Source organism: Pseudomonas sp. CG7 (assembly GCF_023701885.1).
Classification (GTDB): Bacteria; Pseudomonadota; Gammaproteobacteria; order Pseudomonadales; family Pseudomonadaceae; genus Aquipseudomonas; species Aquipseudomonas zanjanensis.
The window spans coordinates 1-57,671 of record NZ_JABAEE010000029.1 but is presented as its reverse complement, the minus strand read 5'-3'; the positions used below and the strand labels follow the sequence as shown (position 1 = coordinate 57,671).

Sequence of the window (57,671 nt, the reverse complement as noted above, 5' to 3'; positions counted from 1 at the left end):
TTCTTGAGCATCGACTCGCCGGCGCTGGTCTGGCCAAGCATTTGCAACTGCTTGGCCACCAGCAACGCGGCCTCGGCGCTCATGAACTGCTCCATGCCATCGAGGCGCTGCAAGGCCTGTTCGGTGAGCTTTTCGGCGGTTTCGGCATCGTTGAGCAACAGGCTCGTGGCCTTCATCAACCGCGCCCGGACCTGCAATCCGGGGTCGTTGAGGTTCTCCTTCGCCACGGCGCTGAGGGTCGTGTTGATCTCCAGCCGCGTCCGGGTGTCGAGGCCTTTTTCGCTGCCCTTGCTGATCAGCGCATGGGCCAGGCCGAGGTTGCTTTCCGGGTCCTTGAAGCGCGACTGCGCGCCCTGCCCCACCGCTTGGCGATAGGCCCGGGACGCCGTGTCGAAGTCTTCGTTGGTCATCGCCAGCTTGCCCAGCAACGATTGACGGCGCACCGCCAGCGGCGACAGGCGCACTGCCTCTTCCAGCACGTGCTGCGCCTGCTTGGTGTCGCCTTCGGCCATCAACACTTCGGCCATGCCGTCGTACAACGCCGGCATCATCGGAAAGACTTTCAGGGCTTTTTCATAAACGGCCTTGGCCTGCGTCACCTGGCCGCGCTTGAACATCAACTTGCCCAACCCCGCGTAGGCCCACGGTAATGGGCGATCGGCGATGATCGAGTTGTACAGCCGCTCAAGGGCTTCATTCTGATTCAGGTCGCGCAACGCATCGGCGCGATAACGCAGGCACAACGGCCCGTAGCGCGGGTCCTGCTTGCACAGGGCGATGCAAGCATTGAGCACTTCCATCGGCTTGCCACGGTCGAGGGCTTGCAGGATCGGCTTGAGCAGGGTCTTGCGTTGCTCGAGCCGCTCCAGCCGCTGGGCCAGGCCAGAGCGATTGAATGGCTTGGTCAGGTACGCATCCGGCTCGTGCTCCAGGGCACTGAGCACCATCGCCTGACTGGTCTCGGCGGTCACCATGAGGAAGACACTTTCATGGCTGATCAACTTCTCGACCATCAGGTCTTCCAGCACCTGCTGGCCATTCTTGCGCCCGTCGCCCAGGTGATAGTCCTGCAGGATGAAGTCATAGCGCTTCTGCGAGCACATGCGCAGCGCCACTTCACCGGTGTCGGCGGTGTCCACGTCCTTGACGCCCAGCTCACGCAGCATGGAGCGGATCGAACTGCGGAAATCCGAGAAATCATCGACGATCAAAAAGCTTTTTTGGTGGTACGCCAGCATCGAGGATGTCCAGGCAAGTAAAAAAATAACCCAATGGCATAACAACGAAACGCCGTGTCACAACCCCGAGGCGCGCAGATGATAGTCACCAGCCAGCACCGTTCAAGGGATTTCAGCACCCGCTTGGCCTGGCTGTGTCGTGACGCACATTGCGAGCCGAAACGCTGGAGAGAAACGGGCTCATCAGGTTATCGGCAGGCGATGGCGTTCCGTTAAGGAGAAGGTGTGGGAGAAACCGAGTGCAGACGACCTGCCAATCGCAGAGCCATGGCAAACAAAGAATCTGTGGCGAGGGGATTTATCCCCGCTGGGTCGCGAAGCGGCCCCAGTAAGCAGACACCCGATCATACTGATACAACGCGAGCACAAACTCAGGGGGCTGCTCCGCAGCCCAGCGGGGATAAATCCCTCGCCACGATAAATCCCCTCGCCACAGCGGATGATGTAAGGCCCTCCCCCCTCGGCTCAATCCTATTCTTTACAACCACCGTAGCAGGCGATTCAGCCTCTTGCCTCGCCGGGTGCCTACTGGCTTTCGCGAATCAGCAAATAACTTTACCTTCGCCATTCACTCCCTCGAATAGCATTCCTGTGAGCCCCGCTCGCTCCAGCCGAAGCTTCACCTCCTCGCTAACGATCAATGCCCCCAAGTGTTTCTTGACCCGAAAAATATGTTTTCCCTGAACCCTGGCAGGATCAATGACGAGACTCAGAAAGACGCTGTATTCGCCGGCTCGATCTGGTCGTACGGGATCATTGACCTCATATTTTTTGAAAGCGGAACGTGATTCGTCTACGCAATCCACTTGGGTCTCAACGATCACTACATAATGACGATCATGAGCGTGCTCCCCCGCAACCGTCACGGGCTCAAGCACGACATTCATATACGGTTCATCAACGTCGGGAATGCCCACCAATGCGTCCCTGGCTTTTTCGCTCAGGATCGGCACAGAGGCATATCCAGCCAAGGAAAAGTCCAGACTCACACCTTCCTCACGAACCTCGAGGGCGTAGGTACACGGCTCCATGTACTCAGAAGGGGGGTCGATGAAGAGCCAGTTGTTACAGTGTTTGATATCGCCCAGGTACCAGCGCTCAGGAAACTGCACGTCTTCCCGCAATAAGTAATACTTCATTCAGCTCACCGCATGTCATTGCTTAACTGAAAAAAGGGTCGCGCCTGCGTCTAAAGCCCGAAGAAACGCTCGTAGGCCGTTTCCATCCGGACAGCAAGTTGATCAGGAACGATGACGAGGCTTTCTAGCGCAGCCGTCTCTGCGGACAACAACGGACTCGACACCGCTGGAGCAGTCAAACCCAGTTGCTGTCGGACCTGGAGAATCGCGTGGATCTCTAAAGGCAACAGATCGAAAGGCGCATGCTTGAACTCAGGGTCCCAGGCCCCACCGTTGTCTTCAGCGTTGGATAAGTGATATCGACAAAGCGCTTCCAACGCATCAGCTAGCCCTTGCTCATTTGTCCATTCGTCTATCACGTTTTGATAAATGCCCAGATCCATCGACTTGATGTCCGGAAGCGCAGCACCTTGCGAATAGACTGAATAAAGCCAGAGCATGAAAGGTTCAAATCGACGCCGTTCAAGATAGCTCGAATCGACGGCGCCTTTGATGGACAACATTCCGGCAAGCACATCGGCCACGGATGCAGCCAGATCACGACGATCAACCGCTATCAACCCGGCCAGCAAGCACCCAGCAATGCTTAACTGGTTAGTCAGATTGGGGACGGTTTGGATGCCTTGAAGAAAACTCGTTTTGGAGAAAGCCCTGGCCTTGAGCATCAGCGCCCAATAACGGTACATCATCGAGCGCGAGACGTATTCCCAGCCAGAAGCCTCTCCGTCACTGATCGCGACTTCGCCTCGAATGCCGTAATAAGTCGCCAGCATCCCCAACGAGTCAGCCACATTGTCCAATCCGCTTAATGAGTCGCTGGCCAGATCCTCATCGATAAAATCAAGCTCTTGAGCCGTCAGGCCTTCCGACTGTGACAGCCAGCGCCGGTGTTGGTGAAGCCGGACGTTGATTTCATCCATTTCGATATGCTCCTTTTACACTAGTACAACGCACTTCCGCTTACTGTGCCCACTCAGGAACGCATCTGTCGAAGGCTCGTTAAGTGAACCTCTAAATTGCACTTAACCAACTGATCCAGCGAAGCCGCCCCTCCAACAAACAATGCTTGCTCAAAACCGTAGACCTCATGCTCGTCAAGTGCACCCAACTTTTCTAGGGCTCGCTCAAATAAAAACTCACCTTGACTATCCTCCAGATCATAACGTTCCTTATCAGACATAGCGAAAAATGTCTGAATGGCTAGATCCGGGGTTTTATTAGGTACATTCAGTTTATTCATCAACGCGACGATAGACCCCGTCGGACATGAAACAACAATTTTCTGATTGTATTTCTCGCCCCAAGCATACAACGTTCCAAAAGCACTCCGGGCAATAACGTGGTAACTATCTATTTGCGAAAGTTCAGTATCGGCTAACCACGTATCGAGCAGGTGTTTGTAATCGTCCGGATCCAACGTCCAGAAAAGTCCATTGGCATACCCACACCAACCTTCTTTCTGCCAATAGGTGAGCAACGCGTCCGGCAGTACCGCCCTATATTTCGCAACCTGGGAATCAAGCACCGGCCGATGTGATGTAGCCTCACCCATTACACCAATGAAGCACTCAAAATCTTCGTCTCGCACCTGTGCTCCCGTAACTCAACGCCAAATTTTATTTCCTGAACCTGACCGCCTTATTCCTGGTTAGCCACTAAGAAGCCGCTTTCGGTGAGAGCACACCTTCCGCCAGCCCGCCAGAATTTGAAATAGGACGCCAAATCAATATCAAATTTAAACAACGGCTGCCCAATATACCAAGCGAGATAGTAGTCCGCAGCCAATCCATAGAACGCCTCAAACAGCGCATAAGTCTGCTCGGTATCAGAAACTCTGCTCTCCCTGATTGCATCCCCAATTTCATCAAACAACCAATAATGAGGAATATCTTGCTGAAGCCAGTGATCTATATCGTGACCATCAACAAAAAGCACCTGGGCACTTTCACAAATTTTTAGAACCTCGGAATCACCGAGCACCCCGCACACTCTTTCTTGCTCCTTGAACCACTCCCAGCCTAGCTGAATTAATTCGTCCTTTCCAACTTTAAGTCTTGGCAAGAGATACAGAGACTTCTCTATATCTCCAGAGGCTAGAACGCGCTCCGTTCTATCAGCCAACTCTTCCGAAAACGGAAAATAGCTGAATATCCGTCGAAGCTCCTCGGAACCACTTTGCGCTTTCAACAATCCCAAAAAGTGAGATTTATCGAAGACCGCCCTGCCTTCACAGAAGGCACACCAGTCGGACAATAAAGACTTCATACCTACTTCCCTCCAGCTTTTGGTAGAGGCAGCAGTAAACCAGGATCTATTTTCCACCTGCTTTGAAGTACACCCCTTAAACGCCTCAATCACTTTTGGCAACTGCTCATTCACAACAAGCTTATAATCAATAGCCTTGTTTGATACTTTAAATCCAAAACGCAAGTGCTCGTCATAGGAGGCCCTATCCTCATATATGTATCGATCACCACGATACGCATAGTCCCCCACAAACCGAAGCCCTCTGATAGGAAGCTTAACAGTATAGGTAGCAATCAACCCGTCGCCACAACTCGGGGTGGACGGTAGCTCAAGACCTGCGAATCCTAAAAGAGCACCAATCCGAGACATCCTATCCATGACTTCAGCATGCCGCTGATCTATAGATAAAGCTCTGTCAGGACGCGCATAAAACCATAGTTCTATATCTGCTGCATTCATGGAGTTTTGATTATTTACTTTCTTTAGCTATCATAAGTGCCCGCTCGATCATTTCGGAAGTAATGTAAGGCACAAATCCGAGCCTGTCGCCTTTCTCAAAACTTTTTTTATATTCTTCTAAGCGCCCAGTATCACCTGTTATTGCTAGAGCCGCCAAATGTCGGATAGGCATTGCACCTTTAGCTTCAGTTGGCAGCCTCCTATAAACCGCCAGCCCTTCGTCAATACTCTGAGAGCGAGCCCAAGAGATAGCCTTCTCAGACAGCCTAATAACATCATCACTAGAAAAACTGAACAGTTTTTCCGGAGCTTCATTTCTAACTATAACCGGAGCATTACCACCGCCATCGCCCAATATGATAGAAACAGCCTCCGAAAACTCTTTGGATGAGATGGAGGCAATAAGCGAAACCCGAAAATGTTCCGAGCGCTTACCCACAGATGGGATAATCTGCAGTTGGACTCCTCCGACATCAGTGACACAAAAATAATCACCAACTTCATCCTTGCTACAAACCCAGCCCTGCTCGCTCAAGATCAATACAACATTTTCCCTTCCCATTACCTCGCCTCAGAAAACTTCATAAAACAGAGGAAAGATTTATTTAGAAACCAAATCAACACCACCACTTCTCTTTGCCTAAACAACAAATCTCTTTTTTCTATTGTGACCTCCGCCCCATTCCCCAAAAAGACTTAGGACTCACAACTTTCCCCCCCCCATTCATTGCGAATATATAAATTCAACCCCGATTTTTCCTTCAACCAAGTCAATCGTTACTTCGCAACCATTCCAAACAGACATACCTGCCGTTAGCTTATTCTCAAAATACCAATGTCGGAGCTCCACCAACAGCTTCAGCATATCCGTATTTGCACGCCCTCCAGCGGCAAACCAGGACACATTACCTTGTTCATCTACGAAATCATATTCATACTCGCAGCTGTCCAATTCCGGCGCCAACTGTGCGCGCATCACAACCTTACACGCCCCCTTTGGAGCGACATCGAATAAAATCGCACCAATATCATTGTAAATATCATTATCGCCACGCACCGAACACCTCTTGGCGAATCATTAAACAAACTTCTTCAGGACAACCACCAAGCAAAAAAAGGGGACAAATTCATTTAAGCACCGAGCCATTAAATAAATCCCTCCCCTTTCCCGCTTTTCCCAGATATGCCCGCGAGACCAGCCCCAAGATCGGCTTGAGCTGCTCATTCATTTCCACAAAGGCTTCATAGGACATGTCCGGGTCATCATTGAGAACCCAATAAACCCCATCCATCAGCCGAACCGCCATACGATACTTTCCTTGCAGTCATGCAATGACTTCATCCGGGCCATAGCCTAGAGCACGCTGACAAAGGGCGGAGTTAAAGGCATGTCGTAAGGCTCAAAACCTCGACGGACGGCAACACCATACAATGCATACTCGTCACCATCCGGATATTCCCAATGGGGTACATAGCCAATTACCTTAAAGACCTTGAAAATCTCATCATGAAAAAAGGGGGAGTTTATTTAAGAACAGAGCAATTAGATACCCACCGTTTCCTACAACGCAACATTTTCACCCCCTACCTCCGCAAAAAACTTAACCATCATAACTGTAGTTAATACTAATTTTCATTTTCTCTACATCCAAAGTAACTGCACACGAAGACCAAGGTTTCCCATTTTGGCACAACCCATTTTCAACATAGTAGCGCCGGAGCTCAACCAACAACTCTGTCAAATCTCCCACAGCTCTGCTGTCTGGATCAAACCAGCTTGAGCGGTTTGTTTTATCGAAATAATCAAACTCATAACTTCCTCCATCGCCCTCGGCAAAAAGCCTAGCTCTAACAACTATTTTTTGAGCCCCCGAAGGACCAGCATCCAATAAAAGCTGGCCAATTTTTTGATACAGCCCCTGCTCGCTCATCAGTTTCCACCTTTAGGTGCATTTTTAAAATCAACAATCACAGGACGTCCACCATCAATCGAGTATCTAACATTGAATCTATCCGGCCTGAGGCCAGCATCTGTATAGACAGGCTCGATTTTCACGCTGACGCTCTTACCCTCCTTGAGTGCGGAAGCCCATGCATTCTCCATCACCTTCCACTCACCTTTGTTTAGATTCCCATTCATGGGAAGCAAATTTAACTTTTCACCAGGGCCGTTAAAAATGCTTGCAATTAGATGCCCCCCTTCATCACCAGCAACTCCGCACTTTCCAGCGACACACTGCTGGTATGTATTCCTGTCATTTTTCACAAGCGAAAGCTCAGATTCAACCTTTTCAACGCGACCCAAACTATCGGTTTGATAAATCTTGTTGCCATCCACTTTATAAATTGTATTGGGCTCAGGTTTATTCAGCTCTTTGGACCACGCCCCCTTACCACCAGAGTTAATTTCTACTTCGCGTAGCACTTTACTAGGTTTTTTTATCCCAGCACTATAGTCCCCAGGATTCTCAACAACCTTCCCATTAACGGTCGTCGTGCCAGGGCCATACCCCCCCTCAAGCTTCTTGCTATACGCCCCCTCCACGCTGCTCCAGTTCATCGGCTTCCCGGCCGACACTTCAGCTTTGGCAATGTTGGCCATATCGGCCATTTTTTCAAGCTCTTTGGCCCCCACCTTGATCCCGGTTTTCGCCAGCGCCACGCCGCCCTTGGCCGCCGTGCCCACGCCCGTGGCGATGGTGCCGACTTGCCAGACCAGTTCGCCAATATCCTGGCCCAGTTGCACGGCACGTTCGTCGCCGCCGTGTTCCAGGGCGTCTTCGATACGTGCGATTTTGGCTTCGGCGTCACCGACCATTTCATCGCCTAATCTCTGGCGCGCCTCGGGATCGTCGAGCAAGGCTTTGATACCTTTGATCCCTTCAACCGGATTGAGGAGGAATTGCGCCAAGCCTTCGACATCGCTCCAACCCGCCTGCGCCAAACCTTTGCCCACGCCGAAGCGGGTCAGGACGTCTTGTTTCTTGTGGATGTACGCCCACTTGGCGATCACCTGCGCTTTGGCCCCGAGACCGTCAGCCGCGCTGTACTCCTTCTCCGCCTGAACCCACTGCTGAGTCGCCAGCCAGTTGTTGTCTACCGCAGCGCCCGCCGCACTGTTGGCGGTAGCCGGGTCGAGCGAGGAGCTGGTGGCGGCCAACCCGGTGACAATGCTGACGATCAGGTTGCGCTTGGCCTCACGCTGGGCTTCGCTTTCATCGGGGCTGGCTTCGGAGAACAGGCCGGTGAGCAGGCTCGATGGCGCCGCGCCTGCGGCTCCGCTGCCACAGCTCTGGCTGCTGGCGGCGGCACCCGCACAGGCGCCGATGCCGTGCAGGGCGGCGTGCAGCGGCGAGCCTTCGGTGAGTTTGCCGTCCGCCACCAGGTCGCCGATGTAGCCGGCGCCCTGCTGTTGCAGGTAGTTGACCACCAACCCTTGGACGAACGCGCTGTTACCGCCGCTGATGTTGCCGCTGGCCGCGCCCACCAGGGCGGTGGCGAGCTGCCGGTAGGCGCCGCCCGCGCCCCACTTGTCGGCGATGCCGCTGGCTTCGGCATTCAGGCGCTGAGCGCTGCCGAGCAGCGCCAAGCGTTCGCTGTCGGTGAGTTGGGCGTTGGGGTCCAGGGCCGCGTTCTGGGCCGCCTCGGCCTGTTTGCGCTTGAGGTCGACTTCCTTGGCCTTGTTGGCGAGCAAGGTGCTGGCTTCGTTGGAGAACGCCCCGACGATCTCGAAACCGGCTCGGATTTCGTCTTCGTCGAAGATCGGCTTGAGGGTGTTGGTGGTGTCGCGGTCGCTGGAGACATCGCGGTTGAGGCTGGCGACGGTTTGCTCGCCATTCTGGCCGGTGCGTTTCTGTTGCTCGGCGTCGTTGCTGATGACGATGGTGCCGCCACTGATGCCGCTGCGGGTGACGCTGCTGGCGTCGTCGCTGGCGCTGATGGCGATCGGCATGGTGGCGCTGAGGTCGTTGTCGTTCTTCGGCAGGTCGGTGCCCGGGGTTTGCGTGCCGCCGCTGGTGGCGTTGCCCTGCTGGTCCTTGCCGACTTCGCGATAGCCGCCACCGACGCTGACGGTGCTGGCGTCGTACTCGGCCTTGTTCTTGATGTCGCGGCTGGTGAGGCTGGCGGTGACCAGGCGATTCTTGCCGTCCTGCACGGCCTTGTCGCTGCTGGCGATGACAGCGCCGACCAGGTCGGTGTTGCCCCCCACGCGAATGTCAAAGCCGTCGTCCCCGGCCGTGATGCCCGATTGCTCGGTCACGCTGGCGTAGTTGGAATCGATATCCGTGGCACCGAAACTGCCGCTGGCACCGCTGACCGAACTCATCCCTAAGCAGAACGGCGGAATGCACAGGCTGATGCCAACGCCCAGGCTCTTCTCATCGACCACGTAGGTGGTGGTGTCTTGCAGGCTTTCGATGGTCAGGTCGCCGCCGATATCGGCCAAGACCTGTTTGCCGCTGGCCACCGCGCCTTTGAGGTTGGTGTCGCCGCCCGAGGACAGCAGCAACTGGTTGCCCGCCTGGACATGGGTATTGGTGTGGGTGAGCCCATCGCCATCCGCCTGACCACGACTGCCGGACGCCCCCAGGTCCAGGGTGAAACCGTTGCGAGCACCGACGGAAAAGCCGATGCCGATACTTGCGCTGCTGCTCTTGCTGTCGGTGTCCTGCTTGTCGATCTTGCGGGCGGCGAGCAGGTTGATGTCACCGTCCGCCAGGAGGCTGGCGTTGCGGCCGGCCTTGATATCGCTGCCTTGGACGGTGATGTTGCTGGCGGCACCCGCGCCCGTGGCGCGCAGGCGTAGGCCGTGGCCGGCGGTCATGGTCGAGCCGGCCGCGCTGTCGCTGGTGTAGGTGGTGGTGCTTTCGTTCTTCTTGGTGCCCAGGGACAGGCTGATGTTGATCCCGCCCGCCGCGCCCGGGTCCATCGCCACGGCGGTGGCGGCATTGTTGGTCGCCAGTACGGCGGTGGCGGCGGCCAGGGCTGTCATGCGCCCGTCGTCGGTTGTTTCCGATGCCCGTTTCATTTGCTGGGACGTCTGGATCGCGCTGATCACCGGGTTGGTCACGGTGAGGGTGAACCCGGTCTGCTTGAACAGGGTTTCACGCTCGCGCTCGCGGGTGTTGCGCGCCTCGACGACGTCGATAGTCTGCGCCGTGACGTCGATGTTGCCTTGTGGCGCCGACACCTGGCTGCCCACTTGGCGATAGCCCTTGCCCGCTTCGATCAGCACATCACCGGTGGTCGAGCCGACCGTGCTCGCCACGGCCGTGTGCTCGGTGGTGAGGTCCTTGACGCTCTGTTGCTGGGTCCCCATGGTCACGGCGATGCCGCCGCCGCTGAACAGGCCGCTTTTCTTCACGGACTTGTCATGACGTTCGCTGCTGCTGGCGGTGTCGGCTTCGATGTTGACGTTGTTGTCCGCCACCAGCACCGTCTGGGTCGTGGACACCACGTTGCTACCCTTCAGGTTGATGTCGCGACCGGCCTGTACATAGGTCTGCTCGCCGCTGAGGGTGGAGCCTTCGACCGAGGTCTGGCTGATGGTGTCGCGGGTGGTGGTGGTCTTGCTGGAAAACATCCCGTTGCTGCCCTTGACCTTGTGGGCTTCATCGGCGAACTGGTAGTTCTGGCCGGCGGTCAGGTTGACGTCGCGCTTGGCCTCGGCAAACACCGCCCCTTGCTCGCTGGTGACCTGGGCCGCGCGGGCGTTGAGGTCTTGGCCGGCGCTCAAGCGCACGTCGCCCTGCCCTTGGATCTGGGAGCCGACTTCGGTCTGGCTGGCATCCTTGCGCCAGTTGCTGCTGTTCCAGGCCAGCGCTTGCTCGTGGGCTTCTCCGACGGTGGCCAGGTTGATGTTCTTGCCCGCCTCCAGCAAGGTACTGCCGCCCTTGCCGGCATTGCCCACCTGGGCCCCGGTGAGGTTGAGGTCGTTGCCGGCACTCACGCCCATCGTGCCTTGGGCGCCGCTGACGAACAGCCCGGCCACCCGCGACAGGTTGGGGCGGGTGCCTTGGGCGCTGCTGCTGTCCCGGCTGCTGGAGACGACGTTGATGTCCTGCCCGGCCTTGAGCGACAGGCTGTCCACGGCACCGATCAGGCCGCCAAGGTTGTTGAGGTTTTCCCGCGCGGTGAGCGATGCCTTGTCGGCCTGGATGCGCCCGCCGAGGTTCTCGATGTTCTGCGCGGTGATCGCCATGACACTGCGCCCGGCCAGGCTGCCACTGTTGACCAGGTCGCCAGCGATGTTCAGGTTCAACTGCTGCCCGGCAATCAGGGCACCGGAGCCGTTGAGGTCGCCCTCCTGGACCCGTACGTACACTTGCGGCACCAGCACGTTGCGGGTGTCGCCGTTGGCCAGGGTGACCTGCTTCTGAACCAGCCAGACGATGTCACTGGTCAACTGGGCCATCTGCGCGGAGGTCAGGGCCACGCCGGGCACCAGTTGCCATTGGCTGGCGACGGTCACGGCGTTGTCGATCAGGGCACGGTACTGCGCTTCGTCATTGGCGTAGCCGTCGAGGAAACGGCGGCCGGTGAGTTGCGCGATCTGTTCACGAATCAATTTCTGTTCGTAGAAGCCGTCGCCCAGGCGTTGTTGCGTCAGTGCCGGGTCGACTTGCAGGCGCTGCAGCATGTAGTCCGATGACAGCCAGGTGCGGTAGCTGGCAAAACGCGGATCGGTTTCGATCAGGTAGCTGCTGGTGTTCTGGGGATTAGTGGTGAACAGGCTGTTGTTCGGCAATGCCAGGGAGGGCCCGCCGCTGCGGATCTGCTCGGCCACGCCCTTGCTGTTGAGGGTGGTCTGGGCCGCGACCTGAACGATGGGCGCCACTTGAAAGGTCCTGTCGACCGGAGCGCTGACCGTACCCGTGGCGGCGATCTGTTCGCCGACGCCTTGTGTGGCGCGGGCGCTGATCTGGGTGCCGGTGCCGTTGCCGGCGGCGTTCTGGGCGAACACGGTCGGTTGCAGGCTGATGTCCTGGATCAAGGGCGCAGGCGTGTAGGCCGTGACGGCTGTTCCTTGACGGTCCCGGCCCTTGCGCTGGATGCGGTAGTAATTCGTTGCGGTGCCGCTGTCGGTGGTGGTGCGCTGGCCGGTCAGTTCGGTGTTGGTCAGGCTGGTAATGTTGGCCTGCAACAACCCACCGGCAATGATGCGGCTCTTGTCGTTGAGCACATCCCCTGCATTGATCTGCATCGTCCCGCCCGAGAGGATCTGCGCCGGTGCCGAGGTGGCGATCTGGGTTTCCTGGACCACGCGAGTGTAGTCGTAGCGGTTCCAGCTATCTTTGCTTCCCTCGGGCGTGTTGAGGTAATTGACCTCGTCGTGGCTCACGGAAATCTGGTCGCCCTGGTAGCGGTTCGGCGAACCGCTGAGCTGGAATTCCTGCAAGGCGGTGCGGCTGACTTCCACCTGTTGGGTGCTGAAGTGTTCGTTGGTGTTGCGCACGCTTTGCACATCGAGCGACAGGTTGCCGAGGGCCTCGATGGTCGCACTGGCGTTGGTCAACAGTTGGGCCCGGTCCTGGGCTTTGTCAGTGGCGCTCAGCGCACCGCCAATGGCGAGGTCCCCGGCACTGAAGATCATTGCCTGCTCGCGGTTGTCCAGGGTGCCGGTGCCAATGTCCAGCGACTCGCGGGCGGCGATGGTCGCGGCGACGCCATTCTCATCGCGGTTGCTCAGGGCCGAAGTGGCAATCGCCAATCGGTCGCCGTATAGACGTCCCGTGCCCAGGTTATTGAGCGACAGCGCTTGCACACGCACCTGCTGGCCGTCGATCAGGCCACGGTTGGTCAAGCTGTCGTTGACGGTCAGGCGAACCTGGCCGGCGCTGATCTCGCCGTTGGCGGCGTTGTCCAGGGTCTGCGAGTGAACCAGCAGAAGATTGCCCGCCAGCAGTTTCCCGCTGTTGTTGAAAGCCCCTTCGGTGCTCAGGTCAACCTTGCCATTGGCCTGGATCTGTCCACTCAGGTCCAGGCCACTTTGCAGGCTGAACGTCAGGTCGCCCAGGCTCAGGGCTCGGCCGCTGCCCCCGGAATAGGCGGCGTTGAGCGACAACAAGCTGCCGGCGAGCAAGGTCGCATTGAGGTTGTGCACCGCCTGGCGACGTTGCGCCGGATCGCGGTCAGTGATGGTCAGGCCGGCCCCCGAGGAAATCAGGCCGCCCTGGTTATCCAGCGCTTGGCTGACGCCGATGGAGAATCCTTCGTCGGTGCGCACGGCACCGGCCTGGTTGCCGAAGGTGTCGAGCGCCAGGCTCATGGCGCGGCCTTCGAGGCCCTGATTGGCGCCTTGGGTGGCGCTGTTGTCGAGCACGTTGGCAGTCACGCCCAGGATTCCCCCACTGCGCACCAGTCCGCCCTGGTTGTTGAGCGTCTCGCCCAGCACCAACTGGACATCGCCGAGGCCCTGCAATTGACCGCCGCGGTTATCCACCCGGGCGCCTTCGACCTGTACGCTCTTCTGGCCAACGATCTGGCCGCCGCTGCCGTTGGTCAGGTCGGTGGCCTTGAGCACCAGCGCACCTTTGGCGCCGAGGAAACCGGTGCTGTTGTTGAGGTGGGCGCTGCGGATTTCCACCGCATCCTGGCCGCTGATGCCTTGGGTGGTGCCGGACTGGAGGTTGTTCAGCGCCTGGCTGCCGGTGTCGATGAACAGCTTGCCCTTGGCCTGGATCAGGCCCGCGGCGTTGCGCAATTCACCGCTGCGCAGGTCCAGGGTCGCGCCGGCATTCAGCGTGCCTTGGCTGTTGTCCATCAGCAGGCCGTGGCTATTCAGGTCCAAAGCCTGGCCACTGATCACCCCGCCCTGGTTATTCAAGCCCTGGGCCGACAGGGTGATATCGCCCAGCGCTTCAAGGCGTCCGCCGCTGTTGTTCAGCGCATCCGCCGAGACGCTGACCTTGAGCCCGGACTTCACCGAACCCAGCACGCCATTGGTGTTGTTCAACTGCCCGGCGATGATCTCCATGCGCTGGGTGGCGGCGAGCGTGCCGCCGATATTGTCCAAGCGGTCGAACGTCGCATGCAGCTCACCGCCGGCACTCACGGTGCCCTGGGTGTTATCCAGCGCCTTGCCGCTGACCTTTGTCGTACCGCTGGCGGCCAGCGTCCCGCCGCCGTTATTGACCGCTTCGTCGGCCGTGACGGTCAAGGCACCGTTGTCGGTGGCGAGGACTTTGCCGCCCTGGTTGTTCAGCGTGCCGACCTTCAGCGCCACGGCACCGGGACCGCTGACTTGCCCAGCCTGATTGTCGAAGCGTTCACGGGCGGTGACCTGTAGCGGTTGCGCGCCGGTCTGGAGAATCCGTCCACGCTGGTTGGACAACGTCGTGGTGTCGAGCGTGATCTGTTGGCCTTGGGTCAGGCCATCATCGACCAGCACCTCGCCAGCCTTGACGTTCAATATGCCATTGCTGGCCAAGGTGCCTTTGCTGCCGGCCAACTGGGTGGCCTGGATATCCAGGGTGCCTTTGCCGGCGTGCTCGACCTTGCCCGTGCTGTTGTCGAACCGGTCGGCGCCAAGTTTCACATTGGTGGCATTGGAGGCAATCCGGCCGTCGCTGGTGTCGAGCGTGGCGGCGGCCTTGATCGACGTGTCGGCGGTGCCGGTCTGCACCAGCTCGCCGTCGGCATTGGAAATATCCCGCGCGCCCATCTGCAGGTTCCCCGCAGTGACCTTGGCCGTATCGGTGCGCAAGGTCTTGGCCGCTTTGGTATTCAGCACTTGGGTCGCATCGACTTGACTGCCAGTGAGGTTGGCATCGCCGGTACTGGCCGTCAGGGTCACGTTGCGGCCCAGGGTCTGGCTGCCGCTCAGGTCCAGGTCAGCCGCCTCGACGCTGACATCGCCGCCAGCCAGATTCTGGCCCTGCGCCTTGACCGTGGTGGCCCGTAGCGCGAGGTTGCCACTGCTGCCCAGCTTGCCGTCCGCGCCGACGCCCGCCGCCAGGCTCGAGGCCGTGGTGCTGCGAAGGGTCTTGGCGGTCAGCGTGGTGTTGGTCTGGCTGGCAACGGTGCCGCTGTTGTCGATGTCACCGGTGCTGTCGAGCCTCAGGTCGCCCTTGGCGTAGAGCGTGCCGCTGTTTTCAACGCTGGTGGCAGCAACCCGGGTCTCCGTTGCGCTGCTGATGGCGCCCTGGTTTTGCAACTTGCCGTCGGCGCTGATGACCACCTCGCCCGCCCTGGCGCCAATCTGCCCGGCGTTGCGCACACCCACGCCGGACTCCGTGCCCACCAGCATGCTCTTCCCGGCATACATGCCGCCGAGCTTGGCCACGTCGATGGCAACGGTGGGTTTTTCTCCCTCGGCGCCTGGTAGCGGCGTGGCCTGGGTGTTGTCGGCATTGACCTGATTACGTCCGGCCGTAACCTTCAAGTCGTTGGCCCACACCCCGGCGTTGACCTGTACCGAACGGGCAATCAGATCCGTATAGTCGGCCTCGCGGGCGTCCAGGCCTTTGCCTTCGATGTTGAGGGTCCCGCCCTGCACCGTGTAGCCGGTGATGCGACCGTTCTCCAACTGCGCCCGACCGGTGCTGAGGGTGGCCCGGTCAGCGTTGATGAAGCCGCAACCGTTGCAGGTGATACCCGACGGGTTGGCGATCACCACTTCGGCGCGCTGGCCGGCGACTTCGACGTAACCGCGCAATTGGCTGGGATTGCTGGAATTGACTTCGTTGAGGATGACCCGCGCGCTGCCATTGCCCAACATCGGGTTGCCTTCGATCCAACCGCCCAGTTTCGTCTGGCTATTGCCCGCACCGTTGTTGAGGATTACCCCCCGGCCATCGACGTCGAACTGGTTGTAGGTGTTGCGCGAGACACCGCCAGCGCTAGGCGCGCGGATATTCACCTGCGGCGTGCCGTTGGCGCTTTGTATCACCGTCGGTCGTTGCCCAGCCGGGGCGCCTGGGTCAGCGACGATGGTGCCAGCCCAGCTCGGCGCCACGTTCAAGGACACCAGGCCAATCGCTGTCATCAGGGCAAAGCGCAACGCTCCGAGTGTCGCCGTGCAAGCCGCTGCGCCCGCCGCCGGCCCGGAACGGGTCCCCGGCGCCTTGACCTGGCTGGTGACGTTCTCGGCCACGACCATCAGCAGTCCGCGGGCCTTGTTAAAAACGATTCGGTACAGATGCTTGTTCATAGCAATTCCATTTGCGGAGCCAGCCCGCACGAGCAGTGGTTGGAGTTACGCTTCGATTGCCAGCGGGTGGGCGGCAAACCAGGCCTGGGCCTGTTCGGGAATGACCCCGATCCCTTGGAATGTCTTGACCCGCAAGCCGCGCTCGTCGCCTCGGTGATAGAGGGCACGGGCACAGCGATCAATAAACAGATGACGTTGCAACAAGCGGCTCAATACCGCCGTGTGGCCAAAGGGAGCGACCCAGTCGTTGAGCCAGAGGCGCTCGCCGCTGTTCCAGTCGTCCTGGGTCAGCGCCAACGGCGACTGGCGCAGATAACGTTGCTCCGCCGCCTCGTCGAGGTTGAGCCAGGACAGGTAGAACACCGGCTTGCCGTGTTCGGAGCCGAGCACGAACTGGCGATGCTTGAGGGCCGGCAGCAGCAGCGTTGGCAAGGTGTGCAACGGCGCATCGCGATGGGCCTTGGAGTGCATCCACAACCAGGTGGCGGAGCCGAACACCGCGGCTTCGCTCCAGGGTTCGTCGATCAGGCCGGGGGCGATAATGTCTAGCGTCTCGAACTGCATGGGATCACCTCAGAATGACCAGATGACGGTGAACGCGCTGGTCACGTTGGCTGTCTCGAAACCATCGGGCTTCTTCAACGGCGTCCCCACCGACCAGTCATAGGACAGGCCTTTGTAACCGCCGCGTATACCCACCACGGCCCCCGCCAAGCGCTGGCCAATCAGGAATTCGCTGGATTGGCCACTGACTTCGCCATAGTCGATACCGGTGTAGAGCTCCTGGCCGGTCTGGCCCAGGGACAGGCCGATTTCGTTGCGCAGGGTCCAGCCACGGTCGGCGGACAGAATGTTTTCGCCATCGAAACCGCGCCCGCTGTAGCGCCCGCCGATGGAGAAACGATCCTGAGGCACCAGCGGCGTGCGGTTCCATTGCGCGCGCCAGCCGCCGATGTAGCGCAGGCGCTGATCGCCAACCTGGAACGGCACCTGCAATTGGGCATCGGCGGTGATGATCTGCGAGCGCGACGTGCCGGCGTCAAAGTCTTCTTCCGGCGCCCTGAGCGCATCTTGGGCACCGGTGCCGCGACGATAGGCGACGCCCAGGTCAAGCATCGAAGCGCCAATGAACTCCCGATGATCCAACCCCAACTGCCAACCGGCCATGCGGCGTTTCTGGTTGCCGACTTCGGTGTCGTCGATGAAGTTCTCAGAGGAGCGCGTCCACAGGCTGCCCCAGGCCGTGGTCTTGCGAACGGCGTCGCGGTACAGCAGGCGTGACAGGCGCACCTCGTTGTTGCGACTCTCGCCCCGGTACTGATAGGTCTGGTTGGCGCCGGCGACCGACTGTTCGTAGTTGTATTCGCTGCTGGTGAACCCCAACTGCCAATAACCGAACGGCAGCGAATAATGCAGCGTGCTGCCATCGGAGCCGCGATGGCCGGACTCGCCACCGCCCAGGTCATGGTTGACGCTGGCGTAGATCATATCGTTGAGCGCCAGCAGGTTGTCCAAGGACAGCGACACGTTGCCCTGGTATTTGCCCGTGGTCTTGCTGCCCGAATTGTCCACCGACAGGCTCACCCGAGCGGGGAACCGCTGGCTCCAGGCGATTACCACGTCGCTCTCACCGGGTTTGGCGTCGGCGGCACGGGCTGGCGCGATCTTGATGTCGGCCTCGGCGGTCGGCACGCGCTTGAAGTTCTCCAGCGCCTGCTCGATGTCGCGCAAGTTGAGCAGATCGCCAGGACTGGCCGGCATCGCGTTCCAGGCATTGGCTCGGGAGCTGGTGCCCTCTTCGAAACGAATCTCACGGATGCGCCCCGGCACGAGGGTCAACACCAGGACCCCACTGTTCAGATCCTGGGCTTCGGCGAGTACGCGCGTGGTGACGTAGCCGGCCTCGATGATCGCATTTTGCATGCGCTTCATCGTCAGGTTGATCCCGCCGCCACCGAGGCAACGGCCAATGGCCGGATCATCCTTGGGGTTGGCGGCGCGCAACGCCCACTGGAATTGTTCCGACGCTTCGCCGATCAGGCGAATGTCATTGATGGCGAAGCAGGGACTCTCCTTGGCGGGCAAGCGCTCGACACCTTCATCCACGGGTGTCGCCTGCAGGCGCACGTCGGGCCGGGACTCCAACTGATCGCGCAACACCCGTTCGCGCTCTTGCTGGCGCAGCAGTTCTTCTTCAGGCCCAGCCGCCTGCGCAACGCTCCACGCGCCCGTCATCCAGGCCGCTATCAGCAGCAGGGCGAGGCGTTTGGCGTTTTGTGCAGATGAGCAGGTTCCGTCAGCACAACGGCGAGGGCTGCTCGGTTTACGCGGTCGGCAGGGTGCGGCTGGCTGCATGTCACATCCTTGTGGCCTGAATCAAAGACACGGTGGGTCAGGCCTGCGAAATGCGGCACCGACATCGGTAAAAAAGAGGTACGTATTCCATCGGCTACGAAGGAAAAGTCCTACAACGTACCGAGACGGTCAGATAGCAGAGGGGGGAGAAAGTTTCGCGTTACCGAAACAGGCTCGGTAAAAAAGAGCAAAAATGGGCAGTCGATCACAGCCTGGGGGAATGAAGAGCGGTGCAAGGCACGCATGGCGCGCTGAAGGCGAAGATGATCGTGCGCAGATGGGGAATGCAAGCAGGGGAAAGTGAGCGGAAAACACGCTAACCCACTGTTTATAATGGTGTCCCAGGGCAGGTTCGAACTGCCAACCTTCCCCTTAGGAGGGGGATGCTCTATCCAATTGAGCTACTGAGACACGAGTCGACCACGAGGAATGCGGTGCGCGGAACGGCGTGCATGTTAACGACCTGCCCTGCGTTTGTCATGTCGTCCCTTTTTTTAAGTGTAGGTAATTGGTACTGCCCGGAAGGCTGGATAGGCCAGACGGCCATGCCTCGGCCACCATTCATCTGCCCCTGGCTTGCTCATCCTAGTAAATCGGCCATTTGCCACTATCCTGTACAAGACAGGGACGGCAGGCGTTTTTGTCCATTTCCGTTATCCGCCAGACGGTATGGCACAACGACACAATCTGACGGTCACAAAATGCGAACCTGTTGTTTTTTCCAATCAGTCCGCATTTTTTTGATGAAAGGTGCTGGCATAACGCCTTTACCCGGATCAGAATTTGTCACAGAATTGGCGCCAATGATCTGGCAATTTTGAGGCATGATGCGGGCCTCTTAACAATTCAGGTTGAACATTTGGCAATGGGGCTTGTCTTATCGACATCCTGCGGCCAATCCCAAGAACCGCTCCCCTGAACTAACCGGTTAAATAAATATGCGCCCAATGAAACAGGCAATTTATTCCAGCCGTACGGCTGACAAGTTCGTCGTACGTCTGCCAGACGGAATGCGGGAACGCATTGCCGAGGTGGCTCGTAATCATCATCGCAGCATGAACTCTGAAATCATTGCGCGCCTGGAGCAAAGCCTGATTCAGGAAGGTGCACTGGGTGAAGAGTTGAGCATGCGCCTGGACAGCCCAGAGCTGTCTTTGCATGAGCGCGAGTTGCTTCAACGCTTCCGACAACTTTCCCACCGCCAGCAGAACGCCCTCGTTTCGCTGATTGCTCATGACGTAGAGATGGCCGCAGAGCCGAGCTGATCACACGCAAAACACTCAAGCCAGCCTCGTGCTGGCTTTTTTATGCCTGGCGTTTGGCCCTCCTGCTCCCCTTTTCTCGCGCCCACAAAAAAGCCCGCCAACAGGGCGGGCTTCCTCGATAAATGATCAAAGCAGAAAGATAGTCGCCAACCCCAGGAAAATGAAGAACCCGCCACTGTCGGTCACCGCAGTAATCATGACACTGGCACCCATGGCAGGATCACGCCCCATACGGGCCAGGGTCATGGGGATCAAGACTCCCATCAATGCTGCCAGCAGCAGATTGAGTGTCATCGCGGCCGTCATGACCACACCCAGCGACCAGCTACCATAAAGCAGGTAAGCCACCACACCGATCACGCCACCCCAAATCACGCCGTTGATCAAGGAGACAGCCAGTTCCTTGCGCATCAACCGCGAGGTATTGCCGGTGCTGACCTGGTCCAGCGCCATGGCACGGACAATCATGGTGATGGTCTGGTTACCGGAGTTGCCACCGATACCGGCGACGATGGGCATCAGCGCCGCAAGCGCCACCAGCTTCTCGATGGAGCCTTCGAACAGGCCGATGACCCGGGAAGCGACAAACGCCGTGATCAGATTGATCGCCAGCCAGGCCCAGCGGTTACGCAGGGACTTCCAGACCGAGGCGAAGATGTCTTCCTCTTCGCGCAGACCGGCCATGTTGAGGACTTCGCTTTCGCTTTCCTCACGAATCAAGTCGACCATTTCATCGATGGTCAAACGGCCGATCAGCTTGCCGTTCTTGTCGACCACCGGTGCGGAAATCAAGTCGTAACGTTCGAATGCCTGGGCCGCATCGTAGGCGTCTTCGTCCGGGTGAAAGCTCACCGGGTCGCTGGCCATGACCTCGGCGACCTGCTTTTCCGGGTCGTTGACGAGCAGACGCTTGATGGGCAGCACGCCCTTGAGCACGCCGTCATAGTCGACCACGAATAGCTTGTCGGTATGGCCGGGCAGCTCCTTGAGACGGCGCAGGTAACGCAAGACCACTTCAAGGCTGACGTCCTCGCGGATCGTCACCATCTCGAAGTCCATCAACGCACCGACCTGCTCCTCGTCATAGGACAGCGCCGAGCGCACACGCTCACGCTGCTGGCCGTCGAGGGCTTCCATCAGTTCGTGGACAACGTCCCGCGGCAGTTCGGGCGCCAGGTCGGCGAGTTCGTCGGCGTCCATCTCCTTGGCCGCCGCCAGCAACTCGTGATCATCCATGTCGGCGATCAGGGTTTCCCGAACCGAGTCCGACACTTCGAGCAGGATGTCACCGTCGCGGTCAGCCTTGACCAACTGCCAGACCGTCAGGCGCTCTTCCAGTGGCAGGGCTTCAAGAATGTAGGCGACGTCGGCGGAGTGCAGGTCATCGAGCTTGCGTTGCAGCTCAACAAGGTTCTGCCGGTGGACCAGGTTCTCGACCCGGTCATGATTCGGGCCTTCCTGGCGATGCGTCAGGTCTTCGACGACCCGCTGGCGCTGCAGCAGCTCAACGACTTGAGCGAGGCGATCCTGAAGGCTTTCCTGCGTTTTTTTTACTTCTACTTGGGTCATAGGCGAACTCCACTCCCAGCAGTGGAGCACGCCGGAAGGATCAATCAGTTAATTCATGATTGGCAAAACTAGATATTGAGTAACTACTGGGTAAGTCCATGGAGATATTCCAAAGCCCCGGCGGGGCTGACGGGCGCAATCATACACCGCTTGACGCTTTAAAACGCTAAAAAATCATGGCAAGAACAAGCGCTTGCGAGACAAACCTGAACACAGGCTGAACCATCCCCTTACGACGACTTATCCAGAAAAGAAAACACACGCGCCGGCAGGAATGCAGCGACTACCCTTTTCTCCTGCACCGTCAAGGAGGACGACCGGATGCCTGTCAGCCACTACCTGTTCCTGCTCGCCGCCCTGCCCTGCCTGCCGTTGTGGGCAGCCGGGCAGACTGTGCACCGCTGCGAAAGTCTTGCGGGGCACGTGACGTTCACCACCTTGAGCTGCGGCCCGGGAGAAGCCCTGTCGCTGCAGCAGATCCACCCGTACAGCCCTGGCACGAGTGAGCCGACGACCGAAGCGATGCTGCCCGAAGCGGAGCACCGACAAACATCCGGCAACACAACCGCCCGCAAGGAACCGACCGTGGTTGGCCAGTTCCAGGACCGCTGCGGAAACCTCATCGATGCCAGGCAACGGCGCAATGCCATCCTGGAACGACGCATCGTCGCCGGCATGAGCCAACAAGATGTAGAAAGCGCCTTGGGCAAGCCAGACTCGATCAAAGTCAGGAATTCGAGCACACGCTATACCTACAAGGCGAAGAAAGGTCGCAGCGCCGAGGTTGTGTTCGATGAGAAGGGGTGCGTGAAAGGCAAATCGTAGACAGCAAAAAGCCCGCGTTAAACGCGGGCTTTTTGGTGTTTGGTGCACTCGACAGGATTCGAACCTGTGACCGCTCGGTTCGTAGCCGAGTACTCTATCCAGCTGAGCTACGAGTGCAAGTTGTGGTTTTATACCAGATCACAACTGGTTGAAGCCAAGTTATTTGCATTGCTGCAAACGACTCTTAAATGGTGCACTCGACAGGATTCGAACCTGTGACCGCTCGGTTCGTAGCCGAGTACTCTATCCAGCTGAGCTACGAGTGCATTTGTTGCCGCGCATTATAGGTCGTCAATTCCTTTTGTAAAGCGCTTTTTTCAGCAATTTCAACCACTTACTGATAAAGCCAGGTTCTGACGCACTAAACGAATAATGGCGGAGAACGGGGGATTCGAACCCCCGACACCCTTTTGAGGTGTACTCCCTTAGCAGGGGAGCGCCTTCGGCCACTCGGCCAGCTCTCCGCAACACGGGGCGTATATTAACCACCTTCATCCCCGTTTGCAAACATAAAAATCGATAAAAATTAATGGCTTGGTTCGTCGTCCTTCTCTTTCTTGATACGCAGGTAGATTTCCTCCCGGTGTACAGCGACCTCTTTCGGGGCATTGACGCCGATACGCACTTGGTTTCCTTTGACGCCGAGCACGGTCACGGTGATTTCGCCATCGCCAATAATCAGGCTTTCTGCACACCGACGGGTCAGAATCAGCATACCTTTCTCCTCACGCAATTCACTTAAGGGACAACAGTCTGCAAAAAAAAGGCATTGGACCTACAACCGAAACGGTCGAAGCCTACAGGCCTAGTATTGACCAGCGCGGGCAAAAGAACAGTTTTGAGACGCGCCATTCAGAAAAACAAAGGGCGCGGTCCAGCCGCGCCCTCAAGACAACGCTTTACTCGCCCTGTTGGACAGCAGCGTCGAGTTCGAAAGCCGTGTGCAGGGCGCGCACGGCCAGTTCCAGGTACTTCTCTTCGATGACCACGGAAACCTTGATTTCCGAGGTAGAGATCATCTGGATGTTGATGCTTTCCTTGGCCAGGGATTCGAACATGCGGCTGGCCACGCCCGCGTGGGAACGCATGCCGACACCAACGATCGAGACCTTGGCGATCTTGGTATCGCCCACCACTTCCCGGGCACCGATCTCGCCAGCGGTCTTTTTCAGGATCGCTTCGGCAGACTGGTAGTCGTTGCGGTGCACGGTGAAGGTGAAGTCGGTGGTGTTATCGTGCGAAACGTTCTGCACGATCATGTCGACTTCGATGTTCGCGGCGCTGATCGGGCCGAGAATCTTGAACGCCACGCCGGGGGTGTCTGGCACGCCACGGATGGTCAGCTTGGCTTCATCGCGGTTGAAAGCGATGCCGGAAATGATCGGCTGTTCCATGGATTCCTCTTCATCGATAGTAATGAGGGTGCCCGGACCCTCTATGAAGCTGTGCAGAACGCGCAGCGGAACGTTGTACTTGCCGGCGAACTCAACCGCCCGGATCTGCAACACCTTCGAGCCGAGACTGGCCATTTCCAGCATTTCTTCGAACGTGATCTTGTCCAGGCGCTGGGCCACAGGCACGACCCGTGGGGCGGTGGTGTAGACGCCGTCCACATCGGTGTAGATCTGGCATTCGTCAGCCTTGAGAGCCGCTGCCAGCGCCACGCCGGTGGTGTCGGAACCGCCACGGCCGAGGGTGGTGATGTTGCCCTGCTCGTCCACGCCCTGGAAACCAGCGACGACCACGACACGGCCAGCCTTCAGGTCACCGCGGATCTTCTGGTCGTCGATCTGCAGGATACGCGCTTTGTTGTGCGCGCTGTCCGTCAGGATGCGCACCTGGTTGCCGGTGTAGGACACCGCCGGCACACCACGCTTGATCAGCGCCATGGCCAGCAAGGCGATGGTCACCTGCTCGCCAGTGGAAACGATCACGTCCAACTCGCGGGGAACCGGTTGCTGGTCTCCGCTGATTTGCTTGGCCAGATCGATCAGACGGTTGGTCTCGCCGCTCATGGCCGACAGCACAACCACCAGGTCATCGCCCGCTTCACGGAATTTCTTAACCTTGTCGGCGACTTGTTCGATTCTCTCGACAGTGCCGACCGAGGTGCCTCCAAATTTCTGTACGATCAAAGCCATTTCAAAGCCGCCTCTGCCCATGAAGGGCGCCCAATAATTCAATCAGCAGCGCGCGGGCTCGTCACTAGACCACTAGCCCGCGACGCTGCCTTAAATACCCTGCTCTACAAATGCAACGGTCTGGGCCAGTGCCGCGTCCAGTGCGCCGACGTCGGTACCACCGCCTTGCGCCATGTCCGGACGACCACCGCCCTTGCCGCCCACTGCCGCGGCGGCCTGCTTCATCAAATCACCGGCTTTGAGTTGGCCAGTCAGGTCTTTGGTCACGCCTGCGACGAGAACGACCTTTTCCTCATGGACACTGCCGAGCAGGATCACTGCGCGGCCGAGTTTGTTTTTCAGTTGATCGACCAGCGCCAACAGCGCCTTGCCATCCTGGCCATCCAGACGCACGGCCAGCACCTTCACACCCTTGACGTCCACGGCCTGGGCCGACAGATCGTCGCCCGCGGCGCTGGCGGCCTTGGCCTGCAACTGCTCGAGTTGCTTTTCCAGCAGGCGGTTGCGTTCCAGCACAGCCGACAGCTTGTCGATCAGGTTGTCGCGGCTGCCCCTGATCAGGCTTGCCGCTTCCTTGAGTTGTTCTTCCGCCGCGTTGAGGTACGCCAGGGCCGCTGCGCCAGTGACCGCCTCGATACGCCGCACGCCAGAGGCGACGCCGCCTTCGCTGATGATCTTGAGCAGGCCGATGTCGCCGGTGCGACTGGCGTGGATACCACCGCACAGCTCCACGGAGAAATCACCGCCCATGCTCAGCACGCGCACATTGTCGCCATATTTCTCACCGAACAACGCCATCGCGCCCTTGCGCTTGGCGGTCTCGATGTCGGTTTCCTCAGTCTCTACCGGAGAGTTCTTGCGAATCTCGGCGTTGACGATGTCTTCCAGCGCCTTGATCTGCTCAGGCTTGACGGCTTCAAAATGGCTGAAGTCAAAGCGCAGGCGCTGGCTGTCCACCAACGAGCCCTTCTGCTGGACATGCTCGCCCAGCACCTGGCGCAACGCTGCGTGCAGCAAGTGCGTGGCGGAGTGGTTCAGCGATGTCGCGTGGCGAACCTCGGCATCGACATGGGCCGCCACGGGAGCGGCGATCATCAAGCTGCCAGACGCCAGCACGCCATGGTGCAGGAAAGCACCACCGGTCTTGGTGGTGTCACGCACGTCGAAACGCGAGCTGCCCGCTTGCAGGTAACCGCTGTCGCCGATCTGGCCGCCGGATTCGGCGTAGAACGGCGTCTTGTCCAACACGATCACGCCTTCCTGGCCTTCGCTCAGGATGTCCACCGACTGCCCATCCTTATAGATGGCAACGATCTTGGCCGAACCGGTGGTGCCGGCATAGCCGGTGAATTCGGTGGCCACGTCAACCTTGACCAGGCTGTTGTAGTCCATGCCGAAGGAGCTGGCGGAACGCGCGCGCACCCGCTGGGCTTCCATCTCGCGCTCGAAACCGTCCTCGTCGAGGGTCAGGTTGCGTTCGCGGGCGATGTCGCCGGTCAGGTCCATCGGGAAACCGTAGGTGTCGTACAGCTTGAACACCACGTCGCCCGGGACCACGTTGCCCTTGAGTTCGGCCAGGTCCTGCTCGAGGATCTTCAGGCCTTGCTCCAGGGTCTTGGCGAATTGCTCTTCTTCCGCCTTGAGCACGCGCTCGATGTGCGCCTGCTGGGACTTGAGTTCAGGGAAGGCTTCGCCCATCTCGGCCACCAACGCTCCGACGATCTGATAGAAGACGCTGCCCTTGGCGCCCAGCTTGTTGCCGTGACGGCAGGCGCGACGGATGATCCGGCGCAGCACATAACCGCGACCTTCGTTGGAAGGCAGCACACCGTCGGCAATCAGGAAACCGCAGGAACGGATGTGGTCAGCGACGACTTTCAGCGAAGCCTGGTTGTCGTTGGTGCAACCGATGGCCTTGGCCGACGCGCTCAGCAGGCTCTGGAACAGGTCGATCTCGTAGTTGGAATGAACGTGCTGCAGCACCGCACTGATCCGCTCCAGGCCCATGCCGGTGTCCACCGACGGCGCTGGCAGCGGATGCAACACGCCATCGGCGGTGCGGTTGAATTGCATGAACACGTTGTTCCAGATCTCGATGTAGCGGTCGCCGTCTTCTTCCGGCGAGCCGGGTGGGCCGCCCCAGATGTCGGCGCCGTGATCGTAGAAAATCTCGGTGCAAGGACCGCATGGGCCGGTGTCGCCCATGGTCCAGAAGTTATCGGAGGCGTAAGGCGCGCCTTTGTTGTCGCCGATGCGCACCATGCGCTCTGCCGGGACACCGACCTCCTTGGTCCAGATGTCATAGGCTTCGTCATCGGTGGCGTAGACCGTTACCCAGAGCTTCTCCTTGGGCAGGTTCAGCCACTTGTCGGAGGTCAGGAAGGTCCAGGCGATAGTGATAGCGGCGCGCTTGAAATAATCACCGAAGCTGAAGTTACCCAGCATTTCGAAGAACGTGTGGTGACGTGCGGTATAGCCGACGTTTTCCAGGTCGTTGTGCTTGCCGCCGGCACGCACGCACTTCTGGCTGCTCACTGCACGGGTGTAGGCACGTTTTTCCTGGCCCAGGAAGCAGTCCTTGAACTGGTTCATCCCCGCGTTGGTGAACAGCAGGGTCGGGTCGTTGCCCGGAATCAAAGAGCTGGAGGCTACTCGGGTGTGGCCTTGCTCTTCGAAGAAGCGAAGGAAGGCTTCACGGATTTCTGCGCTTTTCATTAGGTTCTTCCACGGAGGCTGCGGCCAAAGGCCTGTGCAAAACGTCAACAGACGAAGCAACGGCAAAGGGCCGCATTATATCGGCCCTGCGCGTGGGGTACAGCGTGTTTATGTGATAGAAACTGTCAATTGCCCAGGTTAACGGGTCATTGGCGGGAAAAATCGACGAAAGCGGCGATCACCTGGTCGATTTGCGCCGCGCTCACGTCCATGTGCGTCACCATTCGCAAGCGTGCCGCCGCGCTGAGCTTGATGCCCCGTTCATCGGCAAACGCCTTGATCACCTCGGCCCGCTCGCCCATTTGTACGTAGACCATGTTGGTCTGCACCGGCTCGACCTTGTAGCCCGCCGCACGCAAGCCCTCGGCGAGCCGCTGGGCATTGGCGTGGTCATCGGCCAGGCGCTGCACGTGATGTTCCAGGGCATACAGCCCCGCCGCCGCGAGAATGCCGGCCTGGCGCATGCCGCCACCGACCATCTTGCGCAACCGACGCGCCTTGCCGATCAGCTCGACGCTGCCGCACAGGACCGAGCCCACTGGCGCGCCAAGGCCCTTGGACAGGCACACCGACACCGAATCGAAATGTTGTGTGATCTGCCGGGCATCGACATTCAGCTTGACCGCAGCGTTGTACAACCGCGCCCCGTCCAGGTGCAGCGCCAGGCCATGTTCCTGGGTGAACCGCCGGGCCCGAGCCAGGTAGTCCAGCGGCAGCACCTTGCCCTGCATGGTGTTTTCCAAGGCCAGCAGGCGGGTGCGGGCAAAGTGGAAGTCCTCGGGCTTGATCGCCGCGGCGACGTGCGCCAGGTCCAGGGAACCGTCCGCCTGCACCTCCAGAGGCTGGGGCTGGATCGAACCGAGCACCGCCGCTCCGCCGCCTTCGTATTTATAGGTGTGGGCCTGCTGGCCGACGATGTACTCATCGCCGCGCTCGCAGTGGGCCATCAACCCCAACAGGTTGCTCATGGTGCCCGTCGGCACGAACAGCGCTGCGGCAAAGCCCAGGCGCGCGGCCAGTTCAGCTTCGAGGCGATTGACGGTCGGGTCTTCGCCATACACATCGTCGCCGGTCGGCGCACTGGCCATGGCATCGAGCATGCCGGCGGAAGGTTGGGTGACCGTGTCGCTGCGAAGATCGATAACACTCATGAATCTGGCCTCGGGTGCTGTTTGGGGAATTCCCTTTCGAAGGACAATTACTGCGGGCATGGCGCGGAATAATCAAGCCCAGGACCACACTAACCCAACAGATTATCCAAATCCCCTGTGGGAGCGAGCTTGCTCGCGATGGCGGCAGTAAACCCTGCATCGATGCAAGCTGAACCACCGCTATCGCGAGCAAGCTCGCTCCCACAGTGGTTTATGTGTTAAAAAATCTCCGCCGTCACATGCCGTGGCGGCAAAACGTTCTCAGGGCGGGGTGCAACTCCCCACCGGCGGTAATTGCGCGCAATGCGCATAGCCCGCGAGCGCTTGGCGCTACATCGCTTTTTGGGGTGTAGCGACAAGGTCAGCAGACCCGGTGTGATTCCGGGGCCGACGGTCATAGTCCGGATGAAGAGAGAACGGGATCGACACCCAAGGGCCGACTGCGACTCCGTGCGCGGCGTACCCTCGAATCCCCTTCGATTCATGACGCCCTGTTTTTCACACAAACAGGAACCAGAACATGCAACCCACTGCAATCGACAGCAAAAGCAAAAGTCATCCGGGCGAGCGCGTCGCGTTCATCCAGGCCTGCTGGCACAAGGAAATCGTCGACCAGAGCCGGAAAGGCTTCGTCGCCGAAATCATCCTCCAGGGTTACCAGGAAAGTGATATCGACTTCTTCGAAGTCGGCGGCGCCTTCGAAATTCCGCTGCACGCCAAGCTGCTGGCCAAGTCAGGCCGCTACGCCGGCATCGTCGCCGCCGGCCTGGTGGTGGACGGTGGTATCTACCGCCACGAGTTTGTCGCCCAATCGGTCATCAGTGGCCTGATGCAGGTGCAATTGGAAACCGAAGTGCCGGTGTTCTCGGTCGTGCTCACGCCGCATCACTTCCATGCCGGGGAAGAACATCAGAAGTTCTTCTTCGAGCATTTCGTGCACAAGGGCCAGGAGGCGGCGAAGACCTGCGCCGATACCTTGCACAAGACCCGGACGTTGCGTCGCAGTGAACAGCGGGCGGTAGCGGTTTAAGTCTGAATACAGATTTCCTTGTGGGAGCGAGCCTGCTCGCGATGACGGAGTGTCAGTCGCCATCAATGTCGGCCGATATACCGCTATCGCGAGCAGGCTCGCTCCCACAGGGGGCATGTATTGAGTCTAAGATTTGGCTCAGACCAAACCTTCATCCGTCGCCGGCACGATCAGGATGCCAGCCCGCAAGCCATTCTTGACCTTGGGGTTCGGGAAGATGATCCGCGCGCCCTCCTCTTCGATCACCCAGCGGGTCTGGGCGATGTCTTCGGCCAGCACATAGCCTTTTTCAAGCTCGGAGAAGTTCTCGACATCCGCCGGCAGGTTAAGGCGGAAACTGTCGCTGTGCTTGATGATTTCCCGGGCCACGCTGAACAGCTGGAGGCCATCGAGGCCCTCGTCCAACTCCGGCTCGTTGCCTTCGATGATCTGGTGCAGGCCAGTTTCCAGCAGGCTGACGTTGACTCCGTCGTTCTGCCCGAACGGCCGGGCCTTGCCCAGCTCCAAGGTGAAGGATTCGGCACCGAGCTGATCGTAGGTATAGGCACTGAACACGATGGACGGCTTGTTCTGCAGCAGCACCGCTTCCATGCCCGCGGCACGCAGGCGCGCCAGTTCCCGGCGTGAATGCTGGCGACCTTCTTTCCATGGATAGAGGGCGAACTGCTCGATCTTCGAGCCACGAATGGCAGTGTGCAGGTCGTAGTGCAAGCGACTGCGCTCCGGCCGGCTGAAAAAACTGGCGGCCAGCCGCTCCAGCTCGCAGGCCCGCAGCGCCTCAGGACCACCGCTCAACTCATGGCGACCATTGAACAGCCGGTTGACGTCCTGTTCGACGAAACGCTCACCGCGCCGGATGGCCTCGGGGTTGCCGAACAGGAACAGAATGCGTGCCCGGGGTTTCAGGTCACCACGGGCGATGTCATGCAGCAGGCGGTCGAGCAATTCGATCGGCGCGGTTTCGTTGCCGTGGATGCCGGCCGACAGCAGCAGGTCCAGGCCGTTGTCCCAGGCTTCGGGCGGCTTGACCTCCAGCGCGCCCTCGCTCAACCAGCGCATCCGTACGCCTTCGACAGTCAGTTGAGTCTTCTCCGCCGGTTCACGGCCGGCGAGGGTCAGTTCAAGCAGTTTGCCGAGGGCGAGCATAGCGCGGTTTCCTTAGTGGTCGTGGCCGCAATCCGGGCCATGGACATGGTCATCGTCGCCGACGTCCGCCGGTTCCATTTCCAGTTGCAGGCTGACCAGGTTGGTCGCCAATGGACGCAACAACAGGTTGGCGTATTCCTCGTCCCCTTCCTCGACGTCAACGCCGATCAGCAGCTGACCGCGGCCATCCTGCTGGATCCACAATTCCTTGCCTTGCCACATCACCGCGACGCGGGTGCAGGAGGTTTCCAGTTGGGTGCCGTCGGTGTCTTCGAGGATCAGCTGCAGGGTATCGCTCATGTCTTTACATTCTCGTCTGGGGATAAGGCAACGCGCCCTGCTTTGACTGTAGTCAGGTCGCGCGCGCTTTCAATTGATCTGGAAAGGATAAACCGCGCCAAGTTTAAGGATTTGTGTCAGTTCATCCAGTGCCCCGCGGCATTCGAGCAGCAACTGCGGGTCTGCCAGGTCATTCTCGGTCATGCGGTCGCGGTAGTGACGCTCGACCCATTGGGTCAGCGAATCGTACAGCGGCGCGGTCATGATAACCCCTGGGTTGACGGCCGCCAGTTCGGTTTCATTCAGCGCTACGCGCAACCTCAGGCAAGCAGGGCCGCCGCCGTTCTGCATGCTTTGCTTGAGGTCGAAGACCTTCACTTCGCGGATAACGCCGCCAGCGCCCGTCAGGCCTTGCAAGTATTGCCAGACGCGTTCGTTGCCGCGGCATTCTTCCGGCACGATCAATAGCATCGAGCCGTCGGGACGCGACAGCAACTGGCTATTGAACAGGTAGGAACGAACCGCATCATCGACGGTGACCGCCGAACGCGGTACGCACACCGATTGAAATTTCCCACCGACCTTGGCGAGTTTGCTGCTCAATTCGGCCAGCATCTTGTCGGTCTCGAGAAACGCGTCCTCGTGATAGAACAGCACTTCGCCATTACCCACCGCGATCACGTCGTTGTGGAACACGCCTTGGTCGATCACCGACGGATTCTGTTGCGCGTAGACCACGCCCTCCTCCCGCAGACCATGCAGGCGCGCAACCGCCTGGGAGGCTTCGAGGGTTTGGCGTGCCGGATATTTCTGCGGTGCGGGGTAACGGGTGTCGAAGGCACTGCGACCGAAGACGAAGAATTCGACACCGGCCTCGCCGTAGGCGCGGCAGAAACGGGTGTGGTTGGCCGCGCCTTCATCGCCGAACTGCGCCACCGCCGGCAACGCGGCGTGATGGGCGAAGTGTTGCGGGTTGGCGAACATCGCCCCCAGCACACGGCTGGTGGTCGGATGCTCGATGCTGCGGTGGTATTTGCAGTTCAGGTTGGCGGCGGTGAAGTGCACGCGGCCATCGGCCGTGTCGGCGCTCGGGCTGACCGTGGCGGCGTTGGCCACCCACATGCTGGAGGCCGAGCAACTGGCGACCAACAGTGGCATCGCTTCTTTCGCGGCCTGCTGGATGACCTGGGCATCGCTGCCGGCAAAGCCCAGCCGACGCAAAGCCGCCACGTCCGGGCGCTCCTGCGGTGCCAGCACGCCTTGCTGGAAACCCATGTCCATCAGCGCTTTCATTTTCGCCAGGCCCTGCAACGCCGCTTCCTTGGGGTTCGAGGACTGCTGGCTGTTGCTCTGGGACGCGACGTTGCCGTACGAGAGCCCGCCGTAGTTATGGGTCGGCCCCACTAGACCGTCAAAGTTGACTTCATAGGATTTCATCAGCGAGGCTCCACGAGAATCTGTTTTTTATAGGCATCAGGTAACGGTTTTGATCGAATACCGAGGCGCGGCCTTCGCGAGCAAGCTCGCTCCCACAGGGTCTTGCACCGTCCTTGTGGGAGCGAGCTTGCTCGCGATTGGGGCTTAAACCATTTTTACGCCAGGCGTCAGGCTCGCCGGCATGACAAGGCTCGGCGTCTCCAGGGAAGCCACCGGGTACGCGCAATAATCCGCCGCGTAATAAGCGCTGGCGCGATGGTTGCCCGAGGCACCGACACCGCCGAACGGCGCGCTGCTGGCGGCGCCGGTCAGCTGTTTGTTCCAGTTGACGATACCGGCGCGGCTTTGCAGCCAGAACTCTTGGTAACGGTCCTGGGAATCGGACAGCAAGCCGGCGGCCAGGCCATATTGCGTGTTGTTGGCTTCGGTAATCGCTGCGGGGAAATCCTTGTAGCGGATCACTTGCAGCAACGGCCCGAACAACTCCTCGTCGGGACGCTCGGCCACGGCCGTCACGTCCAGGATACCCGGCGTCAGCAATGCAGCCTGGGCCTGCGGCTGAGTCATGGCCAACAGCGGCACTGCGCCTTTGCCCAGCAAGTGGTTTTGCGCATCCATCAGCGCCTTGGCCGCGCCCAGGGAAATCACCGAGCCCATGAACGGTGCCGGTTGCTGGTCGAAGGCACCCACTTCAAGGGTAGAACTGACCGCCACCAGGCGCGCCAGCAAGGCATCGCCCCAGGCACCTACCGGCACCAGCAGGCGGCGCGCACACGTGCAGCGCTGCCCGGCGGAAATGAAGGCGGATTGGATAATGGTGTAGACCGCCGCATCGACGTCCGCCACCTCATCCACCACCAGTGGGTTGTTACCGCCCATTTCCAGCGCGAGGATCTTGTCCGGGCGACCGGAAAACTGTTGGTGCAGCAAGTTTCCGGTGCGGCTGGAGCCGGTGAAGAACAGCCCGTCGATGCCCGGGTTCGCCGCCAGGGCGATACCGGTTTCCCGCGCGCCTTGCAGCAGGTTCAGCACGCCCGCCGGCACACCCGCCTCGACCCAGCACTTGACCGTCAGCTCGGCGACTTTCGGCGTCAGCTCGCTCGGCTTGAACAACACGCAGTTGCCGGCGAGCAGCGCAGGCACGATGTGGCCATTGGGCAAATGGCCAGGGAAGTTGTAAGGGCCGAACACCGCCACCACACCGTGGGGTTTGTGGCGCAGCACGGCGGTGGCGTCGCCCAGGGGGCCGCTCTTCTCGCCGGTCCGCTCGCGGTAGCTCTGCACCGAAATGGCGATTTTGTTGACCATGCTGGTCACCTCGGTCGCCGCTTCCCACAACGGCTTGCCGGTTTCTTCACCGATGCACCGGGCCAGTTCGTCAGCATGGCTTTTCAGGGACGCGGCAAAGGCCTCCAGCACCTGGATGCGTTCATCCAGCGAGCGGCGGGCCCAGTCCGGGAACGCTTGGCGCGCGGCCTGCACCGCCGATTCCACCTGCGCCGCGGTGGCGCCGTTGCCCGACCACAACACCTGCTGGGTCACTGGATTCAACGACTCGAAGAGGTCGCCCTGGCCTTCCAGCCAGCTACCTGCGATGTACAACGACTTCATCATTTTGACTCCCGGGCAGCAGACAACGCCACGGCACGCACCTGGTCGCCGGCGTTGAGTTGAAGACGTTTGGCGGTCAGCGGATCGACCACCAGTGTGCCTGCGGCAAAGCGCGCCGGTGCCGCGGTGATGCGGCAGTCTTCGCGCTTGCGGTTATGGATGAGGAACGGCGTGGCGTCATCGCCCGGCGTGCCGATGGCCAGCACCAGCGCCTGGCTGTCGCGAATCGCGCGGATCTTGCCGGTTTCGCATTCCACCGCCGGGCCGGCGTCGAAGATGTCGACGTAACCCTGGTAGCTGAACCCTTCGCTCTTGAGCATCGACAGCGCCGGTTCGGTATCTGGATGAACCTGGCCAATCACGGCCCGGGCATCTTCGGACAAGAAGCAGGTGTACAGCGGGAACTTGGGCATCAGCTCGGCGATGAACGCCTTGTTACCAACGCCGGTCAGGTAATCGGCCTGGCTGAATTCCATCTTGAAGAAATGCCGGCCCAGGCTTTCCCAGAACGGCGACCGCCCGTTGTCGTCGGACATGCCGCGCATCTCGGCGATGATCTTGTTGCCGAACAACTGCGGGAACTCGGCGATGAACAACAGCCGCGCCTTGGCCAGCATCCGGCCGTTGAGGCCATTGCGGAAGTCGGCGTGGAGAAACAGCGAGCACAGCTCGGAATTGCCGGTCAGGTCGTTGGCCAGGAACAACGTCGGGATTTCCCGATAAATGTTCAACTCCTGGGACGCGCTGACCGTCAGGCCGACCCGGAAGTTGTACCAGGGCTCACGCAACCCCACGGCGCCGGCGATGGCGGAAATGCCCACCACGCGACCGTCATCGTCTTCGAGCACGAACAGGTAGTCCGCGTCACCACGCCCGGCTTCGCCGCGAAAGGTCTTCTCGGCCCAGCCGACCCGATGGGCCAGGCGCTCTTCGTTGGCCGGCAAGGTAGTCAGGCCGGTGCCCGTGCTGCGGGCCAGGGCGATCAGAGCGGGTAAGTCGCTGCTGCGTACGGGACGAACGATCATGCTATCTCCTCAGACGGGCCGCTCTCGCCACCCGCGAAACTCAGCTATAAAGCGTTATACCGCTACCAAACGCACGCTGGCGCCTTCGCCAACGCCCAAGGCTTCGGCCGCTTCCATGTCTAGCGTTACAGGTTTGCCTGGCGCGTAGTCGAGCTCGAGCAGCACGGCGCGGTAATCCTGCAATTGGGCATTGGCCACCAGGTATTGGCGGCCGGCACCCTTGACCGGTTCGCCGATCTTGACCGGCACCACGCGGCTCTGGGCAATCGAACGGATGCCCGAGACGCGGGCATGCAGGGTCGGGCCACCGTCGAAGATGTCGATGTAGTGATCGGTCTCGAAACCCTCGCGCATCAGGATGTCGAAGGTGATCTGCGCCCGCGGATGAACCTGGCCCATGGCTTCCTGGGCGGCGTCCGGCAACAGCGGCACGTAGATCGGGTAATGGGGCATCAGCTCGGCGAGGAACGTACGGCTTTTCAGCCCGCACAAACGCTCGGCGGCGGCGTAGTTGAGGTCGAAGAAATTGCGGCCGCTGGCGTCCCAGAACGGCGAGTCGCCATTCTCATCGCTGTAGCCGACGATCTCGGTCACCACCGAATCGGCGAACCGCTCCGGATGACTGGCGACGAACAACAGCCGCCCGCGGGAATTGAGTTCCGACCACGGCGAACCCACCAATTCCGGCACCACGTAGAAACTGGTCAACAGGCTGTTGCCGGTCAGGTCGTGGCATTGGGAGAGTACGTGGATCTTGTTGTGGATCTTCAGCTCACGGGACGCGTGAACGAACGTCTCGTTGCGAAAGCTGTAGAACGGTTCGGAATAACCGGCCGAAGCGACAATGGCCGAGCAGCCAGCCAGCTTGCCGGTCGCGGTGTCTTCGAGGACGAAGAAATAGCTCTCTTCGCCGTTGAAACTGACTTCGGCGGCAAACGAGGCTTCGCTGGCGGCGATCTTGTCGCTCAGGCGTTCAACGTCATCCGGCAAGGAGGTGACACCGATCGGACTGTCCGCAGCCAGACGCTGTACCTCGCCCAGATCAGCCATTTGCGCGGGGCGCATCACCAGCATGGTGTCACTCCTTAACTTGAAATAAACGGTTCGACCAAAGGGTCGATACACAGAAAAAAACTAAACAAACACCCTGGCCCGCATTGCATCTACGGCGGTCTTCGATTTTTCAGCCGCTGCAAGACTCCTGTGGGAGCGAGCTTGCTCGCGATAGCGGTGTGTCAGTCAACATTCATTTCACTGAAGCACCGCCATCGCGAGCAAGCTCGCTCCCACAAGGGAGGTCCGGGTCAGCCTCAGGCTTGCGTCAGCTTCGCCGCCGCCTGCTCGAAGCGGTCCAGGCCGGCGTCGATGTCGGCGTCTTCCACCACCAGGCTCGGGGCGAAGCGAATCACGTCCGGGCCGGCTTGGAGGATCATCAGGCCTTCCTGTTCGGCGGCATTGAAGATGTCCTTGGCCTTGCCTTTCCAGGCGTCGTTCAGCACGCAACCGATCAGCAGGCCCAGGCCACGCACCTGGGTGAACAGGCCGTACTTCTCGCCGATCTGTTCCAGGCGTGCCTTGAATTTGTTGTGCTTGGTCTTGACGCCACCGAGCACTTCAGGGGTATTGATCACGTCGATTACCGCCTCGGCCACCGCACACGCCAGTGGGTTGCCGCCGTAGGTGGTGCCGTGGGTGCCGACGACCAGGTGTTTGGCCAACGCTTCGGTGGTGAGCATCGCCGCGATCGGGAAACCACCGCCCAGGCTCTTGGCGCTGGTGAGGATGTCCGGGACCACGCCGTAATGCATGTAGGCGAACAGATGGCCGCTGCGGCCCATGCCGGTCTGCACTTCGTCAAAGACCAGCAGCGCATCGTGGGCATCGCACAGGTCGCGGGCGCCTTGCAGGTAGGCCTGCTCGGCCGGCAACACACCGCCCTCGCCCTGGATCGGTTCCAGCACAACGGCGCAGGTCTTATCGGAAATGGCGGCTTTCAAAGCAGCCAGGTCGTTATAAGGAACGTGGGTAATGCCGGTAATTTTAGGCCCGAAACCGTCGGAGTACTTCGATTGCCCGCCGACGTTGACGGTGAACAGGGTACGACCGTGGAAGCTATTGAGCGCGGCGATGATTTCGTATTTTTCACTGCCGAAACGATCGAAGGCGACGCGACGGGCCAGCTTGAAGGCGGCCTCGTTGGCTTCGGCGCCGGAGTTGCAGAAGAACGCGCGCTCGGCGAAGGTCGCGTTGACCAGTTTGTGAGCCAGGCGCAGGGCCGGTTCGTTGGTGAAAACGTTGGAGACGTGCCACAGCTTGTTGGCCTGTTCGGTCAGTGCACCGACCAGCGCCGGGTGGGCATGGCCCAGTACGTTGACTGCGATACCGCCAGCAAAGTCGATCAGCTCGCGACCGGATTGGTCCCATACGCGGGAACCGGCACCACGCACAGGAATGAAGGCAGCAGGTGCATAGTTGGGAACCATAACCTGGTCGAAATCGGCGCGTTGTACCGCGGCTTGCTCAACGGACATCGGAGTCTCCTGATGAGGAACACCCGCCTGGAACTGGCGAGCTTGGTAAGGATTGTAAGGACAGTTTTCAGCCCGGCCTTGCCGCCAAGCGACAACTTCTTATAGCGCCAACCCACGTTTTGCGCGGGTTTACGGCAATGCGACAAATAGCGTCGCAAAGGCGCAGTTTAAACGTTGCCGCGGGGTTTGAGGCAGCGGCATCTACATTTCCCTGCCCAGCCACAACTGTAGTTTGAGAGGCGTTATCTGTGGCGAGGGAGCTTGCTCCCGCTGGGGCGCGCAGCGTCCCCCAGAAAGGCCCCCAATCAATCTGACACACCGGGGTTACCGTTTGGGTCCGCTTCGCGGCCCAGCGGGAGCAAGCTCCCTCGCCACAGATAAGTTGCCTTACCACAGGAGCCTTATCTGCCCTAGCCCCGCTCGGACGGCACCGAGGACAATTCGAACGGGCTGCTGCTGCGTCGCTGGTTGCGGTCTTCCCGCGGCGTGGCGCCGAAGAAGTTGCGGTAGGCGCTGGAGAAGTGGGGCCCCGAGGAGAAACCGCAGGACAAGCCGATCTGGATGATGGACTTGCTGGTCTGCATCAGCATCTGCCGGGCCTTGTTCAGGCGCAGTTCCAGGTAATACTGGCTGGGCACGCGGTTGAGGTATTGCTTGAAGATCCGCTCCAGTTGCCGACGGGATACGCACACATGCTGGGCGATTTCGGCGGTGGTCAGCGGCTCCTCGATGGTGGCCTCCATCAGCAACACCGCCTGGGTGAGCTTTGGATGGCTGGAGCCGAGGCGATTCTGCAACGGAATGCGCTGGCGCTCGCCCCCCTCGCGAATGCGCTCGACCACCAGTTCTTCCGACACCGCGCCGGCCAGTTCCGCGCCGTGATCCCGGGCCAGCACCGCCAGCAGCAGGTCCAGCACCGACATGCCGCCGCAAGCGCTCAGGCGATCGCGATCCCAATCGAACAGATGGCTGGTGGCAATGACCTTGGGGAAGCGTTCGGAGAAATCGTCCTGCCAGCGCCAATGCACGGCGGCACGGTAACCGTCGAGCAACCCCAATTGCGCCAGGGGATAGACACCGGCAGACAAACCGCCGATCACACAACCGGCACGCACCAGTTGCTTGAGGGCGCTGCCCAGGGGCGAGGCCAGCGCGGTCGGCGGCTCATCGGCCAGCAGGAACAGCTTCTGGAAACCCTCGAGCTTGCCGGCCCAGGGTTCGCCCGGCAATTGCCAGGCGCCGTCGGCCGGTGGCTCGGCCTGCAAGAACGACAACTCGTAGACCACATCCGGATGCACCCGCTGGGCGACACGCAAGGCGTCCTCGGCCAGCGCCAGCGTCAAGGCTTTAGTGCTGGGCCAAATCAGGAAACCTATTCGATGGGCAGTCATGGCGGGCGATCCGAAGCGAAAACAGTGTTAAAGCCAAAAGCGGCTGCAACCAAATTAGACCATCTGGCGCGCGGTGCGCAGCATGACCCAAATCAGGTGCGTAACGGGAGCGATTACTTGAGGCTGCCCGACAGAAATTGTTGCAGGCGCTCGGATTGCGGATTCACCAGCACTTCGCGCGGGTTGCCGCTTTCTTCGACGATGCCTTTGTGCAAGAACACCAGCTGGTTCGACACTTCACGGGCAAAGCCCATTTCGTGGGTCACCACCACCATGGTCCGGCCTTCCAAGGCCAGGGCCTGCATCACCTTGAGCACGTCGCCCACCAGTTCCGGGTCCAGCGCCGAGGTCGGCTCGTCGAACAGCATCACCTCAGGCTCCATCGCCAGCGCACGGGCAATCGCCACGCGCTGCTGCTCGCCGCCGGACATGTGGCCCGGGTAGGCATCCTTGCGATGAGCCACGCCAACCTTGTTCAGATAGTGCTCGGCCTTCTCCCGTGCTTCGGCCTTGGCCACGCCCAGTACATGCACCGGCGCCTCCATGATGTTTTCCAGCGCGGTCATGTGGGACCACAGGTTGAAATGCTGGAACACCATCGACAGCCGCGAACGCATGCGCTGCAGTTGCTTGGGGTCCGAAGCCTTCATGGCGCCGTCCTTGCCCGCCACCAGCTTCAACTCTTCGTTGTTGAGCAGGATCTTGCCGGCATGGGGTTGCTCAAGCAGGTTGATGCAACGCAGGAAAGTACTCTTGCCGGAGCCACTGGAGCCGATGATGCTGATCACATCGCCAGCGGCGGCTTTCAGGGACACGCCCTTGAGCACTTCGTGACTGCCATAGCGTTTATGCAGGTCTTGGACTTCAAGCTTGTACATGCGGTCGGTTCTCACAAAACGTCAGTCGTTGAGCAGTCGATCGGATCGATGCGTTATCAGTGCTTGCGCGGGGCCAGGTAACCCAGCCAGCGGCGCTCGGCCAGTTTGAACAGGCGCACCAGGATGAAGGTCAGGCACAGGTAGAACACACCGGCGGTGATGTAGGCCTCGAACGGCAAGTAATACTGCGCGTTCACCGTGCGCGCGGCACCGGTGATGTCGATCAGGGTCACGATGGAGGCCAGGCTGGTGGTCTGCAACATCATGATCACTTCGTTGCTGTATTGCGGCAGCGCCCGGCGCAGGGCCGACGGCAGCAGGATCCGGCGATACAGCTTGTAGCGCGACATGCCCATGGCCTTGGCCGCTTCGATCTCACCGTTGGGCGTGGCCCGCAGGCTGCCGGCGATGATTTCGGCGGTGTAGGCACTGGTGTTGATGGCGAACGCCAGGCACGCACAGAACGTTGCGCTGGACAGCCATGGCCAGAGGAAGCTCTCGCGCACGACCGCGAACTGCGCCAACCCGTAGTAGATCAGGAACAGCTGCACCAGCATCGGCGTGCCGCGGATCACGTAGGTGTAGAGCCAGGCCGTCATGTTGACGACCGGCTGCTTGGACACCCGCATCAACCCCAGGGGCAGCGCCGCCAGCAGGCCGAAGAACAGCGACAGGGCCAACAGCTTCAGAGTGGTCAGCAAGCCGCTGAAATACAGCGGCAACGCTTCGTAGATGACGTTGTAGTCGAAGATCATAGATCAGCCGCCCTTACGCCTACCGAGTAGCGCTTCTCAAGGTGACGCAACGCCAGCAACGAGACACTGGTGATCACCAGGTACATCGCCGCCACTGCGAGGAAGAAGGTGAAAGGCTCGCGAGTGGCATCCGCCGCCTGCTTGGCCTTGAACATCATGTCTTGCAGGCCCACCACGGAAATCAGCGCAGTGGCCTTGGTCAACACCAACCAGTTGTTGGTGAAACCCGGAATCGCCAGGCGAATCATCTGTGGCACCAGCACCCGGAAGAACACCTGGAAGCTGTTCATGCCATACGCCATGCCCGCCTCGGCCTGCCCCTTGGGGATCGCCATGAAGGCACCGCGAAAGGTTTCCGACAGGTACGCACCGAAGATGAAACCCAGCGTGCCGATACCGGCCGCCAGCGGGTTCAGGTCGATGTAGTCGTCATAGCCAAGCATCGGCGCGACGCGGTTGAGCAGGTCCTGGCCGCCGTAGAAAATCAGCAGGATCAGCACCAGATCGGGAATGCCGCGGATGACCGTGGAATACAGGTCGCCCAGCCACGCCAGCCAGCGCACCGGCGAGAGGCGCAACGCGACACCAATCAACCCCAGGACGATGGCCAGGGCCATGGACGACAAGGCGAGCTCAAGCGTCAACCATGCGCCATCGAGGATGACAGCCCCGTAGCCTTTCAACATGATTCAGGTCCTCGAAAGTGGGATGAAAAAATGGCGCAAACCGCAGAGATCCTGTTGCTTGCGCCATTTCGCACGAGTGGCGGGACGTCGTTACTTGCCGTAGATGTCGAAAGCGAAGTATTTGTCCTGGATTTGCTTGTACTTGCCGTTCTCGCGAATGGCGGTGATCGCGTTGTTGATCTTGCCTTTCAGCGCATCGCCCTTGCGAACCGCGATACCGATACCGTCGCCGAAGTATTTCTCGTCGGTAAAGGCTGGACCTACAAATGCGTAGCCCTTGCCGGCATCGGTCTTGAGGAAGCCGTCATCCAACAGGGTAGCGTCTGCCACGGTGCCGTCGAGGCGGCCGGCGGACACGTCCAGGTAGATCTCGTTCTGCGAACCGTACGGCTTGATCTCGGCACCCAGCGGGGCCAGCACTTCACGGGCGAAACGCTCGTGGATCGAACCGCGCTGCACGCCGATGTTCTTGCCCTTGAGCTCGGCCAGGCCGTCGCTGACCTGGGTACCGGCCTTCATCACCAGGCGGGCCGGGGTGTTGTAGTACTTGTTGGTGAAATCAACCGACTTCTTGCGATCTTCAGTGATCGACATGGACGACAGGATCGCGTCGATCTTGCGCACCTTCAGCGCCGGGATCAGGCCGTCGAACTCTTGCTCGACCCACACGCACTTGACCTTCATTTCTTCGCACAGCGCGTTGCCGATGTCGTAGTCAAAACCGACGATGCTGCCATCCGGGGCTTTCGAGGCGAACGGAGGGTAAGCCGCTTCGATACCAATCTTCAGGGGCTTCTCATCAGCGAAGGGCGGCAGGGACAGCACGGACAGTGCCAGGGCGCCAAGCAGCACAAGTTTCTTCATCTTGGGACTCCATCGGTAAAGGGCAAAAACGGCAGAGTGAGCAACAGCCCAATATGCGAATGGGTGAAACGAACTTTGGTGCTGCGTCCTAGGAAGCTCACGATTTATCCAACGCGAGCCACGACGAGCGAGTGATCGGCATTCTAACGACAGGCCCGAAGCCGATATTTCTTCAATGCGACAACAAATTACAGAAGCACCAAGAAAGCTGTTTGAGCACATTGACAGCCCCGCAAATTCATGCAAGAGCAAAAGAAGGGAAACCGATCTATGCTGCAAATAGCGGGCCAATTATTCGCAAACCCTTCTAATCCGGCAAGCACAGCGTGTCGGCTTATTTTCACAGACGCCTGGAACCGCCCTATGGCGGGGCTTAGCGTTTCACATCGCCCCGTTATGGCGCCTTTGGTTACACATTTCGAAACGTCGGTAACGTTCAGACGCCTCCTACTTTAAACGCCGATATTTATTCGAACCTGTCAGCCAACCACCAAACCCTGTGGCGAGGGAGCTTGCTCCCGCTGGGCTGCGCAGCAGCCCCAATAGCCAGGCACCGCGCTTGTTCAGGCATACCGCATTGACCGGTTTACGACTGCTGCGCAGCCGAGCGGGAGCAAGCTCCCTCGCCACAAAGGCACCACACTTCAGGCCCTCCCAGCGCGCCCATAAAAAAGCCCCGCCCGGAAAACTCCGGGCGGGGCTTTCGGTGCTACACGCGACCGTCAGGCCACGTTCATGGTCTTGTGCGTCTCGATCAGGTGCGCCACCACACCCGGGTCGGCCAGGGTGGAGATATCACCCAACCCGTCGTATTCCGCCGTGGCGATCTTGCGCAGGATGCGGCGCATGATCTTGCCGGAGCGGGTCTTCGGCAGCCCCGGTGCCCACTGGATCACGTCCGGCGAAGCAATCGGACCGATCTCCTTGCGCACCCAGTTCTTCAGCTCCAGGCGCAGGGCCTCGCTGGTTTCTTCGCCGGCATTGAGAGTGACGTAGACATAAATGCCCTGCCCCTTGATGTCGTGCGGCACGCCCACCACCGCCGCTTCGGCGACTTTCGGGTGGGCGACCATGGCGCTTTCGATCTCGGCGGTGCCCATGCGGTGGCCGGAGACGTTGAGCACGTCATCCACCCGACCGGTGATCCAGTAGTAGCCGTCCTCGTCGCGACGAGCGCCGTCACCGGTAAAGTACATGCCACTGAAGGTCTTGAAGTAGGTGTCGACAAAACGGTCATGGTCGCCGTACAGCGTACGCGCCTGGCCTGGCCACGAATCGAGGATCACCAGGTTGCCTTCAGCGGCGCCCTCGACCAGGTTGCCGAGGTTGTCCACCAGTGCCGGCACCACGCCGAAGAACGGACGCGTGGCCGAACCTGGCTTCAACGCCGTGGCGCCTGGCAGCGGGCTGATCAGCACGCCACCGGTTTCGGTCTGCCACCAGGTGTCGACGATCGGGCAACGCTCCTTGCCGACATTCTTGTAGTACCAGTCCCAGGCTTCCGGGTTGATCGGCTCGCCCACCGACCCCAACAGGCGCAGGCTGCTGCCATCGGCACCTTCGACCGCGGCGGTGCCCGAGGCCATCATCGCGCGGCTCGCGGTCGGCGCGGTGTAGAGGATGCTGACCTTATGCTTGTCGACAACCTTGGCCACCCGGGTGATGTCCGGGTAGTTCGGCACGCCCTCGAACAGCAGCGTGGTCGCGCCATTGGCCAGCGGGCCGTAGACGATATAACTGTGGCCGGTGACCCAACCCACGTCGGCGGTGCACCAGTAGACCTCGCCCGGTTTGTAGTCGAACACGCGCTCATGGGTCAGCGCCGCGTACAGCAAGTAGCCAGCCGTGGTGTGCTGCACGCCCTTCGGCTTGCCGGTGGAGCCGGAGGTGTAGAGGATGAACAGCGCTTCTTCGGCGCCCATCTCTTTCGGCGCGCAAACGGTACCGGCGACCTTCATCAGGTCTTCGTACCAGATGTCACGGTGCTGGTTCCACTTGATGTTGCCCGCCGTGCGCTTGCACACGATGACTTTCTGGATGCTGCTGGTTTCCGGGTTGGTCAGCGCGTCATCGACGTTGGCCTTGAGCGGGATCTTCTTGCCGGCGCGAATGCCTTCGTCGGCGGTGATCACCACTTTGGATTTGCAGTCGATGATCCGGCCCGCCAGGGCTTCGGGGGAGAAACCACCGAACACCACCGAGTGAATCGCACCGATCCGGGTACAGGCCAGCATCGCGACCACGGCTTCAGGGATCATCGGCATGTAGATGGTCACCACGTCGCCGCGGTGCACGTCCTGGCCGCGCAGGGCGTTGGCGAACTTGCAGACTTCTTCGTGCAGCTCGCGATAAGTGATGTTGCGGCTCTCGGACGGGTCATCGCCCTCCCAGATAATCGCAATTTGATCGCCGCGCTCGGCCAGGTGACGGTCGAGGCAGTTGTAGGACACGTTCAAGGTGCCGTCGGCGAACCACTTGATGTCGACATGGTGATCGTCGAAAGAAGTCTGCTTCACCGTGGTGAAAGGCTTGATCCAATCGAGGCGCTTGGCCTGCTCGCGCCAGAAGCCATCGGGGTTGACGACCGACTGCTGGTACATGGCCTTGTAGGTCGCCTCGTCAGTCAGCGTATTGGCCGCTACCTCGGGACGAACGGGATACACAGAAGCCGCACTCATCTTTCTTACCTCGGTGAATAGTTGTTTTTGTATGATCCCGTTGTAGCCCGGGGCGGGCCTATAGAACCATTCGACGATGGTAGTAACAAGTCCCTACAAAATGTCGGTACTAGTGGGAGCCGAGCTTGCTCGCGATGGCGGTGGGTCAGTCAATATCCATGCAAACTGATCCACCGCTATCGCGAGCAAGCTCGCTCCCACAGTTGATCTCCATTGAACGCTCACTTTACGTCCAACGCCGCTCCCCCTGTGGGAGCGAGCTTGCTCGCGATGGCGCCTGCCCATCCAATAGCAATTCACCAGACAGCCACCGACTCCCAGTCGATTATTACCAGATCAACCAACAGTGTTTATCAAAACCGAGTCTGTTTACCCCCACCCTCACCTTCTAAAATCCACCTCGCCAACCGGCAAACACGATTAGCGCAACACAGCCCCCACGAAGGCCGTTAATCCAACTTCCAACACTTGCTCCACACGCAACCCCAAAAAGGTTGCGTGACCCCACTCGACCTCAAAAAGGTGAAATACAAATGAAAGCTTTATGGGTCCTGGTCCTCGGCAGCCTGTGCGCCACCGCAATGGCGGATGAGACTCCGATCGACGCAGCACAGCAAAAACCGGCCATCGAGGAGTACACCTACTCCACCCACCTGGATATCGCCAAAGTCATCTCCATGAGCGACATCCCGAACGTCTGCGAAGTGGTTCCGGCGAAGATGGAATACGACGACTCCAAAGGCCAACGCCACATCCTGCGCTACAGCATCATGGGCAACGGTTGCTCCAACGGCTGATCACAACTGGCAATTTCCATGGCCCGATTTCGATCGGGCCAGGTTGTGTCTAGAACCGCCGAAAACCCTCCACAAACACAACATGTAGTGCAAAACCGCAAAAAACGCTGTTTTTTTGATCAAAAAAATCCGCGATCCGCTTCATGCAAAAAAAATCTTGAGCGGCCAAAGCCTTGTAAACCCTCGCTCCCACGCGGATATGCCCCCCCGCCGCCCCTTCTGTGAGCTATTTCGCCGCAGCACGTAGGCAAAAAAGTCCTTATAATGCCGCCTTAAACGGGCCTGCAATATTCCCTTACAGGGGATCCCGCCCGCCTGGAGCCCACGCAGAGGCCCATCGCCTCCTCGCGTTCACCGCCGCTCCGGAATGACCCGTACATTTTTCTGTTTATTGCCTGCGTCAGCTGCTGCAACAAACGATTTTTCAAGATCCACCGCGGCCAGTAGGCCTTCATCGGGCATCTGGCCCTCACGCAGGAGACGACAAGTCATGCTGAGCTGGGACGAATTCGACAAAGAAGACAGTGGCGAAGTCGCTGTAAAAGGCGCCAACGCCGGCCACGCTTCTGAAGCCAACATGGACCGCCTCGACAGCGCCGGCGGTGCCGCCGCCCTCGAAGCCCGGGCCGTGACGGCCAGCGACTCGGCCGCGATCATTCGCGCCAAGGCCGCCCTCGACAAACTCGACGTCGCCGAAGGCCTCGCCGAACTCGAAGGCGCCTCCGCCCGTGTCGCCGTCGATGAAAAGCGCATGATCAACTGCCGCGCCGACCTCAACCAGCTCGTGCCATTCAAATACGACTGGGCCTGGCAGAAGTACCTGGACGGCTGCGCAAACCACTGGATGCCGCAAGAAGTCAACATGACCGCCGACATCGCCCTCTGGAAAAACCCGGAAGGCCTGACCGACGACGAACGCCGCATCGTGATGCGCAACCTGGGCTTCTTCTCCACCGCCGACTCCCTGGTTGCCAACAACCTGGTCTTGGCCGTGTACCGCCTGATCACCAACCCGGAGTGCCGCCAGTACATCCTGCGCCAAGCCTTCGAAGAGGCGATCCCCACCCACGCCTACCAGTACTGCATCGAATCGCTGGCCATGGATGAAGGCGAAATCTTCAACATGTACCACGAGATTCCATCGGTCGCGAAAAAAGCTGCCTGGGGCCTGAAATACACCCGTTCGATCTCCGATCCGAAGTTCGAAACCGGCACCCCGGACACCGACAAAGAGTTGCTGCGCAACCTGATCGCTTATTACTGCGTCCTGGAAGGCATCTTCTTCTATTGCGGCTTCACCCAGATCCTCTCCATGGGCCGCCGCAACAAAATGACCGGCGTCGCCGAGCAGTTCCAGTACATCCTGCGCGACGAATCCATGCACCTGAACTTCGGCATCGACGTGATCAACCAGATCAAGATCGAAAACCCACACCTGTGGGATGCCGAGATGAAGGAAGAAGCGACCCAGATGATCCTGCAAGGGACCCAACTGGAAATCGAATACGCCCGCGACACCATGCCTCGTGGGGTGCTGGGGATGAATGCGGCGATGATGGAGGACTATCTGAAGTTCATCGCCAACCGTCGTTTGTCGCAGATTGGGTTGAAGGAAGAGTATCCAGGCACGACCAACCCGTTCCCTTGGATGAGCGAGATCATGGACTTGAAGAAAGAGAAGAACTTCTTTGAGACGCGCGTGATTGAGTATCAGACGGGTGGGGCTTTGAGCTGGGATTGATTTTTAGCTTATCTAACTGCATGAATGAAGGGCTGCCATTGCGCAGCCCTTTTTATGCCAATTTACCTCTCTAAGAGCAACTACCACCGCGGAGTTATTTAGATAGTAGACAGAGAATCCCCAAACCAGTATCGTCATGATGGCATTACAGCATCAATTTATGTTAAAACGAAACTGAAGGGATGCCCACACTACGCAAGCATGCCTTATGTGAGATCTCAGCCATTCCAAACGTCGTCACTAATCTTATGAATCCGTACGAGCTCTTGAAAGGTAATGCTACATGCCCGTTCTGAACACAATAACTGCAACGTCATTTCAAGACTATCTGACGCACGCCGATCTAGGCCAAAGCGATGACAGCACGGCAATATGGTTCAGAGGCACCGGTAACGCGCGGTACACACTTTCGCCCTCCATCCATCGTCATCAACAAATAACAGATAGCGCCTCACTTTTTTCTTACGAAAATAAATTAATTACGCGCTTTAAAGAAAGGTCCGTTCCCTACTTACCCCACCGTTTAGAAGACGACTGGGAGCTACTTTTTTTAATGCAGCACTACGGCATGCCAACTAGACTCTTGGACTGGACGGAAAACCCATTAATTGCGCTTTTCTTTGCGCTGAGCTCAGCACAAAAAAACAGCACCGGTGGCTATGATAATGATGCAGCCGTATGGATTCTATCTCCCGCCAAATGGAATCGCTGCGTATTTAGCCACAATAGCTATCAGGGGGGGGGCAATGTCACCTACCGAAACCATGGTTAATAGCTATGCACCAGCTAAAGACTACCAATATATGCACGAACAGCCAGTAGCTCTTCTGGGCATACACAACAGCCCCAGAATCGTAGCTCAAAGGGGTTCATTTTCGCTATTTGGAAAGTCATTAAACCCAATGGAAAAAACTTACACAAATGGGAATTTCGAACAAGACACCTTAAAAAAGATAATAATTCCGAGCACCGACATCGGAACCATCCTGAACAAATTAATATGGATGGGCATTACCGACGCCGTCATATATCCTGACCTTGAAGGGTTAGCCAAAGAAACCAAACGCCTATTCGGATTTTCGGTATGACCAGAATATTTAAAGTTCAAGCCCATGCCACTAGAACGCTTAGCTGGTGGTTCAAACAGAAAGATAAGATTGATTTTGAGCCATCTTACCAACGCAAAGGTAATTTATGGGGTGATTTCGACAAAGCCTACTTAATCGACTCCATAATCAATGAGTTTGACATTCCGAAAATTTACCTATCCGATTTCACCATTGTTAATTCACCATTAAATGAAAAAAGTCTTCCCTACGCTGTTATTGATGGTCGACAGCGACTGGAAGCAATTTTTTCTTTTTTCTCTGACTTGATCCCACTCAACTCAGATTTTGTATATTACAAAAATCCAAGCGTAAAGGTCGGTGGAAAATTTTACTCCCAACTAAAGACCGAACACTCGGACATCGTTGAATCCCTAGAGGAGTTCAATCTTGACATAATGAGCGTAATAACCGACGACGTAGAAAAAATTCGGGATCTATTCATTCGCCTTAACAAGAGCAAACCCCTAACTGGCGCTGAGTTACGCAACGCCATGGAGGGTATCGTTCCTGACTTAATCAGAGGGCTGTCTGACCGAAGCTTCTTCAAAAGCAAGGTAAAATTCAGCACTACACGTGGTCAAGACAACAATCTAGCCGCAAAATTGCTTCTAATCGAATACAACGAACATTTTGTCGACACAAAAAAGAAACAACTAGACAAGATGGTTAAAGATGGCGCCAACACCGAAAACCCTGACAAACTTCGCGATGCCGCCTTCAGAGCAAAAAACACCATTGATCGCATGGAACTTATTTTCCATGAAAAAGACCCGTTACTTGCTAACCACGGTTTAATTCCTCTTTACTATCAGCTATCCAAGAATGATGTACCTCCTTCGACTATCCGGCAATTTCTAGAACACTTCGACACTAGCAGAAAAATAAATCAAAATCTCGCCAGAACCAACCCCAACGAGGCTGATAGCGCTTATCTTTCATTTGACTCTGCAGTACGAAGCATTAACGACGCAAGCACATTAAACTCAGCATTCAGCATATTAAATACAAAACTTAATGAATATATCTCCATCCACTCATAAGTAATATAAAAAACAGGGGTAGCGCCATATAGCCTTACCCCTTTCTTACAGAATCACGCATATTATTTTTTTGGTACGGGATAGTCTTGACCTATCTACGAGAAACCCCTACCCTTTCCACTCCGGCGCCTAAGAAACGCCTCAAGTAGCGGCCTGACCGCACCCGAAAGACGCGGCTTTTTTGTGCCTACGGATTTTTCGTGGACATAAGAAAAACCTCTGCCATGTCGGGAGTGGGCTAATACAAGACCCGAAAGGGGAATATGTCCGGCCTTCTACTTGGGGCTTCTTAACTCCCGGCGCCTTAGCCCTAAGAAAGCTACAAGTAGAGGTAAAGGATATGCCTAAGAATCGTCTCTTCATCCTGAAGGAAATCAGCTACAGCGCTACACCTGACTGCGCGCCTTCCTACAAGGAGGTCGGTCATGTCTGATCCACTGATTCCTACTCAATTTATTCGCCACAATATTCATCTGCATGCCCTCTTGGTTGAAAACCAAGCTTGGTTCAGCGCCTCCGATTTGGGACGCTTGATGAGCAAACACCTCGACGAGCGCATGACCCGCAAGCTTGACCCTGACCAGCGCCGGATGATGTTCGTGCATGTCCACGGTTTGACCGAAGAGCGTCTGATGCTGAGCGAGTCGGGCGTCTATGCGCTGCTGGTTTATCACTACTGTCCTGAGTATCGGTTACTGCGTGAGTGGATCACGCATCAGGTAGTGCCAACCCTGCGGGATGAGCGCTATTCGCATAAGGTGGAACGGCCTACGTTGAGCGTGTTGGATTGGCCGAAGATGTCGCTCTGCATGCTGCTCTGGCAGGATGAGCCATGGATTCGCTTGCGGGATATGCCGGCGGTGCTGGTGGATGATCCGTTTAGCCAGCATGAGTCCTGGTGGCGGAAAGCCTCTCGGATTTTGCGAGGGTTTTGAGATTCAATCGGAAGCCGTCGTCCATCGTTCGGGCGGCGGCTATTTTGTAATCATCCGGCGAAGTCATCTACCCGATCCCCACTTATAAGCACGGTGGCGGGCATCTGCTCACACTGGCATGCGCCAGCGCTATCATAGGTGCTTTCTAGCCCTCGGACGCTCAGGACATGCTTTATCTATATGTAGATGGCAGCGACAACGACGCTGTCGAGGCACAGCTTGTGGCTGCGTTCAATGATCTCGTTTGCGAATGGTCTGAGCTGGGTGCATTCCTCGTGAATCAGAAACACGAACGCGATGAGAGCGTATCTGAGAATGACTCGCCCGATTGGTTTATTGGGTTGAACCTTCCCATTGAGAACTATGGCATCGAGCAGGCCAACCGCTTGATTCCTTTTGCGCGGAGGCTCGCTGTCGCTACGGAACGAGAGTTCGTCTTAGGTGTTTCTAGCTCTCAAGGTATTAGTCAGGATATGGTTTTTCTTGATGCACATTCCGGGGAGCACGAACATTCCATCCTTATGAGCCTACTGAGTGTAGGCGTCCGGTGAAGACAGTAATCAAAAGTAAGGCTTTCGAGTCGATTCACAGCTCGGCCGAAGCGCTGCTGAAAATCGGCGCTATCGACGAGACCACCATGCGAGAGTTCGACGAGGCCTGCACGGCTGAGGTATCCGCTGAAATCTCAGATCAAGAGGATTCACCTACACTCAGAGCCGGCACTCAAAACCCTTGATGATGTCCTCAGGTGTGCGGTCGAAATCCGCCGACATCCTGATCTTCCCCTTCAACCGCCCAGGCTTGCGCGCCTGCGGTGTAGCGACATGGGGCAGCAGATCCAGATAAGGCTTACCGGTCTTGGTGATCACCACCTTGTCGCCCTGCCATGCACGTACACCCAGTTGTAAGAGCTGGGACTTTGCTTCGCGCAGGGTTACTTGCACCTGTTCACTCATACACCGTCTCCACGGATTCAACTGACCCAAGCTTGAGCGCTCGATAGGTTCAAGCTGGCGTTTCTGAACATTTCTCCACCTACCCGGCCGCGCCCTTGTCGCCATCCTTGGCCTTCGTACCGAGCTGTGCTGCGGTCTTACGTTTAGGATTAACACCGCGAACGGGCATTTGGGGAGTCGTTTTTTGCGGCTTGGGCGGCGGCGTGTAAAGGGTCGTGGCAGACTTCGTCAGTCCCAGGCGCAGCCCGAACTTCCTCAAGATGGCTTCGATGGTGCTTAGGGTTGGATTACCCTTGTCCTTCTCGATCTGGTACAGGGCCTTGGTCGACATGTTGCACATGACAGCAAAGGTTTCCTGATCCAGACCGGTCACCTCAAGCCGTAGCCGGCGGATAGCGGTTCCCAGGGTTTCGATCCCCGTTACATGTTGCATGACGATGTCGTCAATGAGCTCCCTGCGCCGTTCGTTGATGTTCTCTTTCATCGCAGCCCCCATTCAGCCAGGCGCTTATCCAAATTGTTCAACGGAATAGACTGAGCGCGCCTCACTTCCTCTGGAAGATCAACCAGCAGATCCGGTAAAGCCCTGAATGTCTCGGCGGCTCCAAGCAGACGCTCGAAAAGCACGTCAGGGCTGACCAAGTCCTGGAAGTCACTGCAGACCGCTTTCCAGTCTGGACTTCCCATATGCTCGACCTTCCATTTGGTTACCCGAGTGACGCCTTCCGGATCGAGCACCATCGGTGCAAGGTCATAGATCGGCGCCAGTTCGAATTTGTCCCGATATCTGAAGATGGCCGTGTTGCGCCCATGGTTGTCCGAGTTTCCCAGGATACGGTTCAGCAGGTCACGGCGAAGGTATTCAAATACCAGCTCTTCAAGCTCACCTTCCTGTCCATTCGTACGCCACAGATGGATCAGGCGACTGAGCACATCCTCATGATTCATTCTCGAACCAGGCTCGGTGTTCTGACACACTGAATAAATCGACTCGACCGGAATCCTCTCCACCATGCCGTTGGCGACTCGCCGATCAAAGCGCGGCATCCACAGGCTTGGCTTATCGGCTTCCTCAAGCACCAGTCCATCTGTAGATATCGTGTTCAAACCGAGTTGGGAGATCGCTTTGTAGTAGTGGTACTCGGCCCGCAGGATGATCTTGTCGCGCTCAGTCGCTTGGTTGCGAGCAAACTTCACCAACCAATGACGACGCGCAAGTTCGTCAGAAAGCATCGCATCGGCATAAAGCGCGCCATCCCCATCCTCAACCATAATCAGCTTTGGAGCCTCCCCCTGAGCGCCCGTAGCTCCGCCCAATGCAGCGCCAGATTCGTAGGCGTATTCGAGGAAATCACTCGTTCTGTCTACGACCTCTTTGCGCGCAAAGGCCTCTTTGCGAGTCTGGTCGATATGCTCAAAAGACTCCTTCACCCTTAAGTGTCCAATGGGCGAAGGTGTGCAGCGGCTCAGGAGGAAAAAACTCATGTCCATGCCGTCTGGCTTTTCCCCACCGAATCTCTTCTGCAACGATTTCCGAGCAGCTCCAGCCGGTATGATGTCGTAGACGAATGGGGGATAGCCTTTACCATCGACAGCGTTCCAGCTCAGCGGAAGGTTTACGCTGAGGGCGTGTTCAAACGCGGTATCTAGCTTATGAATGAAGTGAACCAAGTAATCTTGGTCGTAGGATACGCTGCATCGCGACTTCTCAACCTTCTGAGCGTTCGACACGCTGAAGACCACAGCGTCGCGCCAATGGCCTTCAACGTAAGTCTGGATGGTGAGTTGTTCGGACATTTTCAAATAAACCGGAACTATGATGCCGGTTAGTCTCGCCCAAAGCCCATTTATCAGCAATAAAATTCCGATTACTGGCAGAGTTTAGCGAAAAATCGGCATTATGATGCCGACTACTTCAAGCTGGGACTATAAAGAAGGCCGCCTCGCAGCCCAGCGGGGCGGTGCGACGTTTCGCTAAATCACCTCGCCATAGGCAGGTGGCAGGCCTGATGGCTGAATTGTTGTGGTAGTCGCGAGCGCCCCCCTCCCCCCCACCCTTCCCCCATTTATGGAAAACCGCCTTGCGCTCCTCGCCATAACCTTAGAAGCAACCGCGAATTAGACTTGCCGGAGTTCAGTCCGCGTTGTGATCAAGGAAGACGACATGCAAGAGATTCTCAGCATCAACTGGTTGCTTTGGCTATCGACCATGGTGCCGCTGACCCTGAGTGCAGGCCCGGGCAACTTGATGGTGGCGACGTCGGGTGCGCAAAGCGGTGTGCGTCGTTCGGTGCGGTTTATCGTTGGGCTCGACATGACTTACTTCCTGATCGCCGTGCTGGTCGGCCTAGGCCTTTATCACACGCTGACGAACAATCCGACGCTGGTGTGGGCGCTGCAGGTGGTAGGCAGTTTCTACATCCTGTGGCTGGGTGTGCGCATGCTGCGTCGTCCACTGAGGGCCCCCACCGACAAGGCCATGCACCTGCAATTTCGGGACGGCATTGTTGTACAACTGGGCAACGTGCAAGGGATCGTGATGTTGCTGGTGATGTTTTCCACGTTCATGCCTTCCGGCGAGACCAGCAGCGCCGTCGTGTTGATCCTCAGTGCGGCGCTGATTTCGCTGAACTTCTTCTCGCACGTCATCTGGGTGTCGATGGGGTCGACCGTGCAGAAACTGATCCAATCGCGCCCCAAATGGCTGATGTTTCAGAACGCCGCGTTCGGCCTGATGTTGATAGCGGTGGCTGTTTGGATTTTCCTGCGCATCGGTCCGCTTTAAGGAGGTTCCCATGGCCAGCCCCCTGTTCATGCAATATCGCCGTGAAACAGCTCCGTCAGATACTCCACCACTCGATCAACGCGACTCACACCCTGGGTAGCCTGGTTGCGCAGCAACCAGATTTCCGAGCTGCGCCCAGGGCGATCGGCCAACACCTGGCACAGACCGGATTGATGTCCGACATAGACGGGTAACGCGGCAATCCCCAGATCGGCTTCGACGGCCTTGAGCTGCGCATTCAGGTTTGAAACGCGCATCCACAGCCTCTGGTCCCCGGCCATCTCGCTCAACCATTGGGCGAGCGGCATGTATGACATTTCTTCGGTCCAACCAATCAGGCTGTGGTGCTTGAGGTCGGCAGGTTCGGCCGGCAGACCATTGGCATCGGCATAAGCCTGGGAGCAGAAAAGCCCCTGCCTCAATGTGCCGACCCGGCGCATGGTGAAGTTACCGTTCTCCGGTCTGCGCAAGCGGATAATGATGTCGCTGTGGCTCTGTGTAAGTTTCGACGACACCGCCGAGTTAATGAAATCGAAGCTGATCTCGGGGTACTGATCATGAAAGGCCGCGAGCTGCGGAATGATCAAGTGCGTGCCCATGAGCTCCGGACAATCGATGCGCACCTGTCCCGCCATCCGATCACCCGGTTGCGACATCTGCCGCTCGATCAGTTTGAAACGCTCCTCCGTTTCCAATGCCAATGGCAGCAACGCCCTTCCCGCCTCAGTCAGGAAGTAGCCGTTAGTGTTCTTCGAAAACAATACCGTACCGAGCGATTCCTCAAGCGCCGCGATCTTGCGCGACACCGTCGAGGCCGAAACCTTGAGCGAGACTCCAGCCTCGGTCACGTTGTTCGATTTAGCCACGAAGATAAAGACCTTCAGATCATCCCAATCCATGTTGATGACATACCCAAAAATGGAAAATCGATCTCTCCCTATTTCTGTTCGAAATAACTAGAGGCCACGTTGTCGAGCAAAAACCAGCATTATGATATCGATTTCCCTGAGTAAGAAACTGCGGATCGGGGGCCGCTGCGCAGCCCAGCGGGAGCAAGCTCCCTCGCCACGGGTGGCGGGCTTGATGGCGGGGTTGGGTTTGGGAATCGCGAGCAAGCTCACTCCCACAGGGTTTGTGATGCGTTGAAACTTCGGGTGCATCCCGCCCTGCCCTTCGGTATTAATACACTTCCTCTCACGGACCCGAGCCCCGATGAAATTCGACACCGCCTATTGCCTCAGCCTCGATGCCAAGCTTTCGATCTATGACGTTCGGGATCTGAATTTCGACGAGACCATGGCCTTCGATTCGGCCAAGGAGCGCTTTCAGTGCCCCAACGATGCTTGTCGGGCGGCGTTTGATGAGGAGAATCGGCTGACGACGTTCAACGCCAAGAACGTCAATTACATCCGCACGCCGCATTTCAAGAATCAGCCGACTACCCAGCATATCGTGGGCTGTCCTTATGTCAGTCCGAAAATGCCGGGACTGGATGCGGAAAGCGTTGAGGCAGATGACGACCGCGAGGAGCATTTTCCGTCGGAGCTGTTGCTGACTCGGCGTCAGTACGTGCGCAAGCCGTCCGCCCCGTCTGACAACGTTGAAGCGAATCGGCCTACGCTCTCATCCGTATCTTCCCACGGTGATAACGCTCATTCCGCCCCGGACTCGACACCGGACAAGACCAGTGTCTTCGCCCACCCAGTGGAATGTTTCGTCTCGAACTTCGCGGACAAGGATCTGCTCAAGCGCAAGCCGCTGAAGATTGGCGAGCACACGGCGCCCTATGGATCGTTCTTCAAGAAGATCGAGTATCTGCAGGACAACAGAGGCTTGGTTTACTGGGGCAAGATCAAGGAAATCAAGGATTACACCCTAAGCTTTCGCATCGATTTCGAAGCAAAGGTCTGGTTCAAGCAGCCGGACGAGGCGAAGAAAAAACCTTACTCGGTCAACGTTTACCTGAGCAAGAAGCTGATCGATAACTACCGCAAGCGCAAAGCGTTCCTGGCAGAGATCAAGCATGCCATCGACAGTGATGCGCCGTTGTATTGTTTCTTCTATGGCGTCACGCCGGAGTTGAAGCAGGTGCCGAGCAAGAAGAACCCCGAAGAAACGTTCGGGGTGTTCAGTGCCAATATCGAGAACCTGGATCACTTCATTATTCGGGAGGCGCCGGGGCTAACCGATAACTGATTTCGCCTTGGGTTAGCCGTAGCGCTAGCCTCCTTCATTGCGCTTCTTGAGCAAGTTGCCGTTCGAACGACCGCATCTCTCGTTTCACTTCGATGTGCCGCTCGTGTGCTGCCTGGGCGGCAGGCTCATCCATGCCGCCATAACGCCGCAACCAGTGGACGATCATTTCTTCGTCCGGGTAGTAATAGTCCTTATGTCCCTTACTGCTTCTCGGGGTGTCGTTCATATTGCCGTCGAAGCGACCTGCAGAGAACTCATCGGAGGGTAACGTGCCCCATTCGGCAGCGCAGTCCTCAAAAATCCAGGAAATCTCATTGAGATGCTTTTGCGCACCACGATGACCACGTTTGTAAAAGACGTACTCACGGCAACTTTCCTGGAAGCGCTCCATCATCGGCTCGTCATCGACCCAGCGAAGAAGATCATGGTGCCCCGCGTGGCGCATCAGGCCATTGATCCATCGTTCGGAAAACCGGTGGACAAAACCTTCGATGTCCGCTTTTTTAGCACCGGCGAAAATCATGCAGTAACGGGTTTGCACATGGATGACGATCAACACGTGTTTGCGCTGCACAATGATTACATGAACCAGCCATTGCTCGTCGAGCTCACCCAGTTCATCGTCCTCGATAACAGGGGATGGCGGTTTTCCTACCGGGGTGACTTTCTTACCTTTGCTCACACGGCTGAAAAAGTTGCTGGCCGCTTCGGTGCAGTTGAAGATCAGCATTTAAACTCTCGGAAAATATTAGGCGTCTTCGGCCCATTCGATTTCAAAGGGTTGACGGACAGCGTCGGAAACCCTTTCACGAAGCTCCTCGCTCAGAATCGCCAATTCCTCATCGCTCAGCAGATCGTACGCAATCAGCAATCTCAAAGATAAAGAAATGTCTCGACGTCGACCTACGTTGAACGCCATCGCCAAGCTCTTGTCCCGCTCTCGCATGAGGTCGTAGAGCGTGCGATATCGAGCGTGAGCTGATAACGCTTCGTTCTGGACCACCGCCTGCGCATCCGAAAGAACGCCTTGGCAGAAGCGCTCCAGCGCCAGATCGCGGAGTCCGTTGTAAAGCTTCCAATCACTATCGGATACCGACATGCCATCCTCCTTCTACAAGACATCGGCAACGCTGCATGGAAATTTTATTGTATCGATATGCTCAGCATCACAACGACCAACAATCCAATATAGACCCAGGCATGAACCCCATCCGGTATCCGTCCGATCCATGGCGTTGCCAGACGAATACCCAGTAGCGCGCCAAGTGTGAGCACAGCGAAGGCCATCAAGTCGATGTAACCCACAAACCACGGCCCCAAATCAAACTCGGCAAACCCGGCCATGGCCATGTAAGTCAGCGTCCCGGCCACCGCAACCGGCAAACTCAACGGGTTAGCCATGGACGTCGCGCGCGACATGTTCAGCCCGCAACGGCGCAACAGCGGGACCGTCATGACGCTGCCGCCCACGCCCAGGAAAGTAGCGATGGCACCGATGCTGATCCCGCCCGCCGAGACCTCTGCCCTGCCCAATCGCCGTGGGAT

49 protein-coding genes, 4 tRNA genes and 1 riboswitch (1 of these 54 running past the window's edge) are annotated in these 57,671 nt (G+C 58.4%); of the genes, 12 read left to right on the top strand and 41 right to left on the bottom strand.

The annotated features are described in order from the left end of the window. From HGO40_RS14015 to HGO40_RS13955, 13 genes are all read right to left on the bottom strand, one after another. Positions 1-1,238, bottom strand: partial view of a tetratricopeptide repeat-containing response regulator gene (locus HGO40_RS14015; protein WP_186707053.1) — the 5' portion only. It extends 370 nt beyond the left edge of the window; 1,238 of the gene's 1,608 nt are visible here — the first part of the coding sequence; the start codon lies at positions 1,236-1,238; its stop codon lies off the left edge, out of view. 542 nt (positions 1,239-1,780) lie between these two features. Then, a complete protein-coding gene (locus HGO40_RS14010) occupies positions 1,781-2,377 on the bottom strand; it encodes an imm11 family protein (RefSeq protein ID WP_250963477.1) in 597 nt (198 codons plus the stop codon). 50 nt (positions 2,378-2,427) lie between these two features. Beyond that, positions 2,428-3,297, bottom strand: a complete 870-nt coding sequence (locus tag HGO40_RS14005) for a hypothetical protein (protein ID WP_250963476.1) — start codon at positions 3,295-3,297, stop codon at positions 2,428-2,430. 53 nt (positions 3,298-3,350) lie between these two features. After that, complete coding sequence (locus tag HGO40_RS30665; RefSeq protein WP_250963475.1) at positions 3,351-3,965, bottom strand: GAD-like domain-containing protein; 615 nt, start codon at positions 3,963-3,965, stop codon at positions 3,351-3,353. Between the two features lie 50 nt (positions 3,966-4,015). After that, positions 4,016-5,083: a hypothetical protein gene (locus HGO40_RS13995; protein WP_250963474.1), complete on the bottom strand. Its 1,068-nt coding sequence runs from the start codon at positions 5,081-5,083 to the stop codon at positions 4,016-4,018. Between the two features lie 10 nt (positions 5,084-5,093). After that, positions 5,094-5,645, bottom strand: a complete 552-nt coding sequence (locus HGO40_RS13990) for a DUF6990 domain-containing protein (RefSeq protein WP_250963473.1) — start codon at positions 5,643-5,645, stop codon at positions 5,094-5,096. A gap of 162 nt (positions 5,646-5,807) precedes the next feature. After that, on the bottom strand, positions 5,808-6,140 hold the full coding sequence (locus HGO40_RS13985; RefSeq protein WP_250963472.1) for a hypothetical protein: 333 nt from the start codon (positions 6,138-6,140) through the stop codon (positions 5,808-5,810). A 70-nt stretch (positions 6,141-6,210) separates the two neighbouring features. Beyond that, positions 6,211-6,390: a hypothetical protein gene (locus tag HGO40_RS13980; RefSeq protein ID WP_250963471.1), complete on the bottom strand. Its 180-nt coding sequence runs from the start codon at positions 6,388-6,390 to the stop codon at positions 6,211-6,213. 294 nt (positions 6,391-6,684) lie between these two features. Next, positions 6,685-7,014, bottom strand: coding sequence for a hypothetical protein (locus HGO40_RS13975; protein ID WP_250963470.1), 330 nt, complete (start codon positions 7,012-7,014; stop codon positions 6,685-6,687). Beyond that, entirely contained in the window at positions 7,014-16,235 is a 9,222-nt protein-coding gene (locus HGO40_RS13970) for a two-partner secretion domain-containing protein (protein ID WP_250963469.1), read from the bottom strand. Before HGO40_RS13970 ends, HGO40_RS13975 begins: the two co-directional genes overlap by 1 nt. A gap of 45 nt (positions 16,236-16,280) precedes the next feature. Next, the gene (locus HGO40_RS13965) at positions 16,281-16,799 is read right to left on the bottom strand and encodes a toxin-activating lysine-acyltransferase (RefSeq protein WP_109753925.1); all 519 of its coding nucleotides are present in this window, start codon (positions 16,797-16,799) and stop codon (positions 16,281-16,283) included. A gap of 9 nt (positions 16,800-16,808) precedes the next feature. Then, positions 16,809-18,470, bottom strand: coding sequence for a ShlB/FhaC/HecB family hemolysin secretion/activation protein (locus HGO40_RS13960; RefSeq protein WP_250963468.1), 1,662 nt, complete (start codon positions 18,468-18,470; stop codon positions 16,809-16,811). 454 nt (positions 18,471-18,924) lie between these two features. Next, positions 18,925-19,001, bottom strand: a tRNA-Arg gene (locus HGO40_RS13955). Positions 19,002-19,528: 527 nt separating this feature from the next. Between HGO40_RS13955 and HGO40_RS13950 the strand changes: the two genes are divergently transcribed. Beyond that, positions 19,529-19,855, top strand: coding sequence for an Arc family DNA-binding protein (locus tag HGO40_RS13950; protein WP_186707061.1), 327 nt, complete (start codon positions 19,529-19,531; stop codon positions 19,853-19,855). A gap of 126 nt (positions 19,856-19,981) precedes the next feature. Here HGO40_RS13950 and mgtE read toward each other — a convergent pair whose 3' ends face one another. Continuing rightward, positions 19,982-21,424, bottom strand: coding sequence for a magnesium transporter (gene mgtE, locus HGO40_RS13945; protein ID WP_060741018.1), 1,443 nt, complete (start codon positions 21,422-21,424; stop codon positions 19,982-19,984). 321 nt (positions 21,425-21,745) lie between these two features. Here mgtE and HGO40_RS13940 point away from each other — a divergent pair, with 321 nt between their 5' ends. Then, positions 21,746-22,249, top strand: coding sequence for a cell envelope protein SmpA (locus tag HGO40_RS13940; RefSeq protein WP_250963467.1), 504 nt, complete (start codon positions 21,746-21,748; stop codon positions 22,247-22,249). Between the two features lie 40 nt (positions 22,250-22,289). Here HGO40_RS13940 and HGO40_RS13935 read toward each other — a convergent pair. The 7 genes from HGO40_RS13935 to ltaE all read right to left on the bottom strand — a co-directional run bounded on the left by HGO40_RS13935 (position 22,290) and on the right by ltaE (position 28,256). Beyond that, positions 22,290-22,366, bottom strand: a tRNA-Arg gene (locus HGO40_RS13935). Between the two features lie 72 nt (positions 22,367-22,438). After that, positions 22,439-22,515: transfer RNA gene (locus HGO40_RS13930), tRNA-Arg, on the bottom strand. A gap of 107 nt (positions 22,516-22,622) precedes the next feature. Continuing rightward, positions 22,623-22,713, bottom strand: a tRNA-Ser gene (locus HGO40_RS13925). Positions 22,714-22,775: 62 nt separating this feature from the next. Then, positions 22,776-22,964 (bottom strand): carbon storage regulator CsrA, encoded by a 189-nt coding sequence (csrA, locus tag HGO40_RS13920; RefSeq protein ID WP_003178872.1) that lies wholly within the window; start codon positions 22,962-22,964, stop codon positions 22,776-22,778. 184 nt (positions 22,965-23,148) lie between these two features. Continuing rightward, entirely contained in the window at positions 23,149-24,390 is a 1,242-nt protein-coding gene (locus tag HGO40_RS13915; RefSeq protein WP_250963466.1) for an aspartate kinase, read from the bottom strand. A 90-nt stretch (positions 24,391-24,480) separates the two neighbouring features. Next, positions 24,481-27,105 carry an alanine--tRNA ligase gene (alaS, locus tag HGO40_RS13910; RefSeq protein ID WP_250963465.1) on the bottom strand — a complete coding sequence of 875 codons (2,625 nt, stop codon included), beginning with the start codon at positions 27,103-27,105 and terminating at the stop codon, positions 24,481-24,483. Between the two features lie 146 nt (positions 27,106-27,251). Beyond that, a complete protein-coding gene (gene ltaE, locus HGO40_RS13905; RefSeq protein ID WP_250963464.1) occupies positions 27,252-28,256 on the bottom strand; it encodes a low-specificity L-threonine aldolase in 1,005 nt (334 codons plus the stop codon). Positions 28,257-28,509: 253 nt separating this feature from the next. Further along, positions 28,510-28,678: riboswitch (FMN riboswitch) on the top strand. Between the two features lie 98 nt (positions 28,679-28,776). On the opposite strand from ltaE, the gene HGO40_RS13900 reads away from it, so the two are divergent. After that, entirely contained in the window at positions 28,777-29,286 is a 510-nt protein-coding gene (locus tag HGO40_RS13900) for a 6,7-dimethyl-8-ribityllumazine synthase (protein WP_250963463.1), read from the top strand. A gap of 138 nt (positions 29,287-29,424) precedes the next feature. On the opposite strand, the gene astE is transcribed toward HGO40_RS13900, so the two are convergent. From astE to acs, 13 genes are all read right to left on the bottom strand, one after another. Then, positions 29,425-30,432, bottom strand: coding sequence for a succinylglutamate desuccinylase (gene astE / locus HGO40_RS13895; protein WP_250963462.1), 1,008 nt, complete (start codon positions 30,430-30,432; stop codon positions 29,425-29,427). A gap of 12 nt (positions 30,433-30,444) precedes the next feature. Then, positions 30,445-30,732: a hypothetical protein gene (locus HGO40_RS13890; RefSeq protein ID WP_003178862.1), complete on the bottom strand. Its 288-nt coding sequence runs from the start codon at positions 30,730-30,732 to the stop codon at positions 30,445-30,447. A gap of 69 nt (positions 30,733-30,801) precedes the next feature. Then, positions 30,802-32,148 carry an N-succinylarginine dihydrolase gene (astB, locus tag HGO40_RS13885; protein WP_250963461.1) on the bottom strand — a complete coding sequence of 449 codons (1,347 nt, stop codon included), beginning with the start codon at positions 32,146-32,148 and terminating at the stop codon, positions 30,802-30,804. Positions 32,149-32,292: 144 nt separating this feature from the next. Beyond that, positions 32,293-33,762, bottom strand: a complete 1,470-nt coding sequence (gene astD / locus HGO40_RS13880; protein WP_250963460.1) for a succinylglutamate-semialdehyde dehydrogenase — start codon at positions 33,760-33,762, stop codon at positions 32,293-32,295. Next, the gene (gene astA, locus HGO40_RS13875; RefSeq protein WP_186707069.1) at positions 33,759-34,784 is read right to left on the bottom strand and encodes an arginine N-succinyltransferase; all 1,026 of its coding nucleotides are present in this window, start codon (positions 34,782-34,784) and stop codon (positions 33,759-33,761) included. The genes astD and astA overlap by 4 nt, the downstream gene beginning before the upstream one ends. Positions 34,785-34,838: 54 nt before the next feature. Then, on the bottom strand, positions 34,839-35,858 hold the full coding sequence (gene aruF, locus HGO40_RS13870) for an arginine/ornithine succinyltransferase subunit alpha (protein WP_250963459.1): 1,020 nt from the start codon (positions 35,856-35,858) through the stop codon (positions 34,839-34,841). Positions 35,859-36,094: 236 nt separating this feature from the next. Then, complete coding sequence (locus tag HGO40_RS13865) at positions 36,095-37,315, bottom strand: aspartate aminotransferase family protein (RefSeq protein ID WP_250963458.1); 1,221 nt, start codon at positions 37,313-37,315, stop codon at positions 36,095-36,097. 410 nt (positions 37,316-37,725) lie between these two features. Further along, positions 37,726-38,706 (bottom strand): GlxA family transcriptional regulator, encoded by a 981-nt coding sequence (locus HGO40_RS13860; protein ID WP_250963457.1) that lies wholly within the window; start codon positions 38,704-38,706, stop codon positions 37,726-37,728. Positions 38,707-38,819: 113 nt separating this feature from the next. Beyond that, positions 38,820-39,584, bottom strand: a complete 765-nt coding sequence (locus HGO40_RS13855) for an ABC transporter ATP-binding protein (RefSeq protein WP_186710561.1) — start codon at positions 39,582-39,584, stop codon at positions 38,820-38,822. A gap of 56 nt (positions 39,585-39,640) precedes the next feature. After that, positions 39,641-40,339 carry an ABC transporter permease gene (locus HGO40_RS13850; RefSeq protein WP_053124415.1) on the bottom strand — a complete coding sequence of 233 codons (699 nt, stop codon included), beginning with the start codon at positions 40,337-40,339 and terminating at the stop codon, positions 39,641-39,643. Then, positions 40,336-41,025, bottom strand: coding sequence for an ABC transporter permease (locus HGO40_RS13845; RefSeq protein WP_250963456.1), 690 nt, complete (start codon positions 41,023-41,025; stop codon positions 40,336-40,338). The genes HGO40_RS13850 and HGO40_RS13845 overlap by 4 nt, the downstream gene beginning before the upstream one ends. A gap of 90 nt (positions 41,026-41,115) precedes the next feature. Beyond that, positions 41,116-41,889 (bottom strand): L-arginine-binding protein AotJ, encoded by a 774-nt coding sequence (gene aotJ / locus HGO40_RS13840; protein WP_250963455.1) that lies wholly within the window; start codon positions 41,887-41,889, stop codon positions 41,116-41,118. Positions 41,890-42,611: 722 nt separating this feature from the next. Further along, a complete protein-coding gene (gene acs / locus HGO40_RS13835; RefSeq protein WP_250963454.1) occupies positions 42,612-44,567 on the bottom strand; it encodes an acetate--CoA ligase in 1,956 nt (651 codons plus the stop codon). 533 nt (positions 44,568-45,100) lie between these two features. Here acs and HGO40_RS13830 point away from each other — a divergent pair. The 7 genes from HGO40_RS13830 to HGO40_RS13800 all read left to right on the top strand — a co-directional run bounded on the left by HGO40_RS13830 (position 45,101) and on the right by HGO40_RS13800 (position 50,740). After that, complete coding sequence (locus HGO40_RS13830; RefSeq protein ID WP_250963453.1) at positions 45,101-45,364, top strand: DUF2790 domain-containing protein; 264 nt, start codon at positions 45,101-45,103, stop codon at positions 45,362-45,364. 490 nt (positions 45,365-45,854) lie between these two features. After that, a complete protein-coding gene (locus HGO40_RS13825; protein WP_250963452.1) occupies positions 45,855-47,105 on the top strand; it encodes a ribonucleotide-diphosphate reductase subunit beta in 1,251 nt (416 codons plus the stop codon). Positions 47,106-47,388: 283 nt separating this feature from the next. Beyond that, positions 47,389-47,877: an FRG domain-containing protein gene (locus HGO40_RS13820; protein WP_250963451.1), complete on the top strand. Its 489-nt coding sequence runs from the start codon at positions 47,389-47,391 to the stop codon at positions 47,875-47,877. Beyond that, the gene (locus tag HGO40_RS13815; protein ID WP_250963450.1) at positions 47,852-48,193 is read left to right on the top strand and encodes a hypothetical protein; all 342 of its coding nucleotides are present in this window, start codon (positions 47,852-47,854) and stop codon (positions 48,191-48,193) included. Before HGO40_RS13820 ends, HGO40_RS13815 begins: the two co-directional genes overlap by 26 nt. After that, entirely contained in the window at positions 48,190-49,254 is a 1,065-nt protein-coding gene (locus HGO40_RS13810; RefSeq protein WP_250963449.1) for a DUF262 domain-containing protein, read from the top strand. Before HGO40_RS13815 ends, HGO40_RS13810 begins: the two co-directional genes overlap by 4 nt. Before the next feature lie 425 nt (positions 49,255-49,679). Further along, the gene (locus HGO40_RS13805) at positions 49,680-50,189 is read left to right on the top strand and encodes a BRO-N domain-containing protein (RefSeq protein WP_250963448.1); all 510 of its coding nucleotides are present in this window, start codon (positions 49,680-49,682) and stop codon (positions 50,187-50,189) included. Positions 50,190-50,356: 167 nt separating this feature from the next. Continuing rightward, positions 50,357-50,740, top strand: coding sequence for a hypothetical protein (locus HGO40_RS13800; RefSeq protein ID WP_250963447.1), 384 nt, complete (start codon positions 50,357-50,359; stop codon positions 50,738-50,740). Between the two features lie 159 nt (positions 50,741-50,899). Here HGO40_RS13800 and HGO40_RS13795 read toward each other — a convergent pair whose 3' ends face one another. From HGO40_RS13795 to HGO40_RS13785, 3 genes are all read right to left on the bottom strand, one after another. Further along, positions 50,900-51,145 (bottom strand): type II toxin-antitoxin system Phd/YefM family antitoxin, encoded by a 246-nt coding sequence (locus tag HGO40_RS13795; protein ID WP_249875833.1) that lies wholly within the window; start codon positions 51,143-51,145, stop codon positions 50,900-50,902. 79 nt (positions 51,146-51,224) lie between these two features. After that, complete coding sequence (locus HGO40_RS13790) at positions 51,225-51,629, bottom strand: helix-turn-helix domain-containing protein (protein WP_249875834.1); 405 nt, start codon at positions 51,627-51,629, stop codon at positions 51,225-51,227. Next, positions 51,626-52,942, bottom strand: a complete 1,317-nt coding sequence (locus HGO40_RS13785; protein ID WP_250963446.1) for a type II toxin-antitoxin system HipA family toxin — start codon at positions 52,940-52,942, stop codon at positions 51,626-51,628. Before HGO40_RS13785 ends, HGO40_RS13790 begins: the two co-directional genes overlap by 4 nt. A 367-nt stretch (positions 52,943-53,309) precedes the next feature. On the opposite strand from HGO40_RS13785, the gene HGO40_RS13780 reads away from it, so the two are divergent. Next, on the top strand, positions 53,310-53,930 hold the full coding sequence (locus HGO40_RS13780; RefSeq protein ID WP_250963445.1) for a LysE family translocator: 621 nt from the start codon (positions 53,310-53,312) through the stop codon (positions 53,928-53,930). Positions 53,931-53,956: 26 nt separating this feature from the next. Here the strand turns inward: HGO40_RS13780 and HGO40_RS13775 are convergent, their stop codons facing one another. Then, positions 53,957-54,829, bottom strand: a complete 873-nt coding sequence (locus tag HGO40_RS13775; RefSeq protein WP_250963444.1) for a LysR family transcriptional regulator — start codon at positions 54,827-54,829, stop codon at positions 53,957-53,959. 313 nt (positions 54,830-55,142) lie between these two features. Here HGO40_RS13775 and HGO40_RS13770 point away from each other — a divergent pair, with 313 nt between their 5' ends. Next, positions 55,143-56,126 carry a hypothetical protein gene (locus HGO40_RS13770; RefSeq protein WP_250963443.1) on the top strand — a complete coding sequence of 328 codons (984 nt, stop codon included), beginning with the start codon at positions 55,143-55,145 and terminating at the stop codon, positions 56,124-56,126. Between the two features lie 34 nt (positions 56,127-56,160). Here HGO40_RS13770 and HGO40_RS13765 read toward each other — a convergent pair whose 3' ends face one another. The 3 genes from HGO40_RS13765 to HGO40_RS13755 all read right to left on the bottom strand — a co-directional run. Beyond that, positions 56,161-56,856: a DUF6933 domain-containing protein gene (locus HGO40_RS13765; RefSeq protein ID WP_250963442.1), complete on the bottom strand. Its 696-nt coding sequence runs from the start codon at positions 56,854-56,856 to the stop codon at positions 56,161-56,163. Between the two features lie 18 nt (positions 56,857-56,874). After that, positions 56,875-57,225, bottom strand: a complete 351-nt coding sequence (locus HGO40_RS13760) for a hypothetical protein (protein WP_186710577.1) — start codon at positions 57,223-57,225, stop codon at positions 56,875-56,877. Positions 57,226-57,269: 44 nt separating this feature from the next. Then, positions 57,270-57,671 (bottom strand): sulfite exporter TauE/SafE family protein (locus HGO40_RS13755; RefSeq protein WP_250963441.1); only part of this gene is annotated, 402 nt, incomplete at its 5' end.

Excerpts from the sequence above, each read along its gene's own strand:
- HGO40_RS14010 (WP_250963477.1), bottom strand. The coding sequence starts at position 2,377 with ATGAAGTATTACTTATTGCGGGAAGACGTGCAGTTTCCTGAGCGCTGG.
- HGO40_RS14005 (WP_250963476.1), bottom strand. The coding sequence starts at position 3,297 with ATGGATGAAATCAACGTCCGGCTTCACCAACACCGGCGCTGGCTGTCA.
- HGO40_RS13995 (WP_250963474.1), bottom strand. The coding sequence starts at position 5,083 with ATGAATGCAGCAGATATAGAACTATGGTTTTATGCGCGTCCTGACAGA.
- HGO40_RS13990 (WP_250963473.1), bottom strand. The coding sequence starts at position 5,645 with ATGGGAAGGGAAAATGTTGTATTGATCTTGAGCGAGCAGGGCTGGGTT.
- HGO40_RS13980 (WP_250963471.1), bottom strand. The coding sequence starts at position 6,390 with ATGGCGGTTCGGCTGATGGATGGGGTTTATTGGGTTCTCAATGATGAC.
- HGO40_RS13975 (WP_250963470.1), bottom strand. The coding sequence starts at position 7,014 with ATGAGCGAGCAGGGGCTGTATCAAAAAATTGGCCAGCTTTTATTGGAT.
- HGO40_RS13970 (WP_250963469.1), bottom strand. The coding sequence starts at position 16,235 with ATGAACAAGCATCTGTACCGAATCGTTTTTAACAAGGCCCGCGGACTG.
- HGO40_RS13965 (WP_109753925.1), bottom strand. The coding sequence starts at position 16,799 with ATGCAGTTCGAGACGCTAGACATTATCGCCCCCGGCCTGATCGACGAA.
- HGO40_RS13960 (WP_250963468.1), bottom strand. The coding sequence starts at position 18,470 with ATGACGGGCGCGTGGAGCGTTGCGCAGGCGGCTGGGCCTGAAGAAGAA.
- HGO40_RS13950 (WP_186707061.1), top strand. The coding sequence starts at position 19,529 with ATGCGCCCAATGAAACAGGCAATTTATTCCAGCCGTACGGCTGACAAG.
- mgtE (WP_060741018.1), bottom strand. The coding sequence starts at position 21,424 with ATGACCCAAGTAGAAGTAAAAAAAACGCAGGAAAGCCTTCAGGATCGC.
- HGO40_RS13940 (WP_250963467.1), top strand. The coding sequence starts at position 21,746 with ATGCCTGTCAGCCACTACCTGTTCCTGCTCGCCGCCCTGCCCTGCCTG.
- csrA (WP_003178872.1), bottom strand. The coding sequence starts at position 22,964 with ATGCTGATTCTGACCCGTCGGTGTGCAGAAAGCCTGATTATTGGCGAT.
- HGO40_RS13915 (WP_250963466.1), bottom strand. The coding sequence starts at position 24,390 with ATGGCTTTGATCGTACAGAAATTTGGAGGCACCTCGGTCGGCACTGTC.
- alaS (WP_250963465.1), bottom strand. The coding sequence starts at position 27,105 with ATGAAAAGCGCAGAAATCCGTGAAGCCTTCCTTCGCTTCTTCGAAGAG.
- ltaE (WP_250963464.1), bottom strand. The coding sequence starts at position 28,256 with ATGAGTGTTATCGATCTTCGCAGCGACACGGTCACCCAACCTTCCGCC.
- HGO40_RS13900 (WP_250963463.1), top strand. The coding sequence starts at position 28,777 with ATGCAACCCACTGCAATCGACAGCAAAAGCAAAAGTCATCCGGGCGAG.
- astE (WP_250963462.1), bottom strand. The coding sequence starts at position 30,432 with ATGCTCGCCCTCGGCAAACTGCTTGAACTGACCCTCGCCGGCCGTGAA.
- HGO40_RS13890 (WP_003178862.1), bottom strand. The coding sequence starts at position 30,732 with ATGAGCGATACCCTGCAGCTGATCCTCGAAGACACCGACGGCACCCAA.
- astB (WP_250963461.1), bottom strand. The coding sequence starts at position 32,148 with ATGAAATCCTATGAAGTCAACTTTGACGGTCTAGTGGGGCCGACCCAT.
- astD (WP_250963460.1), bottom strand. The coding sequence starts at position 33,762 with ATGATGAAGTCGTTGTACATCGCAGGTAGCTGGCTGGAAGGCCAGGGC.
- astA (WP_186707069.1), bottom strand. The coding sequence starts at position 34,784 with ATGATCGTTCGTCCCGTACGCAGCAGCGACTTACCCGCTCTGATCGCC.
- aruF (WP_250963459.1), bottom strand. The coding sequence starts at position 35,858 with ATGCTGGTGATGCGCCCCGCGCAAATGGCTGATCTGGGCGAGGTACAG.
- HGO40_RS13865 (WP_250963458.1), bottom strand. The coding sequence starts at position 37,315 with ATGTCCGTTGAGCAAGCCGCGGTACAACGCGCCGATTTCGACCAGGTT.
- HGO40_RS13860 (WP_250963457.1), bottom strand. The coding sequence starts at position 38,706 with ATGACTGCCCATCGAATAGGTTTCCTGATTTGGCCCAGCACTAAAGCC.
- HGO40_RS13855 (WP_186710561.1), bottom strand. The coding sequence starts at position 39,584 with ATGTACAAGCTTGAAGTCCAAGACCTGCATAAACGCTATGGCAGTCAC.
- HGO40_RS13850 (WP_053124415.1), bottom strand. The coding sequence starts at position 40,339 with ATGATCTTCGACTACAACGTCATCTACGAAGCGTTGCCGCTGTATTTC.
- HGO40_RS13845 (WP_250963456.1), bottom strand. The coding sequence starts at position 41,025 with ATGTTGAAAGGCTACGGGGCTGTCATCCTCGATGGCGCATGGTTGACG.
- aotJ (WP_250963455.1), bottom strand. The coding sequence starts at position 41,889 with ATGAAGAAACTTGTGCTGCTTGGCGCCCTGGCACTGTCCGTGCTGTCC.
- acs (WP_250963454.1), bottom strand. The coding sequence starts at position 44,567 with ATGAGTGCGGCTTCTGTGTATCCCGTTCGTCCCGAGGTAGCGGCCAAT.
- HGO40_RS13830 (WP_250963453.1), top strand. The coding sequence starts at position 45,101 with ATGAAAGCTTTATGGGTCCTGGTCCTCGGCAGCCTGTGCGCCACCGCA.
- HGO40_RS13825 (WP_250963452.1), top strand. The coding sequence starts at position 45,855 with ATGCTGAGCTGGGACGAATTCGACAAAGAAGACAGTGGCGAAGTCGCT.
- HGO40_RS13820 (WP_250963451.1), top strand. The coding sequence starts at position 47,389 with ATGCCCGTTCTGAACACAATAACTGCAACGTCATTTCAAGACTATCTG.
- HGO40_RS13815 (WP_250963450.1), top strand. The coding sequence starts at position 47,852 with ATGTCACCTACCGAAACCATGGTTAATAGCTATGCACCAGCTAAAGAC.
- HGO40_RS13810 (WP_250963449.1), top strand. The coding sequence starts at position 48,190 with ATGACCAGAATATTTAAAGTTCAAGCCCATGCCACTAGAACGCTTAGC.
- HGO40_RS13805 (WP_250963448.1), top strand. The coding sequence starts at position 49,680 with ATGTCTGATCCACTGATTCCTACTCAATTTATTCGCCACAATATTCAT.
- HGO40_RS13800 (WP_250963447.1), top strand. The coding sequence starts at position 50,357 with ATGCTTTATCTATATGTAGATGGCAGCGACAACGACGCTGTCGAGGCA.
- HGO40_RS13795 (WP_249875833.1), bottom strand. The coding sequence starts at position 51,145 with ATGAGTGAACAGGTGCAAGTAACCCTGCGCGAAGCAAAGTCCCAGCTC.
- HGO40_RS13790 (WP_249875834.1), bottom strand. The coding sequence starts at position 51,629 with ATGAAAGAGAACATCAACGAACGGCGCAGGGAGCTCATTGACGACATC.
- HGO40_RS13785 (WP_250963446.1), bottom strand. The coding sequence starts at position 52,942 with ATGTCCGAACAACTCACCATCCAGACTTACGTTGAAGGCCATTGGCGC.
- HGO40_RS13780 (WP_250963445.1), top strand. The coding sequence starts at position 53,310 with ATGCAAGAGATTCTCAGCATCAACTGGTTGCTTTGGCTATCGACCATG.
- HGO40_RS13775 (WP_250963444.1), bottom strand. The coding sequence starts at position 54,829 with ATGGATTGGGATGATCTGAAGGTCTTTATCTTCGTGGCTAAATCGAAC.
- HGO40_RS13770 (WP_250963443.1), top strand. The coding sequence starts at position 55,143 with ATGAAATTCGACACCGCCTATTGCCTCAGCCTCGATGCCAAGCTTTCG.
- HGO40_RS13765 (WP_250963442.1), bottom strand. The coding sequence starts at position 56,856 with ATGCTGATCTTCAACTGCACCGAAGCGGCCAGCAACTTTTTCAGCCGT.
- HGO40_RS13760 (WP_186710577.1), bottom strand. The coding sequence starts at position 57,225 with ATGTCGGTATCCGATAGTGATTGGAAGCTTTACAACGGACTCCGCGAT.